The sequence below is a fragment of the Bradyrhizobium sp. P3_C3 genome (genome assembly GCF_056402655.1).
The window spans coordinates 111762-168267 of sequence record NZ_JBFUGY010000012.1; the positions used below are offsets into that span (position 1 = coordinate 111762).

Below are 56506 nucleotides of genomic sequence, written 5' to 3' on the forward strand. Positions count from 1 at the left end.
TTCAAAGGTTGCGACCGTCAATCCCGCCCATTCGGCAATCGCGGCATCGTCGGTGAAATCGCTGCGCCCGTCCTTCGCCGCGCGACGATGCGCCTCGAGGATGACGTCGAAACGAAAGGATTGCGGCGTCTGCGCGATTCGCAAGGCTGCGCGGTCCGGCGTGTCCTCGACATTGCCGCTCTCGCCGGTGACCTTGATGGTGTCGGTGACAGGAACGACGGGGAGCGCAGCGCCGGTGCGGCTGGCCGCCTCGATTGCGCGCGAGATCACGCCTGCCGAGACGAAGGGGCGCGCGGCGTCGTGGATGAGCACGATATCGGGCTTATGCTTGGCGAGTGCTTCGAGCCCTGCGAGCACGGAGGCCTGCCGCGTCGCGCCGCCATTCGTCGGCGGCTCGTGGCTGAGACCTGCGACCGCTGCCGTGAACATGGCGCTGTCGTCGGGGTTCACCACCGGCTGCACGGCAAACACGTCGGGGTGACGGCTGAAGGCTTCCATGGCGCGATAGATCACGGGCACGCCGCCGATCTCGCGATATTGCTTGGGACCACCGGCGCCAGCCCGCAGGCCGCGTCCGGCCGCGACAAGGACGACTGCGGTGCGCTGTGATTTCGCCATAGGACTCAAATACTCAGTTGGTGATGAAGAGAGTCGGAGAGTGGGGTGATTGCCGCATGCCTCTAGCACGGCAGGCCCGCAAAAAAAGGGGGTTTCCCCGGATTGTGGGAAACAGCATTTTGCTGCACTGCACTTGAAAGATTTGCAGAACTGTCTAAACTGTAGGCATGACGCTTGACTGCACAAGAATTGTGCGCAAGATAGGTCATGGCAGGCGCGATGAGGCCCTGCCTACGCAACGAGACCCCTGTGACCGGCTCGGCAGTATCAGGCTCTAAGCCGTTGAAAATTGGCGATATCGAGGTCGCCACCCCGGTCTTCCTGGCGCCGATGTCGGGGGTCACCGACTCGCCCGTCCGCCGGCTTGCCGCCGAGCTCGGGGCCGGCTTGGTCGTGTCCGAAATGACCGCCAGCGATGAGCTCGCGAATGGCCACAAGATGTCTCGGTTGCGCTGCGAAGCGACCGGGATCGGGCCTCATGTGGTCCAACTCGCCGGCTGCGAGGCGCATTGGATGGCCGAAGGGGCCCGGATCGCGGAAGCCGGAGGCGCCGACATCATCGACATCAACATGGGCTGTCCGGCCCGGCACGTCACCGGCGGCCAGTCCGGCTCCGCCCTGATGCGCGATCTCGACCATGCCGTCAGCCTGATCGATGCGACGATCGCGGCGGTGAAGTTGCCGGTGACCCTGAAGATGCGGCTCGGCTGGGACGATCACACCCGCAACGCGCCGGAATTGGCGCGACGCGCGGAAGCTGCCGGCATCGAGCTCGTCACCGTGCACGGCCGCACCCGCTGCCAGTTCTACAAGGGCGAGGCCGATTGGGATGCGATCCGCGCGGTGCGCGAAGCGATCTCCATTCCACTCGTCGTCAATGGCGACATCACCACTTACGAGAAGGCGCTCGCGGCGTTGGAGGCCTCCGGCGCCGATGCCGTGATGATCGGCCGCGGCGCGCAGGGGCAGCCCTGGTTGCCCGGCGAGATCGGCCGCCGCCTGAAGGGCGGGGCGGTCGAAGCCGCGCCGTCGCTCGAGACCCAGCTGCATTATGTCCGCACGCTCTATGAGGGCGTCTGCGCGCTCTACGGCCTGCGCATCGGCCTCCGGCACGCGCGAAAACATCTCGGCTGGGCGCTCGACGTCGCGGCCGATGTGAGCCGTGCACCGGCCGAGAAGCTGAAAGCCTGGCGCCAGAAGATCCTCACCTCCGAGGATCCGCGCCTCGTCCACCAGTCGCTGCAAGATGCCTTCGACGATTTCGCATGGAGCGCTGCTGCATGAGCTCAGTTGCTGACCATCGCCGGCCGCTTCCGTCCGAGAGCGACGCGATCCTAGATGCGCTGCCCAATCCCGTGCTCATGATCGGGCCGGACGGCAAGATCGTCGCCGCCAACATCGCGACTGAAGCCTTCTTCGACATCTCGACGCAGTTCCTGAAACGGCAGTCGCTGAAAGAACTGGTGCCGTTCGGCAGCCCCTTGCTGGCGCTGATCGACCAGGTTCGTTCGTCGAACTCGCCGGTCAACGAATACAAAGTCGATCTGGGCACGCCGCGCATGGGCGGCGACCGCCAGGTCGATCTGCATGTCGCTCCGCTAACGGAGCGGCCCGGCCATATCGTGGTGATGCTCCAGGAGCGCTCCATCGCCGACAAGATGGACCGCCAGCTCACCCATCGCAGCGCCGCGCGCTCGGTGATCGCCCTGGCCGCCATGCTGGCGCATGAGATCAAGAATCCGCTCTCCGGCATCCGCGGCGCCGCGCAGCTGCTGGAGCAGCAGGCCTCGTCCGAGGACCGCATGCTGACGCGGCTGATCTGCGACGAGGCCGACCGCATCGTGACGCTGGTCGACCGCATGGAGGTGTTCGGCGACGAACGTCCCGTGGTGCGCGGTCCCGTCAACATCCATTCCGTGCTCGATCACGTAAAGCGACTGGCGCAGTCGGGCTTTGCCCGCAACATCCGCTTCATCGAGGATTATGATCCCTCGCTGCCGCCGGTCCTGGCGAACCAGGATCAGCTCGTCCAGGTGTTCCTCAATCTCGTGAAGAACGCCGCCGAAGCGCTGATCGACGTCCCCGACGCCGAGATCCAGCTCACCACCGCGTTCCGTCCCGGCGTGCGCCTGTCAGTCCCCGGTCAAAAATCCCGTGTATCGCTGCCGCTTGAGTTCTGCGTGAAGGACAACGGACCAGGCGTGCCGGACGATCTTCTGCCCAACCTGTTCGATCCCTTCGTGACCACCAAGCAGACCGGCTCGGGTCTTGGCCTGGCGCTGGTCGCAAAGATCATCGGAGATCACGGGGGCATCATTGAATGCGAGTCTCAGCCGCGCAAGACCACCTTCCGCGTGCTGATGCCGATGTATTCCACATCGGTCAAACATGCCGATCAAAGCAGCCGCGACGGCTCTGCCGGGAAGTCGTCGTCTGCGTCACAGGGGGCGAAATGAGGATTAACGATGCCCGCAGGTAGCATTCTCGTTGCGGATGACGACACCGCCATCCGTACAGTTCTCAATCAGGCACTGTCCCGCGCCGGCTACGAGGTCAGGCTGACCGGCAATGCCGCAACGCTATGGCGCTGGGTCAGCCAGGGGGAGGGCGATCTCGTCATCACCGACGTGGTGATGCCCGACGAGAACGCCTTCGACCTGCTGCCGCGGATCAAGAAGATGCGGCCCAATCTGCCCGTCATCGTCATGAGCGCGCAGAACACGTTCATGACCGCGATCCGCGCCTCCGAGCGCGGGGCGTACGAATATCTGCCAAAGCCCTTCGACCTGAAGGAGCTGATCGCCATCGTCGGCCGTGCGCTGGCCGAGCCGAAGGAACGGGTCTCGACGCCGGACGAGGACGCCGAGATGGAGGCGATCCCGCTGGTCGGCCGCTCGCCCGCGATGCAGGAAATCTACCGCGTGCTGGCGCGTCTGATGCAGACCGACCTCACCGTGATGATCACGGGCGAGTCCGGCACCGGCAAGGAGCTGGTGGCGCGCGCGCTGCACGATTACGGCAAGCGCCGCAACGGCCCGTTCGTCGCGGTCAACATGGCCGCGATCCCACGTGACCTCATCGAGTCCGAACTGTTCGGCCACGAGCGCGGCGCCTTCACCGGCGCCAACACCCGCGCCTCGGGCCGGTTCGAGCAGGCCGAGGGCGGCACGCTGTTCCTGGACGAGATCGGCGACATGCCGATGGAGGCGCAGACCCGCCTGCTGCGCGTACTCCAGCAGGGCGAATACACCACCGTCGGCGGCCGCACTCCGATCAAGACCGACGTGCGGATCGTCGCGGCGTCGAACAAGGACCTGCGCGTCCTGATCCAGCAGGGCCTGTTCCGCGAAGATTTGTTCTTCCGCCTCAACGTCGTGCCGCTGCGGCTGCCCCCCTTGCGCGAGCGCATCGAAGACCTGCCGGACCTCGTGCGGCACTTCTTCACGCTGGCCGAGAAGGACGGCCTGCCGCCGAAGAAGCTCGATGCGCTGGCGCTGGAGCGGATGAAGCAGCACCGCTGGCCCGGCAACGTGCGCGAGCTCGAGAATCTCGCCCGGCGCCTCGCCGCGCTCTACCCGCAGGACGTGATCACGGGCTCCGTCATCGACGGCGAGTTGGCGCCGCCCACGGTCAGCCCCGGTGCCGCGGTCCAGCAGGGCGTCGACAATCTCGGCGGCGCGGTCGAGGCCTATCTGTCCTCGCACTTCCAGGGCTTCCCGAACGGCGTGCCGCCGCCGGGCCTCTATCACCGCATCCTCAAGGAGATCGAGGTGCCACTGCTCACGGCCGCGCTCGCCGCCACCCGCGGCAACCAGATCCGCGCCGCCGATTTGCTCGGTCTCAACCGCAACACGCTGCGGAAGAAGATCCGGGACCTCGATATCCAGGTGTACCGGAGCGGGGGTTAGTCTTCCCGAACGGACGGTGGCTCAGCTCCCCCTACCAAAGCGGAGCTGAGCCTGTCCGGATCGCGCTGGCCGTTGTGGCTAACGCGGTGAGCAAAAGTCCGAATCAGGCCGAAACGTTCCGCTGGAACGTATGAATTGTTATTCAACCGCCGAGCGCTGCGTCGCGCTCATCTGATCAGCCGCGCCGAGGCCGGCTGGGCGCTGGCGACGTTCGCCAGCGGCTGCTGCACCCCGAGACCGTTGACCAAGAGGTCGGCGGCTACGATCAGCAGCAGCACGGCCGACACCATCATCGCGAGAAAGAACCTGTCCATGGCGGTCAAGCCGCAGGGGCGGGAATCCGTTCCCGCAAGCGAGGTTTGCCAGAACAGCCGCCTGTGGATGCGCCGGTCCGTCGCGGCGAGGGCGCCGCGGAATTGTCGCAATTCGGCAACAATGTGGTACGAATACATCAGTATCCGCCCGCCGCGGACCCCGTTTTCAGCACCATTGCCGGAATGACCAGCGCAGACACCTCGGCCGCACACTTCGACACGGCCCCAGCGGAAGAGCCCCGGCGTTGGTCGGTGCGTCGCTGGCTGGCACCCCTTGCCGTGGCGATGGCGTTGCTGTCGGCCCTCCTGACCTTCCTGGTCCTGACCGGTCTCACGAGGATCGAGCCGACGCCGGAGGTGGTCCGCTCGTTCTATCTGATCAATGCGGCCACGATCCTGCTGCTGGTCGGCATCATCGTCCGCGAGCTCTGGCAGCTGATCCTGGCGCGTCGGCGGGGCCGGGCGGCGGCGCGCCTCCATGTCCAGATCGTCAGCCTGTTCTCGATCGTCGCGGTGCTGCCGGCGGTGCTGGTCGCCGTCGTCGCCAACGTCACCATCGAGCGCKGCCTCGACCGGCTGTTCTCCGGTCCGACCAAGGAGGTGATTCAGAATTCGCTGACGATCGCGCGGGCCTACATGCAGGACCACGCGCAGCTGATCCGCGGCGACATTCTCGGCATGGCCAATGACATCGCCCACGCCCGGCCGCTCTACGACCAGGACCGCCGCTCGTTCCGCGAGCTGCTGACCGCCAGCGCCGGCTCCCGCAACCTGCCGGGCGCGATGATCATCGACAAGAACACCAACATCCTGGAATCGGCCGACACCGGCATGCGGCTCGCCTATTCGCCGCCGGCGCCGGACTTCCTCAGCAACGTCAACGAATCCGAGCCCGAGATCGCGGTGCTGCCGGATGCGAGCTTCGTCGCCGCGGTGATCCGCCTGCGCGCCTTCAGCGACACCTTCCTTTATGTCGCGCGGCCGCTCGATCCGAACGTCGTCAACCAGCTCAAGCAGACCGAAGTCAGCGTCGCCGAATACGCCCAGATCGAGTCGCGCCGGCTCGGCATCCAGGTCGCCTTCGCGCTGATGTTCGCGGTGATCGCGCTGACCATCCTGATGGCCTCGGTGCTGATCGGCCTCAACTTCGCCAACTCGCTGGTGGCCCCGATCCGGCGGCTGATGAACGCGGCACACACGGTCTCGACCGGCGACCTCCATGTGAAGGTGCCCGTGCATCAGTCGGAAGGCGACCTCGCCCAGCTGGGTGAGACCTTCAACAAGATGACGCAGGAATTGCGCAGCCAGCGTGACGAGCTCGTCAACGCCAGCGATCTCATCGACAGCCGCCGCCGCTTCATCGAGGCCGTGCTGTCCTCGGCGAGCGCCGGCATCATCGGCGTCGACAATTCGGGCAGCGTCGGCATCCTCAACCGCTCTGCCGAGAAGCTGATCGGGCACTCCGAAGCCGAGACGCTCGGCCATCCGCTCTCCGACGTGCTGCCCGAGCTCGAGGAGATGATGAAGACGGCGCGGGAAGGGACCCAGCGCCTGGTACAGGGCCAGATCACGATCACGCGCGACGGCACCGAGCGCAACCTGTCGGTCCGCGTCAGCGCCGAGAAGACCAGCCAGCCGCACGACAGCTACATCATCACGCTCGACGACATCACCGAGCTGGTCTCGGCGCAGCGCACCTCGGCCTGGGGCGACGTCGCGCGCCGCATCGCGCATGAGATCAAGAATCCGCTGACGCCGATCCAGCTCTCGGCCGAGCGCATCCGCCGCAAGTTCGGCAAGGACATCACCGAGACCAAGGACAAGCAGATCTTCGAGCAGTGCACCGATACCATCGTGCGCCAGGTCGACGATATCCGCCGCATGGTCGACGAGTTCTCGCGTTTCGCACGGATGCCGAAGCCGGTGATGGAGGGCGAGGACGTCGCCGACACCGTGCGGCAGGCGGTGTTCCTGATGAAGGTCGCCCATCCCGAGATCGATATCGAGGCCGAATTCAAGGAAGATCCGCTGCGCGCGCAGTTCGACCGGCGGCTGATCTCGCAGGCGGTCACCAACATCGTCAAGAACGCCACCGAGGCGGTCGAGCAGGTGCCGCCGGAGGAGCTCGGCAAGGATTACGGCAAGGGCCGCATCGACGTCGTGGTCTCGCGCGAGGGCGAGGACGTGCTGATCGATGTCATCGACAACGGCATCGGCCTGCCCAAGGTCGCGCGCTCGCGCCTCCTCGAGCCTTATGTGACGACGCGGGCCAAGGGCACCGGCCTTGGCCTGGCGATCGTCGGCCGCGTGCTCGAAGACCATGGCGGGCGTATCGAGCTGAAGGACGCTTCCGATTTCCGCGAGGGCCAGCGCGGCGCGTGGATGCGGATGCGTTTTGCGATCTCCGGTGCCCCCGCGAAGAGCGAGGGGACCGTGCAGGCATCGTCGGCCGCAAACGCGGTCACGGACGTCGCCAAGCCCCCCGAAACAAAACCGCCGGCCGCCGAAACCAAAGAGCCGGCTGAAATGACCAATGATTCAACGAAGATCGAAGCCTCAACAGGCATCTGACAAGACAGGCGCGAACCATGGCAAGTGAAATTCTGATTGTCGATGATGAGGCCGATATTCGCGATCTCGTTGCGGGCATTCTCGAAGACGAGGGCTTCGTGACCCGGACCGCCCGCGACAGCGATACGGCGCTCGCCGAGATCGCCAATCGCAGGCCGCATCTGGTGTTTCTCGACATCTGGCTCCAGGGCTCCAAGCTCGACGGCTTGCAGTTGCTGGAGCAGGTCAAGAAGGACAATGCCGATCTGCCGGTCGTGATGATCTCCGGCCACGGCAACATCGAGACCGCGGTCGCCGCGATCAAGCGCGGCGCCTACGACTTCATCGAGAAGCCGTTCAAGGCCGACCGGCTGATCCTGGTCGCGAACAGAGCGCTCGAGAACTCGCGGCTCAAGCGCGAGGTCAAGGAGCTGAAGCAGCTCGCGCCGAGCGCAAGCTCGCTCGTCGGCCGCTCGCCGAGCATGAACCAGCTGCGCCAGACCATCGACCGCGCGGCCAAGGCCAACAGCCGCATCCTGATCGTCGGCCCGGCCGGCGCCGGCAAGGAGCTGACCGCGCGCACGCTGCATACGGCCTCGGGCCGCGCCGATGGTCCGTTCGTCGTGATCAATGCCGCCGCGATCACGCCGGAGCGCATGGAGCACGAGATGTTCGGCGTCGAGCAGTCCAATGGCGAGCAGGCGCGCAARCCCGGCGCGCTCGAGGAAGCCCATGGCGGCACGCTGTTCATCGACGAGATCGCGGACATGCCGCGCGAGACCCAGAACAAGATTTTGCGCGTGCTGGTCGAGCAGTCGTTCCAGCGCGTCGGCGGCACCGGCAAGGTGCAGGTCGACGTCCGCATCATCTCCTCCACGGCGCGAAATCTCGAAGAGGAGATCGCTGCCGGTCATTTCCGCGAAGACCTCTATCATCGGCTCTCGGTGGTGCCGATCCGCGTGCCCGCGCTCTCGGAGCGGCGCGAGGACATTCCGGAATTGATCGACTATTTCATGGAGCAGATCTCGGCCGGCAGCGGCCTGCCCAAGCGGCAGATCGGGCAGGACGCGATGGCGGTGCTGCAATCGCATGTGTGGCCGGGCAACGTGCGCCAGCTCCGCAACAACGTTGAGAGAGTCATGATTCTGGCCGCGGGCGGACCGGAGGTGATCATCACCGCCGACATGCTGCCGCAGGACGTCGGCTCGATGGTGCCGGCGATGCCGACCAGCAACAATGGCGAGCACATCATGGGGCTGCCGCTGCGCGAAGCGCGCGAAGTGTTCGAGCGCGACTATTTGATTGCACAGATCAGCCGTTTTTCAGGAAATATTTCTCGCACGGCTGAGTTTGTTGGCATGGAACGTTCGGCGTTGCACCGGAAGCTGAAGGCGCTCGGTGTCGGCTGACACCGCGACGTCGCGGCCGCAGCTCAGGGATTAGCGAGGAAAATCATCGATTTCCGTAGTTTTTCGGGGCAATTGGGCGTTGCCTGCCGCGTGAAGCGGCTTGCCTAATAACCCGTCCTGTCCTCTAATCGAACCGCTGTTCCTCCGAGGGGGATCTCATGAGGAATAGCAACCGGAAGAGGCCCCGAATGTCACAAAGAGGGCCGCAACCGGCGCAATAAAAAGAAACTCAAAGCGAGAAAAAAACAATGGCGGCAGACCGCGCACAAAACCTACAGGACACCTTCCTCAATCACGTTCGCAAAACCAAGACGCCACTGACGATCTTTCTGGTCAACGGAGTGAAGCTCCAGGGCATCGTGACCTGGTTCGACAATTTCTGTTTGCTGCTTCGGCGCGACGGTCACTCGCAGCTTGTCTACAAGCATGCGATCTCGACCATCATGCCGGGCGCTCCGATCCAGTTGTTCGAAGGCGGCGAGGATCAGCCGGCTTGAGAGTGATCTGATTGGAACCCCGGAATTTCGACGGGGAGGCCGACCGTCCGCGGTCGGCAGGGGCGAAGCAGACGGGGCGGGTGCTTGTCATCGGCCCCTACTTGCGTGTGCGCGCGGGCGGTGCCGACGCGCAATCGGAAAGCCATGTTCAGCGTGACGCGGAGGCCCGGCTCGATGAGGCCGCCGGCCTCGCGCGGGCGATCGACCTCGTCATTGCCGATGCCATCATCGCGCCGATCAGCCAGATCCGCCCCGCGACCTATATCGGCAAGGGCAAGGTCGAGGAGATCGCCGCGCTGGCCAAGAGCCTCGATGTCGAGCTCGTCGTGATGGATTGCGCGCTGGCGCCGATCCAGCAGCGCAATCTCGAGAAGGAGTTGCACGCCAAGGTGCTCGACCGCACCGGCCTCATCCTGGAGATCTTCGGCCGCCGCGCCAAGACCAAGGAAGGCTCGCTCCAGGTCGAGCTTGCGCATCTCAACTACCAGCGCTCGCGCCTCGTTCGCTCCTGGACCCATCTGGAACGCCAGCGTGGCGGCTTCGGCTTCATGGGCGGTCCCGGCGAGACGCAGATCGAAGCCGATCGCCGCCTCATCCAGGAGCGCATCTCGAAACTCGAGGGCGAGCTGAAGAAGGTGCAGGCGACGCGGCGGCTGCATCGCGCCGGACGCCAGCGCGTGCCGTATCGCGTCGTCGCGCTGGTCGGCTACACCAATGCCGGCAAGTCGACGCTGTTCAACCGCCTGACCCGCGCCGACGTTCAGGCCGCCGACATGCTGTTCGCAACACTCGATCCGACCCTGCGCGCGCTCACTTTGCCGCATGGCGGCAAGGCGATGCTGTCTGACACCGTCGGCTTCATCTCCAACCTGCCGACCCAGCTCGTCGCGGCCTTCCGCGCCACGCTGGAAGAGGTGCTGGAGGCCGACGTCATCCTGCATGTGCGCGACATCTCGCACGAGGATGCCGAGGCCCAGCAGAGTGACGTCGACGCGGTGCTGCGCCAGCTCGGCATCAACCCCGACGATTCCGGCCGCATCATCGAGGTCTGGAACAAGATCGACCGTTACGAGCCTGACAAGCGCGAAGAGCTCTTGAACATCKCCGCGCGCCGGCCGGAGGATCATCCGGCGATGCTGGTGTCGGCCGTGTCAGGCGAGGGGATCGACGCTCTGCTTGCGGCGATCGAGGAACGGCTCGCCGCAAAACGCACCACGCTCGATCTCTCCATCGACGCCGCCGACGGCGCCGGCATCAGCTGGCTGCATCGAAATGCGGAGGTGCTGGCGAAAGAGCTGCACGACGGCCGCTTCGACATGACCGTACGGGTCGACGAGACCAAGCGGGATATCGTGGTGAACCGGTTCGATGCCGTGCCGCGCGTGGCGTGATCCGAAGGGCGCGGTGCGCCCGACCGGCTTGAGTGCGATATCGACCGTATCCGCGTTTCTGGGTTGAGACGCGTAACGCTAGAATGGAATGGTCAGGCCCGGATTCTTCGCTTGCGCCTTGGTATAGGCGACGCCGTGGATCTTGATCCCGCGCTCGTCCAGCAGCGAAATGATGCCGCCCTGGTTCGACAATTCCATCGGCTTCTGCACGACGATTGCGAGCGTGCCCCCGGCTGCGATCTTCCCTGACAGGACCATCTTGTTCTTCTGCTTGTCGGCCAGCATCCAGCCGGTGAGATCGATGTCGCGATCGGCTGTATTGAGCAGCGTGACGACTTCCCGCTCGGGCGTCTTCAAGGCATTGACGAGTGCTGCGATGATGCGCACGAGTCCGTCCGGCATTTGCCCGGTCGGAGGAGCCGTCGGATCTGGCGGCTGTGTCGGCGCGCCGAGATCGATGGGGTCACCGGTCTTGTCGTCGGTGTGCCAGGCCTGCGTCTGGAATTTGAGGAAGACCGCCGTCCATAGCTTCTGATCCGGGAATTCGAACACCAGCCCGCCGTCTTGCCATGGCCCGTTGTCGCCCGAGAACCTTCCGATCGGATTTCCCTGATTCATATGGATGTCGTGAATGCCGCGACCCGGCCGGAAGCCGAAATAATTGTCCGCTTTGGTCTCCGGCCCCCACGTCTCACCGAATGCGTAGATCATCGCGCTTTCGTTTGAGAGCGCGCGCTGGACGAACTGGTCGAGCTTCTCGTTGAGGTCATTGTCGGGTCCGGGCACCGACAGCGGGAGCGGGATCATCTCCTGGGGCTGCATCAGATTGCCGCGAATGAAGTCCAGCGCGATGCTGGCCGGCTTCGGCGGCTGCGGGTGCAGGCCCTCCGGCAGCGCCGCGAGATGATCGGTGATCGGATGGACAAAATGCGATCGCACCAGGAACTCGACTTCGCTTCCGTCGCCTGACTGCACATTGACGGCGATGCGGAAATCCGCGTTGTCGGCCACGACATGGACTTGATAGTGCGGCGACTGGCCGGTGCCGAAACGCATCGCGATCGGGCGTCCCTTGAGGACCGAATAGTGCTTTAATGGCATCGCACTCACCTGAGGTGGGATTTCGGCTGCGCGGGCTCCGTTGCTCAACTTTAGACTGCTTGTCGTGACGGTTTCATGGCTTGACTGCGATCCGCCATGACCGCCTCGCTGCATTTGGGAAAAGATGCTGACCTATATCTCCTTCGCGACCGCTTCGATCCTTGCGGATACGCCGATGGAGCAGGCCACAACGCTAGCGGCGGGCCTGCGAACGAGTCTCCGATACCGGTTTCGCCTCACTCTTAGCCGCATTCCACAGCGCGTCCATCTCCGCCAGCGACGCCTGCTCGAGCGTCCGGCCCTGCGCCTCGAGCGCGCGCTCGATGAAGGCGAAGCGCCGCTCGAACTTTGCATTCGTCGCGCGTAGCGCGGCTTCCGGATCGGCGTCGACGTGGCGGGCGAGGTTGACGAGTGCGAACATCAGATCGCCGGTCTCTTCCGCCAACCCCTCGCTGTCGTTGCGGTCGAGCGCCGCCTCGATCTCGTCGGCTTCTTCGCGGATTTTCGCCAGCACCGCACGCGGGTCATTCCAGTCGAAGCCGACCGTCGAGGCCTTGCGCTGGAGCTCCATGGCGCGGGTCAGCGCGGGCTGACCGGCCTTGACGCCCGAGAGTAACGACTTGTGTGTCGGCGTTTCCTCCGGCGGCCGGCGCGCCGCACGTTCGGCTTTCTCCTCGGCCTTGATGCGATCCCAGACCTCCTTGACGTGGGAGGAGGCGATATTGCCGTCCTTGTCGGCGAAGACATGAGGATGGCGCCGGATCATTTTGCGGGTGATGGCCTCTACGACGTCGCCGAAGGCAAAGGCATTCTGCTCCGAAGCCATCTGGGCGTGAAACACGACCTGGAGCAGGAGGTCGCCGAGCTCCTCTCTGAGATCGTCGAGATCGCCGCGGCTGATGGCCTCGACCACCTCATAAGCTTCCTCGATCGTGTAGGGCGCGATCGTCGCGAAATTCTGCTCGAGATCCCAGGGGCAGCCGGTCACCGGCGTGCGCAGCGCCGCCATGATCTCGATCAGGCGGGAAATGTCACGGGAAGGGGTCATTGCGGGGCAGTCTCCTGGGTCCAAAACCTTATGCCAAAAGCGGCCCGCCGTTCCCAGCGCGGCGCGGCGGAACAGGCCGATTTCCACCGATTGGCGGCAGATTGGCGAGCAGCGCCCGCAGTGCTAAAGCGCGGGCCATGAGTGACGCATTTTCATCACAAACCGCGCTGGTGCTGTTTTCCGGCGGCCAGGATTCCACCACCTGCCTCGCCTGGGCGCTCAGCCGCTTTGCACGCGTGGAGACACTGGGTTTCGAGTATGGCCAGCGCCATGCCATCGAGCTCGCCTGCCGCGACCGGCTGTTCGACGGCATCAAGGGCCTGCGCGCAGACTGGGCCGCAAAGCTCGGCGAGAGCCACACGCTGTCGATCCCGACGCTGGCCGCCGTGTCCGAAACGGCGCTGACGCGCGACGTGGCCATCGCGATGGGCGCCGACGGCCTGCCGAACACGTTCGTGCCGGGCCGCAATCTGGTGTTCCTGACGTTTGCCGCGGCGCTCGCCTACCGGCGCGGCATCACCCATATCGTCGGCGGCATGTGCGAGACCGATTATTCCGGCTATCCCGATTGCCGCGACGACACCATCCGCGCCATGCAGGCCGCGCTCTCGCTCGGCATGGCCAGGCCATTCGAGCTGCATACGCCGCTGATGTGGATCGACAAGGCGGCGACGTGGAAGCTCGCCCATGACCTCGGCGGCGCAGGACTGGTCGATCTCATCCGCGAGCACTCGCACACCTGCTATCTCGGCGAACGCGGCGCGCAGCATGACTGGGGTTATGGCTGCGGCGAGTGCCCGGCCTGCAGTTTGCGGGCGAAGGGATGGCGAGAGTTTGCGGCGGGGCGCAAATAGCGCTCCAATCTCCGCCGTCATCGCCCGCGAAAGCGGGCGATCCAGTATTCCAGAGAAGGTGCTTGAGCCGAGAAGCCGCGGCGTACTGGGTCGCCCGGTCAAGCCGGGCGACGACGGAGGAGAGAGCTTGCGCTCTCCCAACGTCGTCATTGCGAGGAGCTAAGCGACGAAGCAATCCAGACTGTCACCGCGGAGAGATACTGGATTGCTTCGCTGCGCTCGCAATGACGGGTCAGGCGCGACCTACCGAAAATCCTCCGGCCGCAGCTCGATCGGCTTGCCGTGCGGCGTGCGGTCGGCGGCGTGGTCCCAGGCGTCGCGGTAGCGGTGCAGCGTCTCCGCCGTTGCGACGCCCTTGCTTGCGACCAAACCTTCCAGCGTGGCGAGCCAATGCAGGTAATAGGTCTCGCCCGTATCGGGGTCGCCGGCGGCTTGCGCACGCTTGATCTCGGAGGCCAAGGCTGCGGCCCATTCCGGCCAGGTGAACACGCCGCGCTCGTGCAGCGTCAGCGCCATCGCAAACGCATGCGCTTCCCAGGGCGCGCGGAACACCGGGCCGTCGTCATCGCGCGGGATGCTCGGAATGGCCGCCGTCGCGGCGGCCGCAGCCGGGCTGCTCATCACGCCGGGTCCAGATAGGGTTCGAAGGCGTCGATCGACACCTTCAAGGTCGGATCACCGTCCGCGCCCCAGAGATCGCGGCCCTCGAATACCACCGTGTAAAGCCACTGCGGATTTTCGCCGAGCTCCATCGCCGCCGAATCCGGAAATACGTGGCAGCCGTGGTTCAGCTCGACGACACCGACATGGCCGCGCACATAGCGCGGCAGCCGCGTATGCGTGGTCGGATGAATGTTCTTGGCGCGGACGCGGTCGCCGATGTTGAATTTTGCCGGCGCCGGAGTAGGGCGGGCGAACTTGCCGCGCACCATGACGCGCTCGACATTGGCGAGGTCGAACTTGCCATGCTTGAGCGCCTTTGCGGGCTGCATCGCGTGACCGGCAGCGACTTCCTCCCGGGTGAGGTAGCCCTTCTCGATCAGCATCTCCTCGAGCCCGAGAAACCATTTCTTGTAGTAGGAGCTCGAGAGATAGACGTGCGGCGGCAGCGTCTCGCGATAGAAGCGCGAGGTGTCGATGTTGAAGGCGCCCGCCGCGCCCATCGCGCGCACCATGGCGAGGACACGCGATTCCCACTCCTCGTGAAACATCGGCTCGTTCGGTTCAGCCTCGACCTTGCCGAACCCGTCCATGCCGCCCATGTCGTGGACGCCGTTCACGAGGGCGCTCCAGGCGTTTTGGGAAAGCCGGTGCCGATCATGGAATCGCGCGTGACGAGCTCGGCAAGCTGCTCCTCACTCCAGCCTTCGGTGCCCGCGGGGCGCATCGGCAGCACCAGGAAGCGGGTCTCGGCCGTCGAATCCCAGACACGGATTTCCATGTCCTTGGGCAGCGTGACGTCGAAATCGGCGAGCACGCCGCGCGGGTCCTTCACCGCGCGCGAGCGGTAGGGCGCGGCCTTGTACCAGACCGGCGGCAGGCCCAGCATTTCCCAGGGGTAGCAGGAGCACAGCGTGCACACGACCATGTTGTGTCGCTCTGGCGTATTCTCGACCACGACGAGATGGTCGCCGACGCGGCTGACATGGCCGAGCGTGCCGATGGCCTTCGAGCCATCCTCCAGCAGCGCCTTCTTGAACGCCGGATCGGTCCAGGCCTTGGCGACGACGCGCGCGCCGTTGTGCGGGCCGATCCTGGTCTCATAGGCCTGGATGATGGCGTCGAGCGCGGCCGGCTCGACATAGCCTTTTTCTGTCAGGATCGTCTCGAGCGCGCGCACGCGCAGCTCGGTCTCCGACAGCTCGGAATGGTCGTGATGATGGTCGTGATCGTGGCTCATGGCGCAAAGATAGGCGCAATGGTCCCTGCCTGTCGAGTATGCGCTGGGGCGCAACCGGGTCCCATATTCGTGAGGCCGGATGTAGGCTAGCCTCGCAGCAAAGCGGATAGGGAGACATCGGTGACGGACTTCGTGACGATCGAGAAGGGGCTCGGACCGGAGGGGCGGATTGCGGTGGTGCGGTTCGACCGCGGAGACGGCATCAACGCGCTCTCGCCGGAGGCGCTGCGCCAGCTCACCGCGGCCGCGCGCAGCTTCGAGGATGATGCCGCAACGTCCGTCGTGGTTCTGACGGGCAGCACCAGCGCCTTCAGCGCCGGCTTCGACTTGAAAGATGCCGAAGGGCGCTCGCGCAAGGACATGGATCTCGGCACGCTGCGGCGGCATCTCAAGCTCGGGCCGCGTCTGACCCATGCCTGGCATGAGATGGAGCAGATCACGATCGCCGCCATCGAGGGTTTTTGCGTCGGCGGCGGCGTCGCACTGGCCGTGGCGCTCGACTTCCGCGTGATGGGGCACGACGCGCATCTGCGCGTGCCCGAGATCGGGCTCGGCATGAATATGAGCTGGCAGAGCATCCCGCGCATGCTGCATCTGATCGGGCCGGCCCGCACCAAGCAGGCGGTGATCCTGGCCGACCAGCGCATCAGCGCTGATGAGGCCTATGAATGGGGCCTGGTGGAGGAGGTGGCCGATCCCGGCCATGCGTTCGATGCCGCCATGGAGCTTGCCCGGAAGGTCGCCGCGCAGCCGCCGCTCTCGGTCGCCATGACCAAGCTGACCGTCAACCGGCTGGCACACGCGCTGGACGATCTCGCCAGCCATATGGACGTCGACCAGTTCGCGCTGGCGAGTCTCACCGAAGACCACAAGGAGGGCGTCGATGCGTTCCTGACCCGCCGCAAGCCGCGCTTCAAGGGGCAGTAGAACGTGACGTCAGGCCATTGATCGCGCCGCGGACAGTCCGTATACGCCGCGCTAGGACAAAAACGGCTCGGCCAACGGGCGGTACAATGCGACGACAATCGAGGGGGGAGGGCCCATGGCCGCTAGCTCGCAGACGCCTCAGGCAAAAGGGTTTAGCTGGAAGCTGATCGCGCCGCTCGCGGTGTGGCTGGCCATCTATCTGTGGCCGGTGCCGACGGGTCTCAACGCCAATCAATGGCACTATTTTGCCGTGTTCGCGGCCGTCATCACCGGGCTCATCCTGGAATCGATGCCGGTCGGCGCGGTCGGGTTCATCGGGCTGACGGTCGCGGGCGTCGCCGGCTATATCGATCCCGATCCCGGCAAATCGCTGCGCTGGATGCTCGCGGGATTTGCCGAGAGCACGGTGTGGCTGATCGTCGGCGCCTTCGTATTCTCGATCGGTTATCGCAAGAGCCAGCTCGGCCGCCGTATCGCGCTGGTGCTGGTGCAGAAGCTCGGCCGCAACACGCTCGGTCTCGGCTACGCGGTCGCGATGTCGGACTTCCTGCTGGCACCAGCGACGCCATCCAACACCGCGCGCAGCGGCGGCATCGTCTATCCCATCATCAGCAACATCCCGCGCATCTACGGCTCCGAGCCCGGGCCGACCGCCGGCAAGATCGGCACCTATGTGATGTGGACGGCGTTTGCGGCAACCGCGATCACCAGCTCGCTGTTCTTCACCGCGCTCGCGCCCAACGCGGCCGCGCTTGCGATCGCCAAGAGGACCGCCGGCGTCGAGGTGAGTTGGGCGCAGTGGTTCGTCGGCTTTGCGCCGCTCGGCATCCTCCTGATGATCCTCGTGCCGCTGCTCAGCTATGTGGTCTGCCGTCCCGAGGTGAAGCACAGCCCGGAGATCTCCGAATGGGCGGCCAAGGAGGTCAGCGAGATGGGCCCGATGTCGCGCAACGAGTGGATCATGCTGGCTCTGATCGTCCTCGCGATGTTCCTGTGGATCGCGGGCTCGAGCCCGGACATCCACGTGCCGCTGCTCGGCTCGAACTTCGTCAACGCCACCACCGTCGTGTTCATCGTGATCTCGCTGATGCTGGTGACGGGCGTGATCGAGTTCGCCGACATCGTCAGCGAGAAGAGCGCCTGGGAGGTGTTCTTCTATTTCACCTCGCTGCTGACGCTGGCCTCGGGCCTCAACGAAATCGGCTTCATCAAATGGTTCGCGACCGAATACGCCAAACCGCTCGCGGGGCTGTCGCCGTCGACCGCGATGCTCCTGCTGGTCGCGCTGTTCTTCTGGATCCACTACTTCTTCTCGAGCATCACCTCGCATGCCGCAGCCGTGCTGCCGGTGGTGCTCGCGGTCGGATCGGGCATCCCCGGCCTGCCGGTCACGACGCTCGCCATGCTCTGCATGTATTCGCTCGGCCTGATGGGCGTGATCTCGCCTTACGCGACGGGACCCGCGCCGATGTATTTCGGCAGCGGCTATATCGGGAAGGGCCAGTTCTGGGGCTTTGGGCTGCTGTTCGGGCTGCTCTATTTTGCGGGACTGCTGCTGATCGTGCTGCCCTGGTTGCAGATCAGCTGAGCGGGGCCGGAAGCTCATACCCCTGGCAGACGAATTTTCTTCGCCGGGGTGGGATTGGGAAAACTTCGTCCAACTCCCCGCAAATATCTGACATTGCAAGGAAGACCTGAAAAAGCGATGGTGTGTGCTGCAGTGCAGCGCGTTCCACCCGAACCCTCGCCGCGATTTCACTCTCCGTCGCTTGACGCGACGGGTTCCCGCATGCCCCAGGGGGGCAGCAGGAACTGTTGTGCATGAAGGCCGCCTCCATGAACGCCCACCAATCGCTCGCGATCGGACAGAAGATCGAAACGCTTGAAGCGATTTCACCTGCCGCACGGAACGCCGACGCGATGGTCCGTTTCGAGGGCATCTCGAAGATCTATCCCGCCTATCGCGGCAAGCCCGGCGTCAACGCGCTGCAAGACATCGACTTCGCGATTGCGCGCGGCTCGATCACCGGCGTCATCGGCCGCTCCGGCGCTGGCAAGTCGAGCCTGGTCCGGCTGATCAACGGGCTGGAGAAGCCGACCACGGGCCGCGTGATCGTCGACAACAGCGACATCTCGGCGCTGGCGGGCCGCGAATTGCGGCTTGCGCAGCGCTCTATCGGGATGATCTTCCAGCATTTCAACCTGCTGTCGTCGCGCACGGCGGCCGACAACATCGCGCTGCCGTTGGAGATCGCCGGCTGGGCCAAGGCCGACATCAAGGCCCGCGTCGCCGAGCTGCTGGCGCTGGTCGGCATCGCCGACAAGCACGACCGCTATCCTTCCGAACTCTCGGGCGGCCAGAAGCAGCGCGTCGGCATTGCCCGTGCGCTGGCGACGCGGCCGAGCGTGCTGCTGTCGGACGAGGCGACCTCGGCGCTCGACCCGCAGACCACGCGCGCGATCCTCGATCTGCTCGCCAACATCAATCGCGAGCTGGGCGTGACCATCGTGCTGATCACCCACGAAATGTCCGTGGTGCGCCAGCTCGCCAAGGAAGTGGTGGTGCTCGACGCCGGCCATGTCGTCGAGAGCGGCCATGTCGCCGACATCTTCACGCACCCCAAGCATCCTATCACGCAGTCCTTCCTCGCCGAAGTCATCGGCGACAGCCTGCCGGTGTCGCTTGCGAGCCGGATCGTGGCGGAGCCGTCCGCCGGCGGGCAGGCCGTGATCCGCGTCCAGGTGCGCGGGGCAGGGGCCGGCGACACGGTGGTGGCGCGGCTTGCCCGCGAGCTCGGTCTCGACGTGGCGCTGCTGTCGGCGTGCATCGACGAGATCGGCGGCCAGCATGTGGGCTCATTGACCCTCGGTATTCCCGGTGGCGAGGACGCGGTGACGCGCACGCTCGCCTGGCTCTCTCAATATCAACTCCCGGCGGAGCGTCTCGGCTATGTCGCCTGAACTCATCAACCTCATCGTCCAGGCAACAGGCGAAAGCCTGTACATGGTCGGCATCGCGGCACTGGTCGGCACCGCCTTCGGCCTGCCGCTCGGCGTGTTCCTCGCGACCAGCCGGAAAGGCGAGCTGTTCGCGGCGCCCGCCATCAATCGCGTGCTCGGCATCGTCGTCAATGCGACGCGCTCCACGCCCTTCATCATCCTGGTCGTCGCCATCATCCCGTTCACCCGGCTCATTGCCGGCACCTCGATCGGCTCGACCGCAGCGATCGTGCCGCTGGTCATCGCATCGACGCCGTTTATCGCGCGCCTGGTCGAAGCTGCGATCCGCGAGGTCGATGGCGGCCTGATCGAAACCGCGTCCTCGTTCGGGGCATCACCGATCCAGATCGTTCTCAAGGTGCTGATCCCCGAAGCGTTGCCCGGCCTGCTCCTGGCACTGACGCTCGCGGTGGTCAGCCTGCTCGGCTACTCCGCCATGGTCGGTGCCGTCGGTGGCGGCGGGCTCGGCGATCTCGGCATCCGCTACGGCTATCAGCGCTTCATGCCGGAGATGATGCTCGCCGTCGTGGTCGTGCTGATCGCGCTGGTGCAGCTCGTGCAGAGCGCGGGCGATTATCTGGCACGTCGGGTCAACCGCCGGCTGCGGCAGCGCTGATACACATTTTCTGAAACTGGAGACTTCAATGCGTTTTCTCGCAACCCTTGCGGCTGCAGCCTTGCTTGCGACCACCGCTCAAGCTGAAACCATCCGCGTCGGCGTCACCGCCGGCCCCCATGCCGAGATCCTGGACGTGGTGAAGAAGGTCGGCGCCGAGCGCGGCCTCGACATCAAGGTGGTCGAGTTCACCGACTACGTGATTCCGAACCAGGCGCTGGCGCTGAAGGACCTCGAAGCCAACTCGTTCCAACACGAGCCTTACCTGAAGAACCAGATCTCCAAGACCGGCTGGAAAATCGTCAAGGTCGCGAACTCGATCGGCTCGCCGCAGGGCGTCTATTCGCAGAAATTCAAGAAGCTCGCCGATTTGCCAGAAGGCGCCCGCGTTGCAATTGCCAACGATCCCTCCAACGGCGCGCGCGGCCTGATGATCCTGGCGCTGCACGGCGTGATCAAGCTGAAGGACCCGACCAACGTCGCTTCGACCATCGCTGATATCACCGACAACCCGAAGAAGCTGCGCTTCGTCGAGCTCGATGCCGCCCAGCTTCCGCGCGCGCTGCAGGACGTCGACGTCGTCTCGATCAACAACAATTATGCCGTGCAGGCCGGCCTCAATCCGGCGACCGATGCGATCGCGCGCGAGAACCCCGATGGTCCCTGGGTCAACATCCTCGCCGTCCGCGAGGAGGACAAGGACAAGCCGTGGGTGAAGCAGTTGATCGCGGTCTATCACTCCGATCCCGTGAAGGCGTTTCTTGAGACGCGCTTCAAGGGTACGTATTTGCCGACCTGGTAACGTGCCGGCCTGCATGGTTCGAGACGCCCGCTTGCGCGGGCTCCTCACCATGAGGGTCCAATATCCCGCCGCAAAACGCGACCTCATCCCGAGAGCCCGCCAGAGGCGGGCGTCTCGAAGGATGGCCGCAAGCGAGCTGCTAGCCACGACTAGTCGTAGAGTAGAAGACGCGCGCGTCAGGCGACAAGCCTCGCGCGCCGCAGTGTCTCCGAGGGCAGCTCGGAGAAGTGGCGCTTGTAGTCGAGCGAGAACTGGCTGAAGTGCCAGAAGCCGTGCTGCACGGCGACGTCGTAGATCGACGTCTCTGCGCCGCTGGCGCGCTTCAGGTCCCGCCGCACCCGGTTCAGCCGCATCGCGCGCCAGTAATGCATCGGGCTCGTGCCCACGACTTCCTGAAAGCAATAGCCGAGCTTGCGCGGGCTCGCGCCGACCGCCTTGCAGACCTCCAGCAGCGACAGCGAGCGATCGCCGCTGCCATGCATCAGCTCGCGGGCGCGATCCACGGTGCGCTTGCGCGCCGTGGCGCTGCGGCCGGGATCGCTGGGCTGGGCCGTCGGCAGCATGTCCATGATCTCGACGAGGAGGGCGTCCTCCAGCGCCTGTCGCGCGGCCGGATCGTCGAACCGTTCGGGTGCGGCCGTGATGGTCTCGTGAATCGCGGCGAGGTGGGCGCGCAGCCGCGCGACCGGCGCCGCCGCCATCTCGATCACCCGCAACTGGTGCCAGACGGCGCGCGGCAATTCGATGTCGAGCCGTGCCGCAAGCTCCGCGATCAGCACCGCGCTGGCGACGACACCGCGCAACTCGAACGCCTTCGGCGTACACATGTCGATCTCGGCGTCGATGCTGGCGATGACCTGGGAGCCCGCAACACTGGCCCCGTTGCAATTCACCTCGCCATCGCCGTGCCAGGGCAGACCGATGCCAAAGCTGTCGGCACCTAACTGGCCATATTGGCGCACCTGCTGGCTGGTGATCTCGCAGAACACTTCGAGCCGGGGCAGGGAGAGTTGCGTGAAGCTGCCCCGGAACGCCCCGGCGCTGATCTGGTCGTAGCTCAGCCGCCAGCGGCCGAGCGTGGCGCAATGCTCGTCGACATCCGTGCTGCTCGCTTGAAGTAGATTGGCAGCCGAGTCTTGAATCGGAAGAGTTGCGCTTAAGGCCATGACAGCACGTCAGAATTTGCAAGCCGAATAGCCAGCAAGAACTACGCCAGACTGGCACGGCCATGGCCGCTGTCCAGCAAAATATTGCCGGATCTCGATAACGCCCGATGCGGCCTGTGTGCAGTCTTCTCCCTTGCCGTTCCGACATCGCAGTCGGGATGGCCTTGCGGAGGATCGAGATGCGACCGACGGACATCATGCGCGGCAGCCCGCCCACGCCCGAGGCCCAGGTGACCCGCGCCAACTGGCGCAGCTTTCCCGCCATCCGCTGGGGCTTCACCCACACCCGCGAAGTGCTGCCGACCGCGGAGGTTCGCCGCTCCGCGCGTCCCACACCGATGGCAAGCGCGCCGCGCGAGCTGCAAAAGCTCAGCTTCACCGCGCCGGACGGCAAGCCGACCACGGTCGAGGCCACGTCGCGCGAAACCTTCGGCGATGCGCTGCTGGTCATGCACCGGGGCACGCTGATCCACGAATGGTACGGCGACGGCATGAGCGTTACCACGCCGCATCTGATCTGCTCCATCAGCAAGTCGATCGCCGGCACGCTCGGCGGCGTGCTGGCCGCGCGCGGCCTGCTCGATCCGGAGGCGAGGGTGGTGCGCTACGTGCCGGAGCTGGAGAGCTCGGTCTATGGCAGCTGCACCGTCCGCAACGTCCTCGACATGGCGGTCGCGATCAAGTTCGAGGAGGATTACGAGGACCCCGCCGGCGACGTCGCGCGCTATCGCTTCTCCTCGGGCTGGGATGTGCCGCCGCCGGGCGTCGAGGCCGGCCATCAGCGCGCCTATCTCACCACGCTGCGCGGGACAGGAAAGCCGCACGGCAAGGTGTTCCACTACGTCTCGACCAATACGGAAGTGCTCGGCTGGGTCTACGAGCGCGCCTGCGGCTTGCCCTACCATCGCATCCTCTCCGACTATCTCTGGCAGCCGATGGGCGCCGAGGAGGATGGCTCCCTCACGCTCGACAGCCACGGCATGGGCCGCATCGCCGGCGGGCTTTCCGTCACCGCACGCGATCTGCTGCGCTTCGGCGAAATGATCCGCTGCCGCGGCGTGGTCGAGGGACGGCAGGTGGTGCCGGGCTGGTGGATCGACGACATCCACGAGAACGGCGATCCCCAGGCGTGGAAAGACGGCGACCTCGCCGACATCTTCCCGGGCGCCCGCTACCGCAGCAAATGGTACACGATCGATCCCTCGCGGAACGATCTCGCGGGGATCGGCATTCACGGCCAGTGGCTCTACATCGACGCGGCCACCGACACCGTCATCGTCAAGCTCGCGACGCAGCCGAAGGCGATGGACGTTCCGCTCGACCACCGCTGGCTCGCCGCCTTCCGCGCCATCACCGCGCATCTCGCCCCGCGCTGATTTCTGGTCATCATCATGCTCGATACCGTCAAAGCCAAATCACCGATTCAAGCGGCAGCACCTCATCCGCTCGATCCTCTGACAGCCGAAGAGATCACGGCCGCCTGCACGCTGGTTCGTGCCGCCGCGACCTCGCCGGAGAACTGCCGCTTCCCGACCGTCCGGCTGGAGGAGCCGACCAAACAGGAATTGGCTACGGGCGGAGCAGGGCGCCGCGCCTTCGCGCTGACGCTCGACGTCACCACGGGCGAGGCGATCGAGCACATCGTCGATCTCGACCGCAACGAGATCGTCGCGCGCAAGGTCATTCCGAACCGCGAGGCGCCCTATGGGCAGCCGCCGGTGATGCTGGAAGAATTTTTCAAGTGCGAGGCCGTGGTGAAGGCCGATTCAGGCTGGCGCGCTGCGATGGTCCGCCGCGGGCTCACCGACAAGGATATCGAGCTGGTCCAGGTCGATCCGTTCTCCTCGGGTTTCTTCGATTTTGAGTACGAGCGCGGCGCCCGCATCGTGCGCGCTGTCAGCTTTCTCCGCGAGCACCTTCAGGATAACGGCTACGCCCATCCGATCGAGGGCGTGGTCGCCGTGGTCGACCTGATCGGCGGCAAGGTCATCGACCTCACGGACGCCGATCCGATCGTGCCGATCCCGCGCAAGAAGCGGAATTACGGTGCGCATGAAGTCAAAAACCCGCGCACCGACATCAAGCCGCTGCATATCGAGCAGCCGGAGGGCGCGAGCTTCAAGGTCGATGGCTGGAAAGTGGACTGGCAGAAATGGAGTTTTCGCGTCGGCTTCACGCCGCGCGAAGGGCTGGTGCTGCATCAGCTCGCCTACCAGGACGGTGATCGCAAGCGCTCGCTGATCCATCGCGCCAGCGTCACCGAGATGGTGGTGCCCTATGCCGATCCGACCGAGAACCATTTCTGGAAGTCCGCGTTCGACGCCGGCGAATATGGCCTCGGCATGCTCGCCAACGCGCTCGAGCTCGGCTGCGACTGCCTCGGCAACATCCATTATTTCGACGTGCCGGCCGCCGACAACAAGGGCGAGCCCTTCGTCATGCAGAATGCCATCTGCATGCATGAAGAAGATTACGGAATTGCCTGGAAACACTACGAATTCCGCAACGGCCTGTTCGAAGTAAGACGTTCGCGGCGCCTCGTCATCTCGTTCTTCGCCACCGTCGGCAATTACGACTACGGCTTCTACTGGTACCTGTACCAGGACGGCACGATCCAGCTCGAGACCAAGCTCACCGGCATCATCCAGACCGCCGCCGTGCCATCAGGCGAAAAGTACAAATGGGGCGGCATGGTCGACGACAATCTCGGCGGCCCCACGCACCAGCACTTCTTCAATGTGCGCATGCACATGGATCTCGACGGCGGCGGCAATACCGTCACCGAGCACGAGTTCGTGCCGCGGCCCTGGGGCGCGGACAATCCGCACGGCAATGCGTTCGATACCACCACGCGCATCCTGTCGCGCGAGCGCGACGCAGCGGCGATCGCCAATGGTGAGACCGGCCGGTTCTGGAAGATCAGCAATCCCAACGAGACCAATTCGGTCGGCAACGCGCCGGCCTACAAGCTCGTGGTCAATCCGAGCCCGCTGATGCTGGCGCAGGAGGGCAGCTACGTACGCAAGCGCGGCGGCTTTGCCACAAAGCACGTCTGGGTCACGGCCTTCGACAAGGACGAGAAATACGCCAGCGGCGATTATCCCAATGTCCATGCCGGCGGCGACGGCCTGCCGCGCTACGCCGCGCAGAACCGCAACATCGAGAATGCAGATCTCGTGGTGTGGCACTCCTTCGGCCACACCCACGTCTGCAAGCCCGAGGATTTTCCGATCATGCCGGTCGAATATGCCGGCTTCATGCTGAAGCCGACCGGATTCTTTTCGGCCAATGCCGCCGGCGACATTCCGCCGGAGCGCAACAGCCGCAGCGTGCTGGCGGGCGACCCGAAGGATGCCGCCGGCGGCGCGTGCTGCCACGCCGGCAAAGCTTAGGCTCGTCGCGCGACAACAACGTTCGCAGCAGGCCAACCAGCGCTCGTTCGCTGGTCGCATGCGCTCGCGGTCGAATTGTCAGGGGAGTATTGCTGCCCCTTTCGAAGGGCCCGCGACGCGACGGCCGGCCGCACGTCGAAAAGATCGCTTCCAATTCCTTTCGAGAGTGATACCATCTTAAGGTTGTATTCTTTAAGGAGATTTCCCATGACCCATGCACTCAATCTCACGCTGCCGATCAAGCAGGATGCCGAGACCCTGGCAAAGCTGCGGAATCTCGAGGCGAGCTTCACTGAGAAGGTTCAGCCCGCCATCGCGGCGGCGCTGAAGCAGTCCAGGATCGTTCATTTCGCCCGGGTCGTCGTCATCGAGGACAAGTACATCCAGGTCATCACCGAATATGAGGGAACGCACCAGGAATACACGGAGTTTTTCCGGCGAGCGCTCACGCCGATATTTGCCGCGATATTTTCCCTGGCAGATACGACTGGCCTGGACATCAACGATCCCAATGCGTTCTTCGAATTCTCGAAGAACCACAACGCGCGTTCGCTGGGCACCGCGACCGACGGCTCAACCGACATCAGCGGCAACCCGTCCGGCTGGCTGTTCTCGGCTTATGACGGCATGACTGTCGCAGACATTCTGGCAAAGCTCGGGAAATAGCTTTCAGAGCGTATTTGCGCTTTCGAGATAGGCCGGCTTTGAGGCTGCCTATCGGCTGACCGTTCTTGCAGGACAGGCGCCATGGTGGATCTCGGCAATTTGCAGGCGATCGTCGCTCGAAGCTCCGCCAAGCCGCTACTCGCGGTTCTGTTGTTTAGGTTTGGCGACGCCGGCGGTGCCAGGTCCTTCCTGCGGCAATGGATACCGCGAGCAGCGGTGGGGGCGGGCCCGGACCCCGATGGTCCCGCGTTCCACTTCATGTTCAGTTGGAACGGCATCGCGACGTTGATGTCGGGTCGCCCCGACCTTGACGTCGCGCAGGGGCGGCGGCAGTTCGAGGTATCGTTCGTGGACCCCGCGCAGGCGCCGGATGGCGGCATTGCGACACAGCTTGGTTTCTTCGACGCCAGCGCTCCGGCGGGATGGTGGGATGGCAAGTTCAAGTCGGGCGATATCGATCTGGCCATCCATATCGGGTTCGATACGCCCGAGCAGAAAGCCGATTGCCTCGCGCAGGTGCGGCAGTCGGCGACAGGTTTCGGTGTCCGGGAATTGTCACTCGAAAGTTGGGACGACGGCGCGCTGTCCGGCTGTCGGCCAGCCGACGGCCGCCTGCATTTTGGCTATCGTGATGGAATCACCGCGCCCAATGTTGACTGGCAGGATGCGCCGGCTGCCAGGGCTTCCGACGCCGTCGATTGTCGCGAGATCGTCGTCGGCTATCCGAACAGCGATTTTCCCACTTCACCGTTCAAGTCCGGTCCGTGGCAGGACTTCGCGCGCGATGGATCGTTCGTCGGCCTGTCGTGGCTTTATCAGGACGTCGCGGCCTTCAACAAATTCCTGAAGGCGAATGCACCGCAGGCGGCGCCGCATGTCGGCCCGGAACTGGCCGAAGAATGGATCGCGGCCAAGATGATGGGGCGCTGGCGACACGGGTCGCCGCTGTCACGCTTTCCGGATGCACCACCGTCGACCCCGCAATTGAACGATGCGTTCGGCTATGGCGACGATCCAAACGGCGTCAGATGCCCGCTCGGGGCTCACATTCGCATTGTCAATTGCCGCGATCATCCGCTGAAATTTGCCAATCAGATTCGTTTCCCCAAGGGGCCGCCACGCGTCATACGCCGCGGATTTTCCTACGGTCCTCATCTGGAGGGCACGGAGGACGACGGCAAGGACCGCGGCATCGTAGGGCTTTTCTACTTCGCCAGGATCAACGAGCAATTCTATACCATCCTGCGGTGGATGCATCAGACCGACTTTGCCGACGCCTACATGCGCCTTCCGAACGGAGCCAATGCGCAGGATGCCTTGACCGGAAACCGGGCAGATCCAAAGGCCGAGACCCGGTTCCAGGTTCCGCTCGCGGGGGACGCCTCCGTGACGTTCCAGATGAAGCAATTTATCCGCTACAAGGGGGTCGCGGTGCTGTTTGCCCCGAGCGTTAAAGCGCTCAACGCGATGATTGCCGCGCAAGGTTGAATTGCCGGCTCCCGTCAGCCGTCGCATCGTCGTCGCAGCCATTCGCTCGCGGCAACGCTGATCGCCGAAGCTCCGGCGATCGGCGCGAGGTAGCACGCCCGCCGTTGCGGACAAGTGGCGAATGTTCTCACTCTAGAAGCATTCCATTTCGAAGCGCTCGCAGAAGCCGGCGATGCACCTCGACGCGCATATGGGCGCATTGGTCGCACGATTTATTCTCCGGTCTCGATAGATTCTAACTCTGCGTCTCTCGCACTGAAGATGCCCCCGCGTTAGGGCGAGAGTCCAAAAATCATTCCGGCAAAGCCGGCAGTGCGTGGGGCCTCGCTAGACGTGTCAGACTTCCAACTTCGTTCGTGCTCCAATGCGCGCCTTCGACAGCTTCAGGTGCTTTTCTTCGGCGCCGTCAGCATATTCGCTCTCTGCGTTCCCTTCGCGCCTGCGCAGGCGCAGACTCAAATTCCCACGGTCTCGGTGGAAGCGCCGGCGCAGCGCGCCCGACCCGCTTGATGAAAGTCGAGACGATGAGAGCGATATTTGGCAAGCTGCATCGCTGGGCGGGACTGCTGACGGCCGGCTTCCTGTTCTTCTCCGGCATCACCGGGGCGATCATCTCCTGGGACCACGAGATCGACGAGGTGCTGAATCACCACCTGTTCGATGTCACCAGCAAAGGCCCGTCGATTCCCTCGATCGAGCTCGCGAAGATGATCGAGCAGCGCGATCCCCGCGCACGCGTCGTCTACCTCTTCATGACGCCGGAGGAGGGGCACTCGCTGTGGTTCTTCGTGATGCCGCGGATCGATCCGGCGACGGGAAAACGCTTCGCGATCGACTACAACCAGATTTTCCTCGATCCCAACACCGGTGTCGAGCTCGGCCGGCGCTATTGGGGCGCGGTGTGGCCGGTGACGCGCGAAAACCTCGTCTCGTTCCTCTACAAGCTCCACTATACCATGCACATCCCGGAATTCTGGGGCAGCGATCGCTGGGGCATGCGCGTGCTCGGCGTGATCGCCATCATCTGGACCATCGATTGCTTCGTCGGCTTCTATCTGACGCTGCCCTCGCGACGGCGCGCCAAGGCCGCGCGGGCGCCCCAGGTCACGCGCCAGCTCGAACGCGGCTTCTGGGCGCGCTGGGCGCCGGCCTGGACCATCAAGGCATCGGGCAGCGCCTACCGGATCAATTTCGACATCCATCGCGCCTTCAGCCTGTGGACCTGGGGCGTGCTGTTCATCATCGCCTTTACGGCGTTCTCGCTGAACCTCTATTTCGAAGTGTTCTCGCCGATGATGAAGATGGTGTCGAACTACACGCCGACGCCCTATGAGCAGCGGCCCTATCGCGATCTCGACGATCCCATCGAGCCCAGGGTGACGTTCGCCGACATTGCTGCGCGCGCGGCGGCTGACGGCAAGGGGCGAGGGTGGACCGTCCCGGTCGGCGCGCTCAGCTACGGCCCGGCCCATGGCGTCTACGCGGCCGCCTACTTCCATCCCGGCGACGATCACGGCGCCGGCGGCGTCGGGCCGGCCCAGCTCTATTACGACAGCGAGGACGGCCGCCCGATCGGCGAACGGCTGCCCTGGGTCGGCACCGCCGCCGACATCTTCGTGCAGGCGCAATTCCCGCTGCATTCGGGCCGTATCGTCGGGCTGTTCGGCCGCATCCTGATCTCGATCATGGGCCTCGTGGTGGCGGCACTCTCGGTTACCGGCGTCGTGATCTGGTGGCGCAAGCGCCGCGCCCGCGTCAGGGTGCGCGAGACCGCGGCGATGCGCCCGAGCCGGCAGCAGCTCACGCCGGCAGAGTAGGGCCGGCGTGCCGCTCGATCGTCTGTGCGTTTACCGGGTCCGCTCGTTGACGATGGGAACCGCTGTCTGCAGCGCCTGCTCGTAACGCTTCAACTGACTGAGCGAGAATTTCTTCATCGCCAGCAGTTCGTCGGACGTCTTGCCTCTCAATCGAGCGACGTTGGATGTCTTGAACACGTCATCATTTGCCGCCGAAGCGTTCTGTCGAAGCGCAAAAACCCTTTCGATGTTCTGCGACAACAGCCGATTGCGCTCCACCCCTTTGTTCGCGTGCTCCACATAGTGAAGCAGTCGATCGGTGGGCATGGCGCGAGCACTGTCTGCATCTCCTTCGATGAGGCGAAGCAGCTGCTCATCAACGATATCGGTGCATAGGTCGATACATTCGTCGCATATAAAGACAGCCGGCCCAGCCACCAGCTTGCTCACTTCATGCTGGTTCATGCCGCAGAACGAACAGTAGATGGGACGATCCTGCTGGGCAGGATTCTGCACGCCAGCACTCGGCTGCGCCGCATCAATCTTGGCCGACAGAATATTCCAGTTCTCGTACCCGAACGCTTTCGCGATCAGTTCCAAAGCTTCGCTGTGAGTGGTTTGCACGGCTTTGGCATTCAAGGCATCGCGCAAGGAACGAGCCATAGCCTTCGCATCGCGGAAATCGCGCATGAGAGCACCCGTATCGGCGAACGGAGAAGATCGGTGCCTGCCTTGCCGACCCGCTCGCCAATAGCGAGGGTGAGGGCGACTTTGATACGTTCACCATCCCCAAAGGGCGCAGGCAGCGGGTGTATCGACCCAACCGAATTTTGGCGCTGGACGGCCGCTCTTGTCAACCTGAAACGGGTACATCGACACCTCCGGCCGCCGCGCACGTTTGCAGTTCAGGAGCCGATGAACCTTCCAGTCCGGCACCGGCACAAAGACTGGAGATCGCTCCCAGTCTTCCGGAAATTGCAATGAGATCGCTCGTCTTGCTCTGCCTGCTCGTTTTCGCGACACCCACCGACGCCGCCACGCCCGAGCAGCACTATCTCGATTTGCGCGATCGCTACATCGCAAAATTCTCCAAAGCCAAGGAGAACGACGAGACTTTTAAGCAGCACGATGCGGCGCTTAACGAGCTGACCGGTGTGCTGCGCGGCTTGGTCGGACCGGTCACGATCAAGGGGCTGCCGGCCGAGGGCAAGTCGAACGCCGACACGCTGTTCAAGGGCGACTCGGGCTTCGGCCATCTCGACGGGCTGGGCTTCGCCTCAGAGGGCGACAAGATGCAGGCCGTGGTGACGACGACCGCGCTGCTCAAGCACTGGCTTGCCGAGCACCGCGAGGACGGCCTGCCGCAGGAGATCGCCGCAGCCTTCAAGTCGGATCGCTTCTACTATCAAGCCATCCAGGACTCGGCCTTCGCCAAATATGCCGAGCTGCCGATCACGAAACCCGCATCCGCGAGTGCCGCGGTCGCCGTGCTCGGCGTGCGCGGCAACGGCGACCTGAAGGGCGCGCCGCATGAAATCGACGTCGTCGCGATCCAGGGCGACAAGGTCTACTTCCTCGCCGCAACCGACGCCGCGAAGACGGCCGAGATCCCGGCCTGCGAAAAAGTCTGGAAGCAGATGATGGCCAGGAACACCCCAGAGGACGCCATGGCCAAGGAAGACCAGGCGATGGACGCCTACACCAAATGTTTCGCCAAGGAAGCGCCAAACCAAGGTTGGTACGCGGCGGCGGTGAAGAAGGCGCAGAGCCAGATCGATTTGCTTCCCATCCGCTAGAGCGCGCGGCAGCCGCAATTCATCAAACTACGGCCGCCTTCAACCGCTGATCGTTCCCCCACGCGAATATCTGGAGTCTCGATCAACGAGAAAAACGATAAGGTCGGCGTCCTCACTCGCTTCCAGCCTCGGTGAGGCTCTGTCGCCGGCGAACATCAGCGCGGTATGCTTATCGGCCTTGTGCCCGTCCGCGACGATGCTGCCCCGGAAGACGTAGAGCCAGCGATCGAAACCCGGTTTCGACGGAAGCTCAGTGCTTCGCCCCGCCGGCAAATGTATGTCGTAAAGGTAGATGGCTTGCCGCACGAAGGTCGAAGCGTCCGATCCCTCCGGCCCCGTCAATAGCCGCCATTTGTCTTTTCGCGCAGCCTCGTCCAGCTCGACGAACTGAACGTTGGGCTCTGCATCTGCGGTTTCGGGCCGAACGAAGATCTGGAGCATTTCGATCTGGTCGTCGCCGTCGACCTTCTCTTCATGGTGGAAGCCCCGACCTGCATTCATCACCATGAGCCGGTCGGATGAAATGACTTCGCTTCTGCCGGAGGAATCGGTGTGCAGCATCCTTCCGCTACGCATGTAGCTGATGATCTCGTCGTTGCGGTGTTCGTGCATCCTCACGACGAGACCGGGGTGAAGCCGGGCGTGGTCGATGACCCCAAGCCCGCCGAAGCCCGCATCGTCCCGTTGATCCAGCGAGATGCCTGGATGGATTCGGCGCAACTGGAATGGCCCGTGTGACCTGACCTGATGGGTCTCCGGTGACACGATTCCGATCCCATTGATGGGCGCAACGAAAGAAATGCTGTTACTCCTTGGCCCCGGCGGCTTAGGTCGATCTTGGGATCGATTACGACTGGATCGGCGGCAACACCTCGGTGAACAGGAGATGGATCAGCTTCTGCCCGCTCGGCGTGCCCCAGTTCTGGGCCAGTTCCGCGATCATGGTGTTGGTTGCCGTCAGGACAACGCCGGCGTCCTGTATGCGGCGGCGGGACATATCTTCCGAGAGTTCGAACGGCGATCCCGAGGCGTCCATGACGGCCTGCACCTTGTAGCCTTCGGCCACGGCGTCGATCGCCGGGAAGACGAGGCAGACGTCGGTCGTGACACCCGCCATGATCAGGTTCTTGCGACCCGTCGCTTCCACGGCGGCCTTGAAGTTGGCGTCGGTCCAGGCGTTGACGATGCCTTCGCGCTTGACGCGCTTGTCAAAGGCGTCGGGAAGGATGTCCTTCAGCTCGGGCAGCAGCGGACCCTGCAAGCGATCTTCCTGGCTCGATGTCAGGACGGTGGGGATGCCGAGAATGCTCGCGGTTTTCGCCAGCGCCAGCGACATGCGTCGGGCACGGTCGACATCGATGTTCTTGATCAATTGCATGGTGCCGATCTGGTGGTCGATCAGCAGAAGCGCGGAATCCTCAGGCGCGAAATAGTTAGGCATGGCGGGGTCTCCCTCGGTCGAACGAGCGGCATCGCTCGCCGATGAACCTATGGATGGAACGAACCCCGCGGCAGACTTGAAAAATGCCCACCTCATGTTTCATAAATGGAACATGTCAGCCTTTTCAGATTTCGACGGCCTTGCACTGTTCACCCGCATCGTCGAAGCCGGCGGGCTGGCGGCGGCCGAGCGTGCGACGGGCATTCCCAAGGCAACGCTGTCGCGGCGTCTGTCCGCCCTCGAGAAGACGCTCAACGTCCGACTGGTGCGACGGACGAAGAGGGGCGTCGCGCTGACCGAAGAGGGACAGCGGCTCTTCGACCGCACCCGGCCCGCGCTCAACCTCGCCGAAGAGGCCGTGGCTGAGGTTCAGGACGAGCGGGTTGCACTGTCAGGCACCGTTCGATTGTCGCTGCCGCCGGACATCGCGACGGCCGTTCTGGCGCCAGCGTTGATCCGCTTCAAGGTCAGGCATCCCAGCGTGATGATCGAGATGACCTTGGCCGATCGAAGGGTTTCGCTGATCGAGGAGGGATACGACCTAGTCGTGCGGATGGGGCAGGTTGCCGACTCCGGACTGATGTTCAAGAAGTTCGCCTCTCTGCCGCGCGTGCTGGTCGCGAGTCCGGGCTTTCTCGCCACACAGATGCCATTGAAAGAGCCGCAGGACCTGAATGAGATCCCCGCACTTGCGATCCGTCATGATTTGGTCGAGTGGGATCTACGAAGTCACGACGGCGCTGCTGTCACGGTGACTCCACGGATTGGCTTCGCGGCAAACCGACAAACGATATTGGTAGAGGCGGCGATCGCCGGACTCGGTGTCGCGAACCTGCCTTTGTTCATGGTGGAGGCGGCGCTGAATTCGGGAGCGCTCGTCCGCGTCATGACCGGATGGGAGTCGTCGCCCGTCGAGATGACTGCGCTGTGGCAGAAGGACAGGTTCAGCGGACGCCTGACGAAGGCGATCGTGGCCGAGTTTGCTGACGCCTTGAAGAGTGTCTGAGGTTGGATTGCCGTCTAAAGTGCACTGCCACCAACGTTCCAGCCCCGGCCACCTTCGCCAAAAATCTCATACCCGGTAGGCGTCACCACAACCGTATCCTCGAGCTTGATGAAGCCGCGCTTCGGATGCTTCATCGTCGTCTCGATCGAGACCACCATGCCTGTTTCGAGCGGCAGCCGGGCGTCGGTGTCGTCGTAGGGGACCGGACCCTTGGCGGTCAGGCGAGGGGCCTCGTGGCTAACGAGACCCATGCCGTGGGCCAGGAAATCTGTGCAGTCGCGCTGGGTGATCCGGGCAAGCTGCCGCTCGGCCGCGACGTAGATGTCGCCGCCCAGAGCGCCCGGCCGGACCGCGGCGAACGCGGCGCGCTGCACGGCTTCGATCTCGGCCAGACAGTCTCTCAGTTCGGCATCGGGCTCGCCCAGCACGGCCATTCGGGCGAGGTCGCCGATATAGCCGTGATAATTGCCGCCGGAGTCGAGCGACAGAACGTCGCCTTGCTCCCAGCGCTGCGCAGACGGCGCCCGGTTGTGGCTGCTGCCGCAGGCCAGCAGGCAGTATTCGAAAGTCAGGCCGCGATTGGCCTCGGCGACACGCAAGCTGTCCGACAATTGCTGCTTGGTGGTGCCCGGCCCGTGCGCGGCGATCACCTCCAGCATTGATGCAATGACGAGCTCGGACGCCGTCTTGAGCTTGGCCAGCTCGTCCGCCGACTTGACCGCCCGCAGCCGCTCCAGCACCAGCAGCGCGTCCTTGAGCTCGGCACCGGGCAGGGCGTCAGCGAGCGCCCTTCCAGCATCCATCGGCAGGAACGCCATCTCGACGCCGACCCGCTTCAAGGGCACGCCGGCGTCGCGAATCAGGCCAATGGCCCGTGTGACCGCGTCGACCGAGCCATTGGATTCGGTGCGGACCTGCGGCACCCACGGCGGCGCCACGGCACGCTGATGGGTTTCCAGACGGTGACCGATATAGACCGCCTTGTCCGGCGCACCCCTGGGATAGACCAAGACCGGCAGATAGCGGCTGACGCCCATCGCGTCCATGTAGTCGAAGAAGATCGCGCGCTCGGCCCCCAGCAGGTACTGCACATTGTGCTTGGAGGTCGCGACCAGCACGTCGAGGCCGGCGGCCTCCATGAGACGGTCGAGCTTGGCGGCGTCGAACGGAATGGCGCGCGAGCTGTTCGCGCGGGTGACGTTCTCCTGCATGACGGGCTCCTTGAGCGGCGGTTGAGACCGCCTTGTATCGTTGACCTCTTCAGGACTGCGACGCCTAGTCTAGCACAACCTCCACTCGCGCACCCAACTGAACGACCCAATGGCAAATGGAACCAGGACTGAGACCGTCGCCAGCTAGCGTCCACGCCTGAGGTCCGCGGTCGCGCGCCTGAGGATATCGTGAAGCCAGTCATGCGATGGCTCGCCCTCGATACGTTCGTGCCAGAGCAGCCGGACCTCGACAGGGGTTGTGGCGTAAGGCAATTCGTACGTCGTGATGGCATGCGCGCGTTCGAACGCCCGCGCCAATGGACGCGGAACGATGGCCGCGAGTTCAGAGTCCGCGAGCAGGGCGGGCAGCGCCAGAAAATGCGGCAGCGAAACCGCTATGCGCGGCGGCCGGTCGCTTTCGGACAATGCCCGTTCGAGCGCCGCGCGGTCATACATTTCCGATCGCCTTGCGAGGCCGCGCTCGGAGATGAAGCCTCCGATCGCTCCCTCCTGCTCGCCGCCGAAGGACACAACGACCAGCGGCATGCGCGCCAGGGCCGCGTTGTCGATCCGGCCGAGCTTGCGCTTTCCGCCCACGATCAGCACGTCGTCATATTCGAACAACAGCGAGGTCCGGAAGCGGCTCGGCGGATCCGAGAAGACGCCGATCGCAACGTCGATGCGACCAAGGTCGATCTGCTCGGCAAGGTCGATCCGTGTCACCGGCTTGATGATCAGGTCGATCGCCGGCGCCTCAAGCCCAAGTATCTTCAGGAGCGGTGACGCCAGCACCATCGTGGTGAAGTCGTTGGCGGCGAGGGTGAATTGCCTTGTGGAGGCCGCCGGAACGAAGCGCGGCTGCTCGACCGCCGCCTCGAGGGATCGCAGCGCTTCGCGAACCTGTGGCGCCATCGTCAACGCACGCGCGGTCGGCTGCATGCCGGTCGCCGTGCGCACGAACAGATCGTCTTCCAGCATCTCGCGGAGCCGGGCGAGTGAATGGCTCACGGCGGATTGACTGAGGGCGACCCTCTGGCTGGCCCGCAGCACGCTGCGCTCCTCCATGACGGCGTCGAAGACCTTGAGCAGGTTCAGGTCCAGGGTCTTGAAGGAAACAGCCACGAGCAGCACACCGTCGCAGGCGGATCGCGCGCCCGTTGCGTACCTGCGATCGATTCCAGTTAAGGCCATGCGCGCAGCCGACGCAACCGAGCAGGGCGCCCGGACCGCGACGCCCGGGCGTTCGCGTCACCAATCTGAAGGCGGTTCAGGATCACTCTGCAAGAGTTTCACTTCCGCATTCGCGCGATCCCGTCATGATCCCGGCGCCGAATTTGGAGGAGACGGGCAATGAAATCCTGCGGGATGTCGATCGGAGCTTTCGGACTAGCACTGGCGCTGTTCACGGCGCCGGTCCTTGCGCAGGATGGTCCGGTCAAGCTCGGCGTTCTCACCGACATGTCCTCGCTCTACGCCGACAATGGCGGCCAGGGCTCGGTGGTTGCGGCGCAAATGGCGGTCGACGATTTCGGTGGTCAGGTGCTGGGGCGCGGCATCCAGATCGTCACGGGAGACCACCAGAACAAGGCCGATGTGGGAGCGACCATCGCCCGGCGCTGGATTGAAAACGAAAACGTCGAGGTCATCCTCGACGTGCCCAATTCCGCGGTCGCGCTGGCGGTGCAGGGCATCACACGGGACAAGAAGAAACTGTTCCTCGCCACCGGCGCCGCCACGTCGCGCCTGACTGGCGACGAATGCTCGCCGACCGGAATTCACTGGACCTACGACACCTATGCACTGTCGCAGGGAACAACGCGGGCGATGTCACGTCTCGGCGCAAACTCCTGGTACTTCATTTCGGTCGACTATTCCCTCGGCGCGCAACTCGAGGCCGACAGCCGCAAGGTCATCGATGCCATGGGCGGCAAGGTGATCGGCGCGGTGAAACATCCGCTCAATACGCCGGATTTTTCGTCCTTCCTGCTCCAGGCACAGTCCTCGAAGGCGGACGTGATCGCGCTCGCCGACACCGGCGGCGACTTCATCAACGTCGTCAAACAGGCCGGCGAATTCGGCATCACGCAGCGGCAGAAGCTGGTCGGGCTGCTCGTCTTCATTGCCGACATTCACAGTCTCGGGCTCCAGAGCGCCCAGGGCCTGATGCTGAGCTCGGCGTTCTACTGGGACCTGAACGAAGACACGCGGGCGTGGTCGAAGCGCTTCATCGCCAAGACCCAGAAGGTCCCGACCATGATCCACGCCGGCACCTATGGCGCGGTGATGCACTACCTTAGGGCGGTCCAGGCGGCCGGCACGCTGGATGGGCCGACCATAGCCGCCAGGATGCGCGCCATGCCCGTGAACGATTTCATGACGAAAAATGGCCGGATCCGCGAGGACGGCCGGCTGGTCCGCGACATGTATCTGTTTCGCGTCAAGTCGCCCGAGCAGTCCAAATACAAGTTCGACTATTACGAGCTGCTGGCGACGATTCCGGGCGAGGAAGCCTTCCGGCCGATGGAGCAAGGCGGATGTCCGCTCCTGAAGCAGCCATGATCGGCGAGGGCGCAGCCGTGCAGAGCGGCATAGGCGAGATCATCGCAGGCCGTTTTGCATGCCGCGACTTCTCGGGCGCGCCGGTCGGGCGAGGGACCATCGAGCAGATTCTGCGCGTGGCACGGTTTGCGCCAAGCGGCGCCAATATCCAGCCCTGGCACGTCTACGTGCTGGCCGGCGATGCCAAAGACAGGGTCTCGGTGGCGCTGCGCGAGGCGCACGAAACTGCCCGCGACGCGCATATGTCGGAATACAGATACTACGCCAGTGATCTGCCCGAACCCTACCTGCAACGACGACAGGAGTTCGGCCGGTTGTTCTACGGTTCGCTCGGCATCGCCCAGACCGATATCAAAGCCAGGAGCGGCCAGACCGCCAAGAACTATGCCTTCTTCGGCGCGCCCGTCGCGCTGATCGTCACGATCGACCGGCGCCTGGAGGTCGGCAGCTGGCTCGACCTCGGCATGTTCATTCAGAACGTGCTGCTGGCTGCGGCAGGCCATGGGCTCCAGTCATGTCCGCAGGAGACGTTCTCGAAATACCACCGGATCCTGCGTCCGCTGTTGTCGATCCCGGCGGAGCAAATGGTCGTGTGCGGCATTTCGATCGGCCGTGCCAGGGACCAAATCGCGGGCAGGCTGATGCCGCGCGCGGACATCGCGGACTTCGCCTCGTTCGCGGGCTTTGAAGAACAAAGTGCAACCCAAATGGAAAGGACAACGCCATGGGAAGCCGAGACGAACTGATTCAGTGCAGCATTCCGTTCCTCCGCGAGGTCAAGGACATGACGCCCGGCGCGGAGATGGAGCGGTGGCTCAACCAAACATACGGCGAGAGCAGCCAGCTCTACCAGGACCTGGCACGCCTGATTAAGCTCGGGGTCGCGGAAGGCTGGGCGGCGAACCAGGAGGTCGAAGGTCCGAACTATCGGCGCAGCCGCATCCATGAGCCGATGCCCGAAACGTTCCAGTTCAGCATCACGGCCGTCTACATGAACAGCACCGATCCACGCCGCTTCAAGGACGACGACGACCACGACGTGCTCCGCGGGCAATATCACGGTCACCCATATGGGGAACTGAACCTGGTCGTGCCGCTGGACAAAGGCGCCGAGCTGATGGGGCTGCAAGGCTGGCAAGGGCCTGGCTGGACCGCGCCCGATCCCGGCAGCCGGCACTATCCCGAGGTCCGCGGCGGCGCCGTCATCGCTCTGTTCTATCTGCCCGCCGGACGCATCTCCTACGACTTCGCCGCACCGTCCTGACTGCCGGCCGGGCCTTCTCGGGTGACGCCGTGTGCGAGCGTCACCCGTTCAAAAGAATGCACAGCTGAGTCCGCGCGCGGCGATGCGCCGCGACGCCACGGCCAGCAAGGCGGCTCACCATGAACGGTGGGGAGGGATTTCGGCGACCATGCGCCATGGCGGGTGCGTATTGCACGTCAATTCCATCCCGAATCTCAAAAAACGCTAGCAATTGCAGTGGCTTGATTTCGATGATTTTGAGTCTCAGCGACGCCTGAATTCGAGTCCGATCCGGGTTCCAAGCAATGGAATTCGAGTCTGATTCATTTGCATCTAGCCGGCTTCCTCGGAACCGGGAGCCAACTAGAATTGGGAGGTGAAGGTGGTTTATTGCCGGGATGGGCGATCTGCGCTCATTGGATGGAGGCGATCGACAAATTCGGCTAGCTCGTCTGAAGAGTAAGGCTTGAGCTTAACATTCGGAATGCCGCGATAGCCATGAACTGCAAAGGCGTCTAGCCAATCCAAATCATTATCGGCAAGGAGCTTCACCGACGCTCTTTGTAGCTTCGCCGGCGTGAGACCCAAATCACCGACCCCCGCCTTGTGTATAACTTTATCTAATAGTTTCCAAACCAGCTTGAAATAAATCGCCTTGCCGGACTCAGTCACAAATAGCAGCACGGCACGTCGCCCTTGAATTGTGGCGATCCGGACCGAGCGATAGTTTCGAAGGGCAATTGCTGCGTCAGACGAAAGATTGAGCCTCCGCTTTCGAGAGCCGCGGCCAACGACAAGTCCGTCGGACAAAAGGTCGTCGCAACGCACTGCGGGCAGTTCCGACAGGAAAGCTCCCGACGATAGTGCATAGACCAGTGCCAGCTTTAATAGGGTCCTAAATGCTACCAGAGGTGAATCGTGAAGTCGTAGAGCGCTCCAGCAATACGCGATCAACTCGTCAACTAATGATTGATCCACGGAATAATCTGGACGTGTTTGCTTATACTTCGGCCGCGTTATGCTGGCCGCCGGATTTTCGCGGATCATGCGTAAATGGACGGCGACATCATAGATCCGACGTATGATTTGGAGACATCTCCGGTTCGTAGAATCGCCTGTTCCGCGGTTCGTAAGGATGACTTCAAGGTCCTGCCGGGAAAGTTTTAGAAAGTTGCCTTTTGGGGAACGGCAATGATTTGCCAGCCTTCTCATCTCGCGGGCAGCCAAAATGGCCTCGCGTTCGCCAACGGTTCGCGCAATTTCCGCGGCGATGCGCTGTTGAACTGTTGAAACCAGTCGTCGCATATCAAATCACCAGCGACATAAGATATTCGGAAACCAGACGAGACGGGGCGCGCCGCAATCGCGCAAAGACTTTGCTCGATGCCAAAGCGGGCGCGAGCCTGTCTTTGCTGCACATTGCCTGACCCAACGGCCGACGCAAGCATCGGCGAATCGCGGATTCGCCGGCCAAAACAATTTCGATCCCCTCCGATCGGTTGGGCGGCAACTCCACTCCCTGGTTCGCCAAACAAATGACCGCGCCAATGACTTCTATCAAGTCGAGAATATCACCTTCAATCCAGGCTCTAATTCTCCGCGGAAGCTGATTGCGCGCTGCTTTCCGCACGTTGATCGTGGAATTGAAGAGCTCCCCAACGAACACGTCGTAAGCATCGGGAGCTGCTGAATCACCCTTGCAAAGCCAAAGGCGGCGCGTGCATTCACCGCATTGAGATACATCGAAGGTATTCATCCATCGTAGGCGCCGTCCGCACCGGTCGCACGTGTCGATCAGCCGGTGAGACGTATCGGGGTCGATCCGCAGAGCAGCAATTGACCAGCTCAGCCGATGATATGGCCGCCGTCCAGCCCCGATATCGTCCGCAAACGTTTCAGGTGCGACCCGTCGTGTGCTTTGATTGATCTGTCCGTATCGCAACACAAACTCTCCAATCCGGAGGTAGTTCGCTTTGCTGTGCGGCGCAGCGAACATCGGAAGCAACTCACGAACGGACGCTCCAACCAAGTCAGAGATTGGCCCGGCAAGCATTGGCGAATATACAGCAGAAGCGACTGCCTGCGGATCACTCAAAAGAGCAGAGAGCAAAGGCGCTAATTCGGCGGAAAAGGAGCGCGATAGATGTATCAGGAAGCCAGATGCGCTCTCGCCCGGAGCTGGCATGAAATGCACGGAATTTGTCGCACAGCGCATTTCACTTCTCGCCATCCGTTAGGCCAAAGTGATCAGCAATCCTGCGGCGATTGGGTCCAACTTGCCGGTCTCTCACTCCATCAGCCCTAGCCTGAGCCGGATCATTGTTTGCGCTTCATCTCTGCCAGCTTCACCATCACTTGCAGGGCACGATTGGTCGGTGTTGGAATGCCCAATTCGGCACCTTTCCGAACGACGTAGCCGTTGAGAAAGTCGATCTCGCTGGGTTTGCCACGCGCGAGATCCTGCGCGGTGGACGACATTTGGTTCGGCATGGCCGCGGGAATTTTCAGGATTTGTTCAAGCAGGTCTTCCTGCACGAGGACGCCGCAAGCACGAGCGACGTTGATGGCTTCCTGCACCGCGCTCGCCACGACATCCGTCGTGCCTTCGACATCTAGCATCGGTCCGTAGGAGATGCCTGCCACGGCAGAGAGCGCGTTATAGGCGCAGTTCGTGGCCAGTTTGCTCCAAAGGATCCGTTCGATGTCGTCGGTGATAGTCGTCTGGATGTCGGCCGCGCACAGCATCTGCGCCAACGCTTCGCTCCTTGGTGATGAGCCGATTACGAGGGCACCGCCGCCATGATGTTTGACATGGCCGGGGCCGGCCATTTCGCTGCCGACATAGACGACGGCAGGAAGAACGGGATGCCCAGTGACGGTGCGGAGACGCTGTGGATTGTCGACGCCGTTCTGGAGACTTAGGATCGACGTTTCCCGCCCTAAGCGCCCAACCAAAGACCGACCTGCTACTTCTGTATCGGTCGACTTCACGCAAAATAGTATCAGGCCAGGCGAGGTGAGGGAGCTTGCGCCTGTAGCCGCTTTGGCAGGCACGTATCCCCTRAAGTTCTGCGTCTCCAAAAGGAGGCCATGCGAATTGATCGCATCGACGTGCGTTCGCCGGCCGACGAACATCACGTCATGTCCAGCCCTCGCCAGCAGTCCGCCATAGTAGCATCCGACGGCGCCAGCTCCGACGACTCCTATTTGCACGCTTGCCTCCTCCATTTGCCAAGGCAACGGGTTTATCAGGCGGCGGCTTTGTCTTCCTTCTCTGTGCCGCGTATGACGATCTTTAGAGCAGCGTCCGGCACCGGGTTCGCTCATGGATGAGGTGACGATGGTGGGATTCGGCATCGAGCATAACGTGCCGGCCGCGGCTCAGAAAACTCGATATGAGTGACAGATAGCTGTAGGCAGCTGGCCTTACCTGTCCGCTCGATGAAGGGGGTAGGGTAGAGCGCACTCTTACGCCGCCTCGTCTTTCATGGTTGGCGTGGTCTGCTCGGCATGAGAGACCAAGATTTGCATGGCCTGAACGCATATCTGGATTTGCTCGCGGTAGAACAGCCACGATTCCACGCCCTTGTTGCCGTGAAAGATGTTGTTGCGGTAGCGGAAAACGACGAAGACCAGAAGAAACAACCTGTCTTCGCTAGTGAGCTCGTCGAATGGGCGAACGAGCAAGGCTAAGAGCCGCTGGTCCTTGTGCCCATGCATAAGGTTCTCAAACCGCTTCCGGTCCTGATACCGCGCGTGAAAGTGCGCTGCGGCGTCACGCAATGCCGCAGGGCCGATGCTAGGTGCCGTGCGCTGCGCGTATTGCGCAATATCTGGGGCCCTGACGTAGCCCGCGAAACACTTGGACTCGAATAGCGACCACGCTACCAGGAACTGCAAGGCCATCTTGTTATCGAGCAGAAGTAGCACCTGCGACTCCGAATGCCCGAACAATGTCCCGAGCCATGAATGGAAGGTCGCGGTGGTTGGCATGTTTGTGCGTTCTGTCCAGCAAGGAAGTAGGTTTGGCGGCGTCCGCATAATAGCTCCGATATGACGGACAAGACGGTAATTGCCAGACCGGTAGGTGCCGTGCAAGCTCTGTGCTGCAGCCCGCCTCAGCGCCGCCGGCGACCGGCATCGAGTCACTCCAGGAGCGCGGCAAGCCTTCCATCCTGGAGCGTTCCAACGAAGAAGTCGGGCTCTTCATTCCACCGCTCTGGGGGYGGCCCAACATATAGGAGTTCTGGGATGAGGAAGCTTGCTCTCGCGTTGCTGTCGACCATCCCGCTCAGCCCAATCCCAATCTCGGCCCGGGCTGCCGATCTTGCGCCGGTCCGTATGCCCACGAAGGCTCCGGCCATCGCGCAGCGTGTGGGAGACTGGAGGCCCGTTTACATATGCGGCGATGACCATCTGCACCTGAACAACGGCGTCTGGTATGCGCGCGCGCCACGCGATGTCGATCGACGAGAACCGCGCGGACTTCGCGAGGGTGCCGTGGGGAGGGGTACACAACAAGGGCCCAGAGCGCCCCGACGACCAACCACAGCGACGTGGGCGGTAGCTACCCGGAAAACGAAGCCCGCCTGTCGGATATCGCGCGTGGATGGATGGTCCACGCAGCAAGGAACCTGCCGGACGGACGACCTCGGACGGTTACGGCATCAAGGCCGACGAGCGCTACTACCTAAAGCTCAATCCGGATTCACTTGGACCCCAGCACGATGAGCACGAGCCTGGATGGTTCGGCGGTCGGTTCAAATGGGCTGAAGGCCYGCGGGAGATCCAGCCCGAGGCGATCTTGCATTCCAGCGTCCTCAAACGGTTCGCAGCGGAAGCTGGCGTGCAGCACTACTACGAGACCGCGCCATACCGGCCCAGGAACCTCAGCGGCACCTCAAGCTGACGGCCTATTACGCCGCGCCGCCTCCGTCGGAGGAGCCCCATTAGCGGCGCGGTGCTCGCTCTCTCGGCGGCGGAGAGGGACTCATTTTCATCTGCAATGGACTCATTTTCCGCTGCAATACGCAGCGGGCCCCAGCCCGGACCTCCATATCCTTGATTCGCATAAGGTATATTATGGAATATCTTTATATACAATTAGATCAGATATTTAGATCGAATTCCTCACACCGCGACTTCGCTCGCCGTCCGTTTTCGATCTGGGCCGCGACCGGCCTCCCGGCTTCTTGACGGCTACTGTGCATGGGGTTGTTTTTCAGATTTTGAATCCGGCCCATCTGCCGAACGCCGATATTGCCGCGACGGTGTCCGGCTGCAATAAGCGAGACCTCGCGAGATCGCAGATGACCTTCAGGCCTTCCGTCCGTATAGGTTTGCATCTCAGAACAACAACAAACTTCCGAGGAAGCAGACCCATGAGCTTTTCCCGACGCACGCTTCTCAAGGCCTCCGCCGCGACCGCGGTCCTGGGCGGCCTCGGTGCGCCCCATGTGGCCCGCGCCCAGAGCGCCGAGTTCACCTACAAATACGCCAACAACCTGCCTGACACCCATCCGCTGAACGTGCGCGCCAAGGAGATGGCGGCGGCGATCAAGGCCGAGACCAACGGCAAGTTCGACCTCCAGATCTTCCCGAACAACCAGCTCGGGTCCGACACCGACATGCTGAGCCAGATCCGGTCCGGCGGCGTCGAATTCTTCACGCTGTCAGGCCTGATCCTGTCGACCCTGGTGCCGGCCGCATCCATCAACGGCATCGGCTTCGCGTTCCCGGACTACGGCACGGTCTGGAAGGCCATGGACGGCGACCTCGGCGCCCATGTCCGCGGCGAGATCAAGAAGGCCGGCCTCGAGGTCATGGACAAGATCTGGGACAACGGCTTCCGCCAGACCACGTCGTCGAGCAAGCCGATCACCGGTCCCGACGACCTCAAGGGCTTCAAGATCCGCGTGCCGGTGTCGCCGCTGTGGACCTCGATGTTCAAGGCGTTCGATGCGGCGCCCGCCTCGATCAATTTCGCCGAGGTCTATTCCGCGCTCCAGACCAAGATCGTCGAGGGCCAAGAGAACCCGCTGGCGATCATCTCGACCGCCAAGCTGTACGAGGTGCAGAAGTACTGCTCACTGACCAACCACATGTGGGACGGCTTCTGGTTCCTGGCCAACCGCCGCGCCTGGAGCGCGCTGCCGGAGGATGTGCGCACCATCGTCGCCAAGAACATCAACGCCGCCGCCATTAAGGAGCGTGAGGATACCGCGAAGCTCAATGCGAATCTCCAGCAGGAGCTCGCGGGCAAAGGCCTGACCTTCAACCAGCCTGCGGTGGCGCCGTTCCGTGACAAGCTGCGCTCCGCCGGCTTCTATGCCGAGTGGAAGGGCAAGTATGGCGACCAGGCCTGGGATCTCCTGGAAAAGGCCGTCGGCAAGTTGTCGTAACGCGCGTTGGGGCCGCCGAGGTTCTTATCGAGATGGCTCATGTCGAGGTTCAGGCGACCGGAGTGGTGGGCGAGGTGGCTGTTCAGCCCCCTCGCCGATCCCCTGTGCTGGCCTCGCTGGAGCGCATCCTCGGCCTCGCCGTCGAGATCCCCGCGGCGATCCTGGTCGTCGCCGAGATCGTGATCCTGTTTGCCGGCGTGGTCGCACGCTACGGCGTGCATCGACCGCTGATCTGGTCGGATGAACTCGCCTCGATCCTGTTCTTGTGGCTGGCGATGCTCGGCGCCGCGGTCGCGTTCCGCCGCTCCGAGCACATGCGCATGACGGCGCTCGTCGCGAGCGCGCGGCCGGCCTTGCGCGCCTATCTGGACATGGTCGCGACCTGCGCGGCGCTGGCGTTCCTGGCGCTGATCGTCTGGCCATCCGCCGAATACGCCTACGAGGAAAGCTTCATCACCACGCCGGCGCTCCAGATCTCGAACATGTGGCGCGCCGCGGCGCTGCCGGCCGGCGTCTGCCTGATGGCGGTGTTCGCGCTGCTGCGGCTGCTGCGCGCCGCCGATTACCGCATGGTGCTGACGGCGGTGATATCGGTTGCCGTCATCGTCGGTCTGTTCTGGCTGGCGCAGCCTTATCTGCGGCCGCTCGGCAATCTCAACCTCGTCATCTTCTTCGTCGGCGTCGCCGGCTTCTGCGTCTTTGCCGGCGTTCCCATTGCGTTCGGGTTTGGCCTCGCGATCTACGGCTATCTGGCGCTGACCACGCGGACGCCGGTGATGGTGCTGGTCGGGCGGATGGACGAGGGCATGAGCCACCTCATCCTGCTCTCGGTGCCGCTGTTCGTGTTCCTGGGGCTCCTGATCGAGATGACCGGCATGGCGCGGGCCATGGTCGCGTTCCTGGCGAGCCTGCTCGGCCATGTCCGCGGCGGCCTGCATTACGTGCTCGTCGGCGCGATGTACCTCGTCTCCGGCATCTCCGGCGCCAAAGCGGCCGACATGGCGGCGGTGGCGCCAGTGCTGTTCCCGGAGATGAAGCAGCGCGGCGCCAAGCCCGGCGACCTCGTGGCGCTTCTTGCGGCTACGGGTGCCCAAACCGAGACCATTCCGCCGAGCCTCGTGCTGATCACGATCGGCTCGGTCACGGGCGTGTCGATCGCCGCCCTCTTCACCGGCGGCCTGCTGCCCGGCGTCGTGCTCGCCATCACCCTCTGCATGCTGGTGTGGTGGCGCTATCGCCACGAGGACATGAGCCATGTGCGCCGCGCCACGGGTGGCGAGATCGGCAAGACCTTCGTCATCGCCCTGCCCGCGCTCGCGCTTCCCTTCGTGATCCGCTACGCCGTGGTCGAGGGCATTGCGACCGCGACCGAAGTCTCCACCATCGGCATCGTCTACGGCGCCCTGGTCGGCCTCCTCGTCTACCGCCGCTTCGACTGGCGGCGGCTGTTTCCCATGCTGGTCGAGACCGCGGCGCTGTCGGGCGCGATCCTGCTGATCATCGGCACGGCGACCGGCATGGCCTGGGGGCTCACCCAATCCGGCTTCTCGCGCTCGCTGGCTTCAGCCATGACCGGATTGCCCGGGGGACCTGCGACCTTCATCGCCGTGTCGATCCTGGCCTTCACCATCCTCGGCAGCGTGCTCGAGGGCATTCCGGCAATCGTGCTGTTCGGGCCGCTGCTGTTTCCGATCGCCCGTGCCGTCGGCGTGCACGAGGTGCACTATGCCATGGTGATCATTCTCGCCATGGGTATCGGACTATTCGCCCCGCCCTTCGGCGTCGGCTATTATGCCGCCTGCGCCATCGGACGCGTCGATCCGGCCGAAGGCATCAGGCCGATCTGGGGCTATCTGCTGGCGCTGCTGGTGGGATTGATCATCGTCGCGATCTTCCCCTGGATCTCGATCGGATTCCTGTAGAGCGCGGCGTCAAGGAGGGTTCGATGAGCGAGCGGCAGAACCAGTACAATATCGGCCTCGACAAGACCCCCGCCAACTACGTTCCGCTGAGCCCGCTGAGCTTCCTCGCGCGCAGCGCCGCCGTCTATCCCAACCACGTCAGCACGGTCTATGAGGGCCGCAGCTTCACGTGGCGCGAGACGCATGAGCGCTGCAAGCGCTTTGCGTCCTGGCTCGGCGGCAAGGGCATCGGCGTCGGCGATACCGTCGCGGCGATGCTGCCGAACATTCCGGCGATGAACGAGGCGCACTTCGCCGTCCCCATGACCGGCGCCGTCCTCAATGCGCTCAACATCCGTCTCGATGCGCCTTCGATCGCGTTTCAGCTCGATCATGGCGGCGCCAAGATCATCCTGGTCGATCCGGAGTTTTCGACTGTCATCACCGACGCGCTCGCGCAGATGAAGGGCCCGAAGCCGTTCGTCGTCGACGTCGACGACGCCGCTTTTAAGGGCGGCAAGCGCATCGGCGAGATCGAGTATGAGGCGGCGCTCGCGCAAGGCGATCCTGATTTCACCGCGATCCCGCCCAAAGACGAATGGGATGCCATCGCGCTGAGCTATACTTCGGGCACCACGGGCAATCCCAAGGGCGTCGTCACCCATCATCGCGGCGCCTATCTCAACGCCGTCAGCAACATCCTCGCAGGCCAGCTCGGCCAGCATCCGGTCTATCTCTGGACGCTGCCGATGTTCCACTGCAACGGCTGGTGCTTCCCCTGGACCATTGCGGCGGCCACCGGCATCAATGTCTGCCTGCGCAAGGTCGAGCCGACAAAAATCTTCGAGCTGATCAAGCAGCACGGCGTCACCCACATGTGCGGCGCGCCGATCGTCTACAACACGCTGATCAACGCGCCCGATGCGCCGAAGGGCATTGCCGCGCGTCGCGTCGTCGGCCTGATCGCCGGCGCCGCGCCGCCGGTCGCGGTGCTCGAAGGCGCAGAAAACATCGGCATCAGGCTTACGCACGTCTACGGCCTGACCGAGGTCTACGGCCCCGCCTCCGTCTGCGCCGAGCAACCCGGCTGGGACGATCTGCCCGCCGCCGAGCGCGCCAGCATGAAGCGGCGGCAGGGCGTGCCCTACCCGCTCGAGGAAAGCGTCACCGTCATCAATCCGCAGACGATGCAGGAGGTGCCCCGCGACGGCGAGACCATTGGCGAGGTCATGTTCCGCGGCAACATCGTGATGAAGGGCTACCTCAAGAACGAGAAGGCGACGAAGGAAGCCTTCGAGGGCGGCTGGTTTCACACCGGCGACCTCGGCGTGCTCGACGAGCACGGTTACGTCATCATCAAGGATCGCTCCAAGGACATCATCATTTCCGGCGGCGAGAACATTTCCTCCGTCGAGGTCGAGGACATCCTCTACAAGCATCCGGCCGTGCTGTTCGCAGCCGTCGTCGCAAAGCCCGATCCGAAATGGGGCGAGGTGCCCTGCGCCTTCGTCGAACTGAAGGACGGCGCCAGCGCGACCGAAGCCGAAATCATCGCCTTCTGCCGCACGCATATGAGCGGCTTCAAGACGCCGAAGGCCGTCGTGTTCGGACCGATCCCGAAGACGTCCACGGGCAAGATCCAGAAATTCTTGCTGCGTAACGAGGTCGGCTCGTCGAAGGCGATCTCGGCCTGAACCGAGCCGGCGCGATCAGTGCGTGTCGAGCCGCATGCCGTCATAGGCCGGCACCACGCCCGCCGGCAGCGATTGCCGGATCACCTCGTAATCGACGTCGGCCGTCATGTTGGTGATGACGGCGCGCTTCGGCTTGAAGCGCTCGATCCAGGACAGCGCATCGTTGATGCTGAAATGGCTGGAATGCTGGGTGTAGCGCAAGCCGTCGACGATCCAGAGATCGAGATTCTCCAGCGCGCCCCAGCTCTCGCGCGGGATGTCGTTGAGGTCGGGCGTGTAGGCGGCATTGCCGATGCGATAGCCGAGCGCGGGAATCTGGCCGTGTTGGACCAGGAAGGCGGTCATGGTCACGTCGCCGCCCTTGCCGCTGATGGTCCGGCTTTCGCCGGCCTCGATCGAATGCCGGTGCAGGATCGGCGGATAGTCGCTGCCTTCGGGCGAGATGAAACAGTAGGAGAACCGCGCCATGATGTCCTTCGCGGTCGACTGGTTGAAATAGACCGGAATGCGCTTGCGCATGTGGAGCACGACGGAGCGCAGATCGTCCATGCCGTGGGTCTGGTCGGCATGTTCATGGGTCAGGAACACCGCGTCGATGTGGTCGACATTGGTATCGATGAGCTGCTCGCGCAGGTCGGGCGAGGTGTCGATCACGATGCGCGTGGTGCCGTGGTGTGATGTCTGCTCGACCAGCAGCGAGCAGCGGCGGCGGCGGTTCTTTGGATTGTTGGGATCGCAGGCGCCCCAGCCGAGTGCCGGGCGCGGCACGCCGGCGGAGGAGCCGCAGCCTAGGATCGTCAGCGTCAGCGTCATGCGGCTCCCAGTCCTAAGATTTCACCTTGGAGAACAGGCGGAAGAAGTTTTCGGTGGTCTGGCGTGAGATCTCATCGAGCGACACGCCGTGCGTTTCGGCGAGCACCTTGGCGACCTCGACCACATAGGCCGGCTCGTTGCGTTTGCCCCGGAACTTGCCGGGCGCAAGATAAGGCGAGTCTGTTTCAACCAGAATACGGTCAGACGGCAGTTCAGCCGCAAGCGCGCGCAGGGTCTCCGACTTCTTGAAGGTCAGGATGCCCGTGAACCCGATATAGAGCCCGAGCGACACCGCCTTCAGCGCCAGCTCGCGCCCGCCCGTGTAGCAATGCAGCACGGCGCGAAACGATCCCTTGGCAGCTTCCTCCTCCAGGATGCGGCCGCAATCCTCGTCCGCCTCGCGGGTGTGGATCACCAGCGGCAGGCCGGTCGCACGAGCCGCCGCGATATGGGCGCGAAAGCCCCTCGCCTGCGCCTCCGGCGCGCCGTTGTCGTAGAAATAGTCGAGCCCGGCCTCGCCGAGCGCGACGACCTTGGGATGCCCGGTCAACCCGATCAGCTCGTCCGGCGAGATACCGTCTTCCTCGTCCGCGTTGTGCGGATGGGTGCCGACCGAGCAGTAGACGTCGTCGTAGCGCTCAGCGATGGCCAGAAGCTGATTGAGCTTTCGCACCCGCGTGGAGATCGTGACCATACGGCCGATGCCGGCCGCACGTGCACGCGAGACGATCCCGTCGAGATCTTCCGCAAAGTCCGGAAAATCCAGATGGCAGTGGCTGTCGACCAGCATCGCCCGAACGCCCTAGGCCGCCGGCTCGATGTAGCGCGGGAACGCCGGTGTCGGCGCCGGCAGCGTCGAGCCTGGCGCGATCCGTTTGGCGCCCCCGAGCATCGCGAAGTTCCGCTCGCCCGCGGGAATGCCGAGGCTGTCGAGCAGCAGGCCCGAGGCGGTCGGCATCGCCGGCTGGGCCAGGATCGCAATCTGGCGCACGACTTCGGCGGTGACATAGAGCACCGTCTTCTGCCTGACAGGATCGGTCTTGGCGAGCGCCCACGGCGCCTCGCCCGCGAAATAGCGGTTGGCCTCCGCGACCACGGCCCACACGGCGTTGAGCCAGTGATGGATCTGCTGCGTCGCCATCGCTTCGCGCGATGCAGCGATCATGCCGTCGGCCATCGCCAGAATCGCCTTGTCGTTGTCGCTGAATTCGCCGGGCTCCGGCAGCACGCCGCCGAGCTGCTTGGCGATCATCGACAGCGAGCGCTGCGCGAGGTTGCCGAGGTCGTTGGCGAGATCGGCATTGATGCGCGCGACGATGGCTTCGTGGTTGTAGTTTCCGTCCTGGCCATACGAGACTTCGCGCAGGAAGAAATAGCGCATCTGGTCGACGCCATACTGGTCGGCAAGATTGAAGGGGTCGACGACATTGCCGACCGACTTCGACATCTTCTCGCCCCTGTTGAACAGGAAGCCATGGGCATAGACCCTCTTCGGCAGCGAAATGCCGGCCGACATCAGGAATGCGGGCCAGTAGACCGCGTGGAAGCGGATGATGTCCTTGCCGATGATGTGCACGTCGGCCGGCCAGTAGCGCCAGTTCTTGTCGCTCTCGTCGGGGAATCCGACGCCGGTGATGTAATTGGTCAGCGCGTCGACCCAGACATACATCACGTGCTCTTCGTCGCTGGGCACTTTCACGCCCCAATCGAAGGTCGTGCGCGAGATCGAGAGATCGCGCAGGCCGCCGCGTACGAAGCTCACCACCTCGTTCTTGCGCGAGTCCGGGCCAATGAATTCAGGATGATCTTCGTAGAGCTTCAGAAGCTTGTCCTGATAGGTCGACAGGCGGAAGAAATAGCTCTTCTCCTCGACCCATTCGACTGGCGTGCCTTGCGGGCCGAGGCGCACGCCGTCGTCGTTCAGGCGCGTCTCGTCCTCGGCGTAATACGCCTCGTCGCGCACCGAGTACCAGCCGGCATAGCTGTCGGCGTAGATGTCGCCGTTCGCTTCCATGCGCCGCCAGATTTCCTGGCTGGAGCGATGGTGCTGCTCTTCGGTGGTGCGGATGAAGYGGTCGAACGACACGTTCAGACGCTCGTCCATCTCCTTGAAGCGGCCAGCATTGCGGGTCGCGAGCGCGGACGGGGTCAGGCCCTCGTTCTGCGCGGTCTGGACCATCTTCTGACCGTGCTCGTCGGTGCCGGTCAGGAAGAACACGTCCTTGCCGTCGAGCCGCGCAAAGCGCGCCAGCACGTCGGCCGAGATCGCCTCATAGGCGTGGCCGATATGCGGGCTGCCGTTGGGATAGGCGATGGCGGTCGAGATGTAGAAGACGTTGTCGCGCGCGGGAGCGGCAACAGGAGCTGCGGCTTGCGGAGCTGCGACGGGCTTCGGCGCGGGCGGCGCCTCAGGCTTCGACACTTTGGGCTTCGACACCTTGGGCTTCACAACCTTCGGCGGCGTGGCGACAGGAGCCGGTGCGGCGGTCACGGCAGGCGCGGTCACTTTCGCTTTCTTGGCGACCTTCTTTGCCGGAGCCTTGCTCTTCGCCGGAGACTTGGCTGCCTTTTTGGCCGCTTTCTTCACCGCCTTCTTGGCGACGACCTGCTTCTTCGCAGCCTTCTTGCCGGCCTTCTTTGTCGTCGTCGCAGCGCTTTTCTTCACGCCCTTCTTGACGGCAGCCTTCTTGGTCTTCTTGACCTTCTTGGCAGCTTTGCGCGCGAGCGCCTTCACTGCCTTCTTCACGGCCTTGTTGGCAGCCTTCTTCTTGCTGCTCTTGCCCCTGGCGGTTTTCTTAGCTCGCGTGGCCACGACGAATTCCTTTACCGGCTTCTCGAAATTTGGAAACGAACCTGCGTTCGGTTATTGTCTTGAGCATGATCCTCTCGGAAAACCGCTGCACACTTTTCCGGATCATGCTCTAGCGCGTTGCGTCCGCCAGCCAGCCGAACACCGAGAAAACCAAGGGCTTTCGCTCCAGATTGTAGGTTTCGGTGTCGCGCGCGGCGCGGACGATCTTTTCCCATACCTCAGCTAGGCGCGCAAGGCGCGGCAGATTCTGGTTGGCATTGGCCTCGTCGGAGTGCAGGCGTTCCGCGATCCAGCGATCGATGCCGTCGATGAAGGCCGCCAGCGCGACGCGGTCACTTGTGCCGAGCGAATCGCCGAGCGTGTGCAATTCGCGCGGATCGACCTGTGGCAGGCGCGCGAGCAGCGCCGCCGTGCGCTGCTGCAGCTTCAGGGCATCGCCGCCGAGCAGCGTCAGCGCCCGCGCGACGCTGCCCTCGGAGGCCTCCGCGGCCTCGCGCAGCGCCGGATCGTTCGGATCGAGGTCAGCCGTCGAAGCTGCGGCGCCGATCACATCATCCGTGTCGAGCGGGCGCAGGCGCAGCTTGCGGCAGCGCGACTGGATCGTGGCGAGCACGCGCGCCGGCGCGTGGCTGACCAGGAGGAACAGCGACTGCTGCGGTGGTTCCTCGAGGATCTTCAGCAGCGCGTTGGCGGCATTCGGATTGAGCTCGTCGACGGTGTCGACGATGCAGACGCGCCAGCCTTCTGCCGCGGCAGTCGAGCCGAAAAAACCGATCGTCTCCCGCGTCTCGTCCACGGTGATCACGGTGCGCATCACGCCGCGATCGTTGGCGGTGCGTTCCAGCGTCAACAGCCCGCCATGCGAGCTGGCCGCAACCTGCCGCGCCACGGCGTTATCAGGATCGATCGCGAGGGTCTGGGCTTGCTGCACGGACGGCGCCAGCGGCTGGCCGTTGGAAAGCACGAAGCGCGCCATGCGATAGGCCAGCGTCGCCTTGCCGATCCCCTGCGGCCCGCCGATCAGCCAGGCATGCGGGATGCGCCCGCTGCGATAGGCCGCGAGCAGCGCCGTCTCGGCCTCGCGATGGCCGAACAGAAGGCTCGTCTCGCGCGGATGCGGAATGGCGGTTTCGCGTTCGGCCTGGCGCGGGCTCATAGGGAAACCACCGATGCAGGGGTTGGGAGAAGACGGTCGCGCAGCGCCGTCCAGACTCGTCCAGCAACTGTGTCAGGATCGGAATTGGCATCGATCAGGACGCAACGGCCGGGATCGTCCTCGGCGATCTTGCGATAGGCCTCGCGCAGGCCCTGGTGGAAGCTGAGCTTCTCGCCCTCGAACCTGTCAGGTGTGCCGCTACCACGACGCACGGCGGCGCGTTGCAATCCAATCTCGACCGGCAAATCGAGGATGAGGGTGAGGTCAGGCTTGAGATCGCCGATCGTGACCCGCTGCATCGCGTTGATCAGGCCCATCGGCACGCGGCCGAGGCTGCCTTGATAGGCCCGCGTCGAGTCGGCGAAGCGGTCGCACAGCACCCAGGCACCCCGATTGAGCGCAGGCTGGATCACGGTGCGGACATGGTCGTCGCGGGCAGCCGCGAACAGCAGCGTCTCGGCGTCGGGCCCGAGCAGCTTGCCCATCCCCGACAGCACCAGGTGGCGCATGATCTCGGCACCCGGCGAGCCGCCGGGCTCGCGCGTGACGAGGGTCCGCATCCTGGCCGCAGTGAGGCGGTCGGCGAGCTTCTTGATTTGGGTCGACTTGCCCGTCCCCTCGCCGCCTTCAAAGGTGATGAAGCGTCCGCGCCCGGACGGCCGCTGTGCTGCGCTCTCACTCATGATCAGAGCTTCTCGGCGCCCGCGCGGAACATACCGATCACGAGCTCGCTGGCACCATCGATCGCGCGGCGCATGGTCGAGCCGGTGCCGATCGCTTCGGCGGCATAGACGGGCGTCTCCACCGCGATATTGCCGCTGCGCCAGACCTTGACCACGCCGACCTTCTGGCCGGCTTCGATCGGCGCGCGCACCGGTCCGCTATAGACGACGCGCGCAATCAGCTTGTCACTGCCGTTCTTGTGCACCATCACCTTGACGGGCGTCTTGGCGACCAGCTTGACCGAGCGGCTCTCGCCGCCAAACACTTTTGCGTAGCCAACCTGCTGGTCGGCCGCGATCAGGGTGCGGGTCTCGAAATTGCGAAAGCCCCATTCCAGCATCTTCTTGGCTTCGGTGGCGCGATCCTCAGGATCTTCCAGGCCATTGACGACCACGATCAGCCGCGTGCCGTTCTGCACGGCCGAGCCGACCATGCCATAGCCGCCTTCCTTGGTGTAGCCGGTTTTCAGACCGTCAGCGCCTTCCATCGAATTGAGCAGAGGATTGCGGTTGGGCTGGCGGATCTTGTTCCAGGTGTACTCCTTCTCGCCGAACAGTTTGTAGAATTCGGGGAAGTCGAGAATGATGTGGCGCGCGAGGATGCCGAGCTCGCGCACCGTCATCTTGTTGCCGGGATCGGGCAGGCCGTTGGAATTGCCGAAGGTCGACTTCGTCATGCCGAGCTCGCGGGCACGCTTGGTCATGAAGTCGGCGGCAAAGATCTTCTCGTTGCCGGCAATGCCCTCGGCCAGCGCGATGCAGGCGTCATTGCCGCTCTGGATGATCGCGCCATGCAGGAGGTCGTCGACCGAAACCTTGCTGTTGATGGCGGCGAACATGGTCGAGCCGCCCGAGGGCGCCCCGCCCTTGCGCCAGGCGTTCTCGCTGATCCGGTACTCGTCGGTCGGCTTGATGTCGCCCTTCTTGATGGCGTTGAAGACGACTTCGGCCGTCATCAGCTTCATCATGCTGGAGGGCGCACGCAGCTCGTCGGCGTTCTTCTCGAACAGCACGCTGCCGCTGGAAGCCTCGATCAGGATCGCGGTGGGGGCGTCGCCATCGAAGCCGGAATCCTCGGTTTTCTTGGCACCCTGGATGCTCTGGTTGGCGGCGTAGAGTGCCCCGCCCCAGCCGATGCCCGCCACCAGAACCGCCGCGATCAGCCCGCGCGCCAGCGCACCGGCGGAGAACCGGGTGCGACGGAGCGGAAAAAGACGAAATGCCATGGCGAAGCCCTGAGAGCGGCGTTCTAACAGCAGGAACCGGTGCGAACAACACGGGGCTGGCCGCCGAACCCGAGATTGCACGATTCTCGGCGCGCCCCTATCGTGGCACCTGATATTTCCCGACCAAACCCCTGAAACAAGGCGGAAAAGCGATGTTGTCCACCCGCGTGATCAAGGCCAACGGGATCGACCTGTTCATCCGCGAGGCCGGCCAGGGTCCGCTGGTGGTGCTGTGCCACGGCTGGCCCGAGCTATCCTACTCCTGGCGCCACCAGATCCCGGCGCTCGCCGATGCCGGGTTTCGCGTCGTCGCCCCCGACATGCGCGGCTACGGCCAGAGCTCGGCGCCGGCGGACGTTGCCGCCTACTCGATCTTCGACACGGTCGGCGACATCGTTGGCCTCGTGCATGCGCTCGGCGAGAGCAAGGCGATGGTGGTCGGCCACGACTGGGGCGCGCCGGTCGCCTGGCATGCGGCGTTGTTCCGGCCCGACATCTTCACGGCGGTGGCGGGCCTGAGCGTGCCGCCGCCATTCCGCGGCCGCGGCAAGCCGCTCGATCTGCTGCGCCAGGGTGGCGTCACCAATTTCTACTGGCAGTATTTCCAGACGCCCGGCGTCGCCGAGGCCGAGTTCGAGCGTGACATCGCCCGCACCATGCGCATCGTGCTTGGCGGGCGCGGCCTTGCCGATCCCAGTGCCGCGATGTTCGTCCAGGAGGGCAAGGGCTTTCTCGGTCACGCGCTCGCCGAGGAGCCGCTGCCCAACTGGCTCAGCGAGGCTGACCTCGCCTATTTCACCGAAAGCTTCCGCAAGTCCGGCTTCCGCGGCGGGCTGAACTGGTACCGCAACCTCGACCGCAATTGGGAGCTGACGGCGCCCTGGCAGGACGCGCAGATCCATCAGCCATCGCTCTTCATTGCCGGTTCGAAAGACGCCGTCATCACCGGCCTGATCGGCGCCAAGCGCGTCAACGAGCTCGAGCGCGTGCTGCCCAATCTGACGCGGAAGCTGATCATCGAGGGCGCCGGCCATTGGGTCCAGCAGGAGCGGCCCGACGAGGTCAATGCTGCGCTGCTGAAG

Annotated in this window: 50 protein-coding genes and 2 pseudogenes (2 of these 52 only partly in view); 28 read left to right on the forward strand and 24 right to left on the reverse strand. The window is 63.9% G+C overall.

Features of this window, described 5'->3' with window-relative positions; all coding sequences use genetic code 11:
* Positions 1–618 carry the 5' portion of a bifunctional 2-C-methyl-D-erythritol 4-phosphate cytidylyltransferase/2-C-methyl-D-erythritol 2,4-cyclodiphosphate synthase gene (locus AC1DW2_RS15855; protein WP_477006527.1) on the reverse strand. 564 nt of this gene lie to the left of the window's left edge, so only the first 618 of its 1182 coding nucleotides appear in the window; it begins with the start codon at positions 616–618; the stop codon falls past the left edge of the window.
* A 282-nt stretch (positions 619–900) separates the two neighbouring features.
* Here AC1DW2_RS15855 and dusB point away from each other — a divergent pair, with 282 nt between their 5' ends.
* The 3 genes from dusB to ntrC are packed head-to-tail and all read left to right on the forward strand — an operon-like array spanning position 901 to position 4526.
* Complete coding sequence (gene dusB, locus AC1DW2_RS15860; RefSeq protein ID WP_477006528.1) at positions 901–1902, forward strand: tRNA dihydrouridine synthase DusB; 1002 nt, start codon at positions 901–903, stop codon at positions 1900–1902.
* Positions 1899–3074, forward strand: coding sequence for a two-component system sensor histidine kinase NtrB (locus AC1DW2_RS15865; RefSeq protein ID WP_028147561.1), 1176 nt, complete (start codon positions 1899–1901; stop codon positions 3072–3074). Before dusB ends, AC1DW2_RS15865 begins: the two co-directional genes overlap by 4 nt.
* A gap of 9 nt (positions 3075–3083) precedes the next feature.
* Positions 3084–4526 (forward strand): nitrogen regulation protein NR(I), encoded by a 1443-nt coding sequence (gene ntrC / locus AC1DW2_RS15870; RefSeq protein ID WP_028147560.1) that lies wholly within the window; start codon positions 3084–3086, stop codon positions 4524–4526.
* Positions 4527–4693: 167 nt separating this feature from the next.
* Here the strand turns inward: ntrC and AC1DW2_RS15875 are convergent, their stop codons facing one another.
* Entirely contained in the window at positions 4694–4978 is a 285-nt protein-coding gene (locus tag AC1DW2_RS15875; protein WP_477006529.1) for a histidine kinase, read from the reverse strand.
* 45 nt (positions 4979–5023) lie between these two features.
* Between AC1DW2_RS15875 and AC1DW2_RS15880 the strand changes: the two genes are divergently transcribed.
* From AC1DW2_RS15880 to hflX, 4 genes are all read left to right on the forward strand, one after another.
* Positions 5024–7411: a sensor histidine kinase gene (locus tag AC1DW2_RS15880; protein ID WP_477006530.1), complete on the forward strand. Its 2388-nt coding sequence runs from the start codon at positions 5024–5026 to the stop codon at positions 7409–7411.
* Positions 7412–7428: 17 nt separating this feature from the next.
* Positions 7429–8799, forward strand: a complete 1371-nt coding sequence (gene ntrX / locus AC1DW2_RS15885; protein ID WP_071914044.1) for a nitrogen assimilation response regulator NtrX — start codon at positions 7429–7431, stop codon at positions 8797–8799.
* A 248-nt stretch (positions 8800–9047) separates the two neighbouring features.
* Positions 9048–9296: an RNA chaperone Hfq gene (gene hfq, locus AC1DW2_RS15890; protein WP_007591126.1), complete on the forward strand. Its 249-nt coding sequence runs from the start codon at positions 9048–9050 to the stop codon at positions 9294–9296.
* A gap of 11 nt (positions 9297–9307) precedes the next feature.
* Positions 9308–10687 (forward strand): GTPase HflX, encoded by a 1380-nt coding sequence (hflX, locus tag AC1DW2_RS15895; protein ID WP_477006531.1) that lies wholly within the window; start codon positions 9308–9310, stop codon positions 10685–10687.
* A 78-nt stretch (positions 10688–10765) separates the two neighbouring features.
* Here hflX and AC1DW2_RS15900 read toward each other — a convergent pair whose 3' ends face one another.
* Positions 10766–11788, reverse strand: a complete 1023-nt coding sequence (locus tag AC1DW2_RS15900; RefSeq protein WP_477006532.1) for a DUF2278 family protein — start codon at positions 11786–11788, stop codon at positions 10766–10768.
* A gap of 193 nt (positions 11789–11981) precedes the next feature.
* Positions 11982–12836, reverse strand: coding sequence for a nucleoside triphosphate pyrophosphohydrolase (gene mazG / locus AC1DW2_RS15905; protein ID WP_477006533.1), 855 nt, complete (start codon positions 12834–12836; stop codon positions 11982–11984).
* A 137-nt stretch (positions 12837–12973) separates the two neighbouring features.
* Between mazG and queC the strand changes: the two genes are divergently transcribed.
* Entirely contained in the window at positions 12974–13690 is a 717-nt protein-coding gene (gene queC, locus AC1DW2_RS15910; RefSeq protein ID WP_477006534.1) for a 7-cyano-7-deazaguanine synthase QueC, read from the forward strand.
* A gap of 243 nt (positions 13691–13933) precedes the next feature.
* On the opposite strand, the gene AC1DW2_RS15915 is transcribed toward queC, so the two are convergent.
* From AC1DW2_RS15915 to nthA, 3 genes are read right to left on the reverse strand one after another with little or no spacing between them, the layout of a single operon-like run.
* Positions 13934–14311, reverse strand: a complete 378-nt coding sequence (locus AC1DW2_RS15915) for a nitrile hydratase accessory protein (protein ID WP_477006535.1) — start codon at positions 14309–14311, stop codon at positions 13934–13936.
* Positions 14311–14970: a nitrile hydratase subunit beta gene (gene nthB / locus AC1DW2_RS15920; RefSeq protein WP_477006536.1), complete on the reverse strand. Its 660-nt coding sequence runs from the start codon at positions 14968–14970 to the stop codon at positions 14311–14313. Before nthB ends, AC1DW2_RS15915 begins: the two co-directional genes overlap by 1 nt.
* Entirely contained in the window at positions 14967–15590 is a 624-nt protein-coding gene (gene nthA / locus AC1DW2_RS15925; RefSeq protein ID WP_063983312.1) for a nitrile hydratase subunit alpha, read from the reverse strand. Before nthA ends, nthB begins: the two co-directional genes overlap by 4 nt.
* Before the next feature lie 120 nt (positions 15591–15710).
* On the opposite strand from nthA, the gene AC1DW2_RS15930 reads away from it, so the two are divergent.
* The 5 genes from AC1DW2_RS15930 (at position 15711) to AC1DW2_RS15950 (ending at position 20935) form a co-directional block, all read left to right on the forward strand.
* Positions 15711–16517, forward strand: coding sequence for an enoyl-CoA hydratase/isomerase family protein (locus AC1DW2_RS15930; RefSeq protein ID WP_477006537.1), 807 nt, complete (start codon positions 15711–15713; stop codon positions 16515–16517).
* A 115-nt stretch (positions 16518–16632) separates the two neighbouring features.
* A complete protein-coding gene (locus tag AC1DW2_RS15935) occupies positions 16633–18105 on the forward strand; it encodes a DASS family sodium-coupled anion symporter (RefSeq protein ID WP_477006538.1) in 1473 nt (490 codons plus the stop codon).
* Positions 18106–18338: 233 nt separating this feature from the next.
* The gene (locus tag AC1DW2_RS15940) at positions 18339–19478 is read left to right on the forward strand and encodes a methionine ABC transporter ATP-binding protein (protein ID WP_477006539.1); all 1140 of its coding nucleotides are present in this window, start codon (positions 18339–18341) and stop codon (positions 19476–19478) included.
* Positions 19468–20133 (forward strand): methionine ABC transporter permease, encoded by a 666-nt coding sequence (locus AC1DW2_RS15945; RefSeq protein WP_477006540.1) that lies wholly within the window; start codon positions 19468–19470, stop codon positions 20131–20133. Before AC1DW2_RS15940 ends, AC1DW2_RS15945 begins: the two co-directional genes overlap by 11 nt.
* A gap of 28 nt (positions 20134–20161) precedes the next feature.
* Positions 20162–20935, forward strand: coding sequence for a MetQ/NlpA family ABC transporter substrate-binding protein (locus tag AC1DW2_RS15950; protein ID WP_477006541.1), 774 nt, complete (start codon positions 20162–20164; stop codon positions 20933–20935).
* Positions 20936–21111: 176 nt separating this feature from the next.
* Here the strand turns inward: AC1DW2_RS15950 and AC1DW2_RS15955 are convergent, their stop codons facing one another.
* Complete coding sequence (locus AC1DW2_RS15955) at positions 21112–22101, reverse strand: helix-turn-helix domain-containing protein (RefSeq protein WP_135213631.1); 990 nt, start codon at positions 22099–22101, stop codon at positions 21112–21114.
* A gap of 179 nt (positions 22102–22280) precedes the next feature.
* Between AC1DW2_RS15955 and AC1DW2_RS15960 the strand changes: the two genes are divergently transcribed.
* The 5 genes from AC1DW2_RS15960 to fsrB all read left to right on the forward strand — a co-directional run bounded on the left by AC1DW2_RS15960 (position 22281) and on the right by fsrB (position 29464).
* The gene (locus AC1DW2_RS15960; RefSeq protein WP_477006542.1) at positions 22281–23477 is read left to right on the forward strand and encodes a serine hydrolase domain-containing protein; all 1197 of its coding nucleotides are present in this window, start codon (positions 22281–22283) and stop codon (positions 23475–23477) included.
* A gap of 15 nt (positions 23478–23492) precedes the next feature.
* Positions 23493–25493: a primary-amine oxidase gene (locus AC1DW2_RS15965; protein WP_477006543.1), complete on the forward strand. Its 2001-nt coding sequence runs from the start codon at positions 23493–23495 to the stop codon at positions 25491–25493.
* A 207-nt stretch (positions 25494–25700) separates the two neighbouring features.
* Positions 25701–26159 (forward strand): hypothetical protein, encoded by a 459-nt coding sequence (locus tag AC1DW2_RS15970; RefSeq protein ID WP_028147544.1) that lies wholly within the window; start codon positions 25701–25703, stop codon positions 26157–26159.
* 81 nt (positions 26160–26240) lie between these two features.
* Entirely contained in the window at positions 26241–27647 is a 1407-nt protein-coding gene (locus AC1DW2_RS15975) for a Dyp-type peroxidase (RefSeq protein WP_477006544.1), read from the forward strand.
* 524 nt (positions 27648–28171) lie between these two features.
* Positions 28172–29464, forward strand: coding sequence for a siderophore utilization protein FsrB (gene fsrB, locus AC1DW2_RS15980; RefSeq protein WP_439034994.1), 1293 nt, complete (start codon positions 28172–28174; stop codon positions 29462–29464).
* Positions 29465–29814: 350 nt separating this feature from the next.
* Here fsrB and AC1DW2_RS15985 read toward each other — a convergent pair.
* Both AC1DW2_RS15985 and AC1DW2_RS15990 read right to left on the reverse strand, forming a co-directional pair.
* Positions 29815–29908, reverse strand: a pseudogene (locus tag AC1DW2_RS15985) (ClpX C4-type zinc finger protein); the annotation flags it as partial.
* A gap of 66 nt (positions 29909–29974) precedes the next feature.
* Positions 29975–30133: pseudogene (locus AC1DW2_RS15990) on the reverse strand (glyoxalase superfamily protein); the annotation flags it as partial.
* Positions 30134–30423: 290 nt separating this feature from the next.
* Between AC1DW2_RS15990 and AC1DW2_RS15995 the strand changes: the two are divergent.
* The gene (locus tag AC1DW2_RS15995; RefSeq protein WP_439034995.1) at positions 30424–31239 is read left to right on the forward strand and encodes a hypothetical protein; all 816 of its coding nucleotides are present in this window, start codon (positions 30424–30426) and stop codon (positions 31237–31239) included.
* Positions 31240–31278: 39 nt separating this feature from the next.
* On the opposite strand, the gene AC1DW2_RS16000 is transcribed toward AC1DW2_RS15995, so the two are convergent.
* Positions 31279–32004, reverse strand: coding sequence for a pirin family protein (locus AC1DW2_RS16000; protein WP_439034996.1), 726 nt, complete (start codon positions 32002–32004; stop codon positions 31279–31281).
* An 82-nt stretch (positions 32005–32086) separates the two neighbouring features.
* Entirely contained in the window at positions 32087–32680 is a 594-nt protein-coding gene (locus AC1DW2_RS16005; protein WP_477006545.1) for an isochorismatase family protein, read from the reverse strand.
* Positions 32681–32729: 49 nt separating this feature from the next.
* Here AC1DW2_RS16005 and AC1DW2_RS16010 point away from each other — a divergent pair, with 49 nt between their 5' ends.
* Positions 32730–33686: a LysR family transcriptional regulator gene (locus AC1DW2_RS16010; RefSeq protein ID WP_223153554.1), complete on the forward strand. Its 957-nt coding sequence runs from the start codon at positions 32730–32732 to the stop codon at positions 33684–33686.
* Positions 33687–33700: 14 nt separating this feature from the next.
* Here AC1DW2_RS16010 and AC1DW2_RS16015 read toward each other — a convergent pair whose 3' ends face one another.
* Both AC1DW2_RS16015 and AC1DW2_RS16020 read right to left on the reverse strand, forming a co-directional pair.
* Positions 33701–34897: a M24 family metallopeptidase gene (locus AC1DW2_RS16015; RefSeq protein WP_439034998.1), complete on the reverse strand. Its 1197-nt coding sequence runs from the start codon at positions 34895–34897 to the stop codon at positions 33701–33703.
* A gap of 144 nt (positions 34898–35041) precedes the next feature.
* Complete coding sequence (locus AC1DW2_RS16020) at positions 35042–36019, reverse strand: LysR family transcriptional regulator (RefSeq protein ID WP_354175580.1); 978 nt, start codon at positions 36017–36019, stop codon at positions 35042–35044.
* Positions 36020–36247: 228 nt separating this feature from the next.
* Between AC1DW2_RS16020 and AC1DW2_RS16025 the strand changes: the two genes are divergently transcribed.
* From AC1DW2_RS16025 to AC1DW2_RS16035, 3 genes are read left to right on the forward strand one after another with little or no spacing between them, the layout of a single operon-like run.
* Positions 36248–37456, forward strand: coding sequence for an ABC transporter substrate-binding protein (locus tag AC1DW2_RS16025; RefSeq protein ID WP_477006546.1), 1209 nt, complete (start codon positions 36248–36250; stop codon positions 37454–37456).
* Positions 37453–38202 carry a nitroreductase gene (locus tag AC1DW2_RS16030; protein ID WP_477006547.1) on the forward strand — a complete coding sequence of 250 codons (750 nt, stop codon included), beginning with the start codon at positions 37453–37455 and terminating at the stop codon, positions 38200–38202. Before AC1DW2_RS16025 ends, AC1DW2_RS16030 begins: the two co-directional genes overlap by 4 nt.
* Positions 38181–38720 carry a 4-hydroxylaminobenzoate lyase gene (locus AC1DW2_RS16035; protein WP_477006548.1) on the forward strand — a complete coding sequence of 180 codons (540 nt, stop codon included), beginning with the start codon at positions 38181–38183 and terminating at the stop codon, positions 38718–38720. Before AC1DW2_RS16030 ends, AC1DW2_RS16035 begins: the two co-directional genes overlap by 22 nt.
* Positions 38721–39086: 366 nt before the next feature.
* Here the strand turns inward: AC1DW2_RS16035 and AC1DW2_RS16040 are convergent, their stop codons facing one another.
* The 4 genes from AC1DW2_RS16040 to AC1DW2_RS16055 all read right to left on the reverse strand — a co-directional run bounded on the left by AC1DW2_RS16040 (position 39087) and on the right by AC1DW2_RS16055 (position 42692).
* Positions 39087–40004: a tyrosine-type recombinase/integrase gene (locus AC1DW2_RS16040; RefSeq protein ID WP_477006549.1), complete on the reverse strand. Its 918-nt coding sequence runs from the start codon at positions 40002–40004 to the stop codon at positions 39087–39089.
* A gap of 1 nt (position 40005) precedes the next feature.
* The gene (locus tag AC1DW2_RS16045) at positions 40006–40914 is read right to left on the reverse strand and encodes a hypothetical protein (protein ID WP_212094704.1); all 909 of its coding nucleotides are present in this window, start codon (positions 40912–40914) and stop codon (positions 40006–40008) included.
* A gap of 101 nt (positions 40915–41015) precedes the next feature.
* Positions 41016–41912: a ketopantoate reductase family protein gene (locus tag AC1DW2_RS16050; RefSeq protein ID WP_477006575.1), complete on the reverse strand. Its 897-nt coding sequence runs from the start codon at positions 41910–41912 to the stop codon at positions 41016–41018.
* A 255-nt stretch (positions 41913–42167) separates the two neighbouring features.
* On the reverse strand, positions 42168–42692 hold the full coding sequence (locus AC1DW2_RS16055) for a hypothetical protein (RefSeq protein WP_477006550.1): 525 nt from the start codon (positions 42690–42692) through the stop codon (positions 42168–42170).
* 616 nt (positions 42693–43308) lie between these two features.
* On the opposite strand from AC1DW2_RS16055, the gene AC1DW2_RS16060 reads away from it, so the two are divergent.
* The 4 genes from AC1DW2_RS16060 to AC1DW2_RS16075 all read left to right on the forward strand — a co-directional run bounded on the left by AC1DW2_RS16060 (position 43309) and on the right by AC1DW2_RS16075 (position 48695).
* Positions 43309–43608: a hypothetical protein gene (locus AC1DW2_RS16060; RefSeq protein ID WP_477006551.1), complete on the forward strand. Its 300-nt coding sequence runs from the start codon at positions 43309–43311 to the stop codon at positions 43606–43608.
* A 472-nt stretch (positions 43609–44080) separates the two neighbouring features.
* The gene (locus AC1DW2_RS16065; RefSeq protein WP_283016464.1) at positions 44081–45100 is read left to right on the forward strand and encodes a TRAP transporter substrate-binding protein; all 1020 of its coding nucleotides are present in this window, start codon (positions 44081–44083) and stop codon (positions 45098–45100) included.
* A gap of 32 nt (positions 45101–45132) precedes the next feature.
* Positions 45133–47022, forward strand: coding sequence for a TRAP transporter large permease (locus AC1DW2_RS16070; protein ID WP_477006552.1), 1890 nt, complete (start codon positions 45133–45135; stop codon positions 47020–47022).
* Between the two features lie 23 nt (positions 47023–47045).
* Positions 47046–48695: an acyl-CoA synthetase gene (locus tag AC1DW2_RS16075; protein ID WP_477006553.1), complete on the forward strand. Its 1650-nt coding sequence runs from the start codon at positions 47046–47048 to the stop codon at positions 48693–48695.
* A 15-nt stretch (positions 48696–48710) separates the two neighbouring features.
* On the opposite strand, the gene AC1DW2_RS16080 is transcribed toward AC1DW2_RS16075, so the two are convergent.
* The 6 genes from AC1DW2_RS16080 to AC1DW2_RS16105 form a co-directional block, all read right to left on the reverse strand.
* Positions 48711–49508, reverse strand: coding sequence for an MBL fold metallo-hydrolase (locus tag AC1DW2_RS16080; protein ID WP_247310292.1), 798 nt, complete (start codon positions 49506–49508; stop codon positions 48711–48713).
* 13 nt (positions 49509–49521) lie between these two features.
* Positions 49522–50298, reverse strand: a complete 777-nt coding sequence (locus AC1DW2_RS16085) for a TatD family hydrolase (protein ID WP_477006554.1) — start codon at positions 50296–50298, stop codon at positions 49522–49524.
* A 12-nt stretch (positions 50299–50310) separates the two neighbouring features.
* On the reverse strand, positions 50311–52320 hold the full coding sequence (gene metG, locus AC1DW2_RS16090) for a methionine--tRNA ligase (protein ID WP_477006555.1): 2010 nt from the start codon (positions 52318–52320) through the stop codon (positions 50311–50313).
* Between the two features lie 109 nt (positions 52321–52429).
* Positions 52430–53476 carry a DNA polymerase III subunit delta' gene (locus tag AC1DW2_RS16095; RefSeq protein WP_354099678.1) on the reverse strand — a complete coding sequence of 349 codons (1047 nt, stop codon included), beginning with the start codon at positions 53474–53476 and terminating at the stop codon, positions 52430–52432.
* Positions 53473–54159, reverse strand: a complete 687-nt coding sequence (gene tmk, locus AC1DW2_RS16100) for a dTMP kinase (RefSeq protein WP_477006556.1) — start codon at positions 54157–54159, stop codon at positions 53473–53475. The genes AC1DW2_RS16095 and tmk overlap by 4 nt, the downstream gene beginning before the upstream one ends.
* A gap of 2 nt (positions 54160–54161) precedes the next feature.
* Positions 54162–55424 carry a D-alanyl-D-alanine carboxypeptidase family protein gene (locus AC1DW2_RS16105; protein WP_085401503.1) on the reverse strand — a complete coding sequence of 421 codons (1263 nt, stop codon included), beginning with the start codon at positions 55422–55424 and terminating at the stop codon, positions 54162–54164.
* A gap of 152 nt (positions 55425–55576) precedes the next feature.
* On the opposite strand from AC1DW2_RS16105, the gene AC1DW2_RS16110 reads away from it, so the two are divergent.
* Positions 55577–56506, forward strand: partial view of an alpha/beta fold hydrolase gene (locus AC1DW2_RS16110; RefSeq protein WP_477006557.1) — the 5' portion only. The gene runs 27 nt beyond the window's last position; 930 of the gene's 957 nt are visible here — the first part of the coding sequence; it begins with the start codon at positions 55577–55579; its stop codon lies beyond the right edge, outside the window.

Excerpts from the sequence above, each read along its gene's own strand:
- AC1DW2_RS15865 (WP_028147561.1), top strand. The coding sequence starts at position 1,899 with ATGAGCTCAGTTGCTGACCATCGCCGGCCGCTTCCGTCCGAGAGCGAC.
- ntrC (WP_028147560.1), top strand. The coding sequence starts at position 3,084 with ATGCCCGCAGGTAGCATTCTCGTTGCGGATGACGACACCGCCATCCGT.
- AC1DW2_RS15875 (WP_477006529.1), bottom strand. The coding sequence starts at position 4,978 with ATGTATTCGTACCACATTGTTGCCGAATTGCGACAATTCCGCGGCGCC.
- hfq (WP_007591126.1), top strand. The coding sequence starts at position 9,048 with ATGGCGGCAGACCGCGCACAAAACCTACAGGACACCTTCCTCAATCAC.
- AC1DW2_RS15900 (WP_477006532.1), bottom strand. The coding sequence starts at position 11,788 with ATGCCATTAAAGCACTATTCGGTCCTCAAGGGACGCCCGATCGCGATG.
- mazG (WP_477006533.1), bottom strand. The coding sequence starts at position 12,836 with ATGACCCCTTCCCGTGACATTTCCCGCCTGATCGAGATCATGGCGGCG.
- queC (WP_477006534.1), top strand. The coding sequence starts at position 12,974 with ATGAGTGACGCATTTTCATCACAAACCGCGCTGGTGCTGTTTTCCGGC.
- AC1DW2_RS15915 (WP_477006535.1), bottom strand. The coding sequence starts at position 14,311 with ATGAGCAGCCCGGCTGCGGCCGCCGCGACGGCGGCCATTCCGAGCATC.
- nthA (WP_063983312.1), bottom strand. The coding sequence starts at position 15,590 with ATGAGCCACGATCACGACCATCATCACGACCATTCCGAGCTGTCGGAG.
- AC1DW2_RS15935 (WP_477006538.1), top strand. The coding sequence starts at position 16,633 with ATGGCCGCTAGCTCGCAGACGCCTCAGGCAAAAGGGTTTAGCTGGAAG.
- AC1DW2_RS15940 (WP_477006539.1), top strand. The coding sequence starts at position 18,339 with ATGAAGGCCGCCTCCATGAACGCCCACCAATCGCTCGCGATCGGACAG.
- AC1DW2_RS15945 (WP_477006540.1), top strand. The coding sequence starts at position 19,468 with ATGTCGCCTGAACTCATCAACCTCATCGTCCAGGCAACAGGCGAAAGC.
- AC1DW2_RS15950 (WP_477006541.1), top strand. The coding sequence starts at position 20,162 with ATGCGTTTTCTCGCAACCCTTGCGGCTGCAGCCTTGCTTGCGACCACC.
- AC1DW2_RS15955 (WP_135213631.1), bottom strand. The coding sequence starts at position 22,101 with ATGGCCTTAAGCGCAACTCTTCCGATTCAAGACTCGGCTGCCAATCTA.
- AC1DW2_RS15960 (WP_477006542.1), top strand. The coding sequence starts at position 22,281 with ATGCGACCGACGGACATCATGCGCGGCAGCCCGCCCACGCCCGAGGCC.
- AC1DW2_RS15965 (WP_477006543.1), top strand. The coding sequence starts at position 23,493 with ATGCTCGATACCGTCAAAGCCAAATCACCGATTCAAGCGGCAGCACCT.
- AC1DW2_RS15970 (WP_028147544.1), top strand. The coding sequence starts at position 25,701 with ATGACCCATGCACTCAATCTCACGCTGCCGATCAAGCAGGATGCCGAG.
- AC1DW2_RS15975 (WP_477006544.1), top strand. The coding sequence starts at position 26,241 with ATGGTGGATCTCGGCAATTTGCAGGCGATCGTCGCTCGAAGCTCCGCC.
- fsrB (WP_439034994.1), top strand. The coding sequence starts at position 28,172 with ATGAGAGCGATATTTGGCAAGCTGCATCGCTGGGCGGGACTGCTGACG.
- AC1DW2_RS15995 (WP_439034995.1), top strand. The coding sequence starts at position 30,424 with ATGAGATCGCTCGTCTTGCTCTGCCTGCTCGTTTTCGCGACACCCACC.
- AC1DW2_RS16005 (WP_477006545.1), bottom strand. The coding sequence starts at position 32,680 with ATGCCTAACTATTTCGCGCCTGAGGATTCCGCGCTTCTGCTGATCGAC.
- AC1DW2_RS16010 (WP_223153554.1), top strand. The coding sequence starts at position 32,730 with ATGGATGGAACGAACCCCGCGGCAGACTTGAAAAATGCCCACCTCATG.
- AC1DW2_RS16015 (WP_439034998.1), bottom strand. The coding sequence starts at position 34,897 with ATGCAGGAGAACGTCACCCGCGCGAACAGCTCGCGCGCCATTCCGTTC.
- AC1DW2_RS16025 (WP_477006546.1), top strand. The coding sequence starts at position 36,248 with ATGAAATCCTGCGGGATGTCGATCGGAGCTTTCGGACTAGCACTGGCG.
- AC1DW2_RS16030 (WP_477006547.1), top strand. The coding sequence starts at position 37,453 with ATGATCGGCGAGGGCGCAGCCGTGCAGAGCGGCATAGGCGAGATCATC.
- AC1DW2_RS16035 (WP_477006548.1), top strand. The coding sequence starts at position 38,181 with ATGGGAAGCCGAGACGAACTGATTCAGTGCAGCATTCCGTTCCTCCGC.
- AC1DW2_RS16040 (WP_477006549.1), bottom strand. The coding sequence starts at position 40,004 with ATGCGACGACTGGTTTCAACAGTTCAACAGCGCATCGCCGCGGAAATT.
- AC1DW2_RS16045 (WP_212094704.1), bottom strand. The coding sequence starts at position 40,914 with ATGCGCTGTGCGACAAATTCCGTGCATTTCATGCCAGCTCCGGGCGAG.
- AC1DW2_RS16055 (WP_477006550.1), bottom strand. The coding sequence starts at position 42,692 with ATGCCAACCACCGCGACCTTCCATTCATGGCTCGGGACATTGTTCGGG.
- AC1DW2_RS16065 (WP_283016464.1), top strand. The coding sequence starts at position 44,081 with ATGAGCTTTTCCCGACGCACGCTTCTCAAGGCCTCCGCCGCGACCGCG.
- AC1DW2_RS16070 (WP_477006552.1), top strand. The coding sequence starts at position 45,133 with ATGGCTCATGTCGAGGTTCAGGCGACCGGAGTGGTGGGCGAGGTGGCT.
- AC1DW2_RS16075 (WP_477006553.1), top strand. The coding sequence starts at position 47,046 with ATGAGCGAGCGGCAGAACCAGTACAATATCGGCCTCGACAAGACCCCC.
- AC1DW2_RS16080 (WP_247310292.1), bottom strand. The coding sequence starts at position 49,508 with ATGACGCTGACGCTGACGATCCTAGGCTGCGGCTCCTCCGCCGGCGTG.
- AC1DW2_RS16085 (WP_477006554.1), bottom strand. The coding sequence starts at position 50,298 with ATGCTGGTCGACAGCCACTGCCATCTGGATTTTCCGGACTTTGCGGAA.
- AC1DW2_RS16095 (WP_354099678.1), bottom strand. The coding sequence starts at position 53,476 with ATGAGCCCGCGCCAGGCCGAACGCGAAACCGCCATTCCGCATCCGCGC.
- tmk (WP_477006556.1), bottom strand. The coding sequence starts at position 54,159 with ATGAGTGAGAGCGCAGCACAGCGGCCGTCCGGGCGCGGACGCTTCATC.
- AC1DW2_RS16105 (WP_085401503.1), bottom strand. The coding sequence starts at position 55,424 with ATGGCATTTCGTCTTTTTCCGCTCCGTCGCACCCGGTTCTCCGCCGGT.